36 protein-coding genes, 2 pseudogenes, 1 riboswitch and 2 other annotated features are annotated in these 45,409 nt (G+C 32.0%); of the genes and pseudogenes, 36 read left to right on the top strand and 2 right to left on the bottom strand.

Annotation, left to right across the window (positions count from 1 at the left end):
* Positions 1-612: 612 nt before the first annotated feature.
* Positions 613-1,977, bottom strand: coding sequence for an amino acid permease (locus tag KA867_RS08765; protein ID WP_210137735.1), 1,365 nt, complete (start codon positions 1,975-1,977; stop codon positions 613-615).
* Between the two features lie 354 nt (positions 1,978-2,331).
* Here KA867_RS08765 and KA867_RS08760 point away from each other — a divergent pair, with 354 nt between their 5' ends.
* From KA867_RS08760 to KA867_RS08625, 28 genes are all read left to right on the top strand, one after another.
* On the top strand, positions 2,332-3,450 hold the full coding sequence (locus KA867_RS08760) for a citrate synthase (RefSeq protein WP_210137734.1): 1,119 nt from the start codon (positions 2,332-2,334) through the stop codon (positions 3,448-3,450).
* A 50-nt stretch (positions 3,451-3,500) separates the two neighbouring features.
* Positions 3,501-4,769: an NADP-dependent isocitrate dehydrogenase gene (gene icd, locus KA867_RS08755; RefSeq protein WP_019468627.1), complete on the top strand. Its 1,269-nt coding sequence runs from the start codon at positions 3,501-3,503 to the stop codon at positions 4,767-4,769.
* 416 nt (positions 4,770-5,185) lie between these two features.
* Positions 5,186-5,896, top strand: coding sequence for a response regulator transcription factor (locus KA867_RS08750; RefSeq protein ID WP_019468628.1), 711 nt, complete (start codon positions 5,186-5,188; stop codon positions 5,894-5,896).
* On the top strand, positions 5,896-7,584 hold the full coding sequence (gene pnpS / locus KA867_RS08745; protein ID WP_210137733.1) for a two-component system histidine kinase PnpS: 1,689 nt from the start codon (positions 5,896-5,898) through the stop codon (positions 7,582-7,584). The genes KA867_RS08750 and pnpS overlap by 1 nt, the downstream gene beginning before the upstream one ends.
* A gap of 183 nt (positions 7,585-7,767) precedes the next feature.
* On the top strand, positions 7,768-10,398 hold the full coding sequence (gene polA, locus KA867_RS08740; RefSeq protein ID WP_210137732.1) for a DNA polymerase I: 2,631 nt from the start codon (positions 7,768-7,770) through the stop codon (positions 10,396-10,398).
* Positions 10,399-10,413: 15 nt separating this feature from the next.
* The gene (gene mutM / locus KA867_RS08735; protein WP_210137731.1) at positions 10,414-11,286 is read left to right on the top strand and encodes a bifunctional DNA-formamidopyrimidine glycosylase/DNA-(apurinic or apyrimidinic site) lyase; all 873 of its coding nucleotides are present in this window, start codon (positions 10,414-10,416) and stop codon (positions 11,284-11,286) included.
* A gap of 15 nt (positions 11,287-11,301) precedes the next feature.
* A complete protein-coding gene (gene coaE / locus KA867_RS08730) occupies positions 11,302-11,928 on the top strand; it encodes a dephospho-CoA kinase (RefSeq protein WP_210137730.1) in 627 nt (208 codons plus the stop codon).
* Positions 11,929-12,289: 361 nt separating this feature from the next.
* Positions 12,290-13,315 (top strand): type I glyceraldehyde-3-phosphate dehydrogenase, encoded by a 1,026-nt coding sequence (gene gap, locus KA867_RS08725; RefSeq protein WP_107383770.1) that lies wholly within the window; start codon positions 12,290-12,292, stop codon positions 13,313-13,315.
* A gap of 260 nt (positions 13,316-13,575) precedes the next feature.
* Positions 13,576-14,046 (top strand): transcriptional regulator NrdR, encoded by a 471-nt coding sequence (gene nrdR / locus KA867_RS08720; protein ID WP_040030011.1) that lies wholly within the window; start codon positions 13,576-13,578, stop codon positions 14,044-14,046.
* On the top strand, positions 14,047-15,438 hold the full coding sequence (locus KA867_RS08715; RefSeq protein WP_210137729.1) for a replicative helicase loading/DNA remodeling protein DnaB: 1,392 nt from the start codon (positions 14,047-14,049) through the stop codon (positions 15,436-15,438).
* Positions 15,439-15,441: 3 nt separating this feature from the next.
* Entirely contained in the window at positions 15,442-16,365 is a 924-nt protein-coding gene (gene dnaI / locus KA867_RS08710; protein ID WP_210137728.1) for a primosomal protein DnaI, read from the top strand.
* 342 nt (positions 16,366-16,707) lie between these two features.
* Positions 16,708-18,645, top strand: coding sequence for a threonine--tRNA ligase (thrS, locus tag KA867_RS08705; protein ID WP_210137727.1), 1,938 nt, complete (start codon positions 16,708-16,710; stop codon positions 18,643-18,645).
* 59 nt (positions 18,646-18,704) lie between these two features.
* Positions 18,705-18,877, top strand: a riboswitch (Lysine riboswitch).
* 209 nt (positions 18,878-19,086) lie between these two features.
* Positions 19,087-20,574 carry an amino acid permease gene (locus KA867_RS08700; RefSeq protein WP_019468475.1) on the top strand — a complete coding sequence of 496 codons (1,488 nt, stop codon included), beginning with the start codon at positions 19,087-19,089 and terminating at the stop codon, positions 20,572-20,574.
* A gap of 65 nt (positions 20,575-20,639) precedes the next feature.
* Positions 20,640-20,768, top strand: a sequence feature (ribosomal protein L20 leader region).
* A 23-nt stretch (positions 20,769-20,791) separates the two neighbouring features.
* Entirely contained in the window at positions 20,792-21,319 is a 528-nt protein-coding gene (gene infC, locus KA867_RS08695; protein WP_037539866.1) for a translation initiation factor IF-3, read from the top strand.
* 28 nt (positions 21,320-21,347) lie between these two features.
* Entirely contained in the window at positions 21,348-21,548 is a 201-nt protein-coding gene (gene rpmI / locus KA867_RS08690) for a 50S ribosomal protein L35 (RefSeq protein WP_019468477.1), read from the top strand.
* Between the two features lie 66 nt (positions 21,549-21,614).
* On the top strand, positions 21,615-21,971 hold the full coding sequence (rplT, locus tag KA867_RS08685) for a 50S ribosomal protein L20 (protein WP_019468478.1): 357 nt from the start codon (positions 21,615-21,617) through the stop codon (positions 21,969-21,971).
* Between the two features lie 246 nt (positions 21,972-22,217).
* Positions 22,218-22,829, top strand: a complete 612-nt coding sequence (locus KA867_RS08680; protein ID WP_210137726.1) for an NUDIX domain-containing protein — start codon at positions 22,218-22,220, stop codon at positions 22,827-22,829.
* Positions 22,830-22,841: 12 nt separating this feature from the next.
* Positions 22,842-23,765: a hypothetical protein gene (locus KA867_RS08675; protein ID WP_210137725.1), complete on the top strand. Its 924-nt coding sequence runs from the start codon at positions 22,842-22,844 to the stop codon at positions 23,763-23,765.
* Positions 23,766-23,950: 185 nt separating this feature from the next.
* The gene (tig, locus tag KA867_RS08670) at positions 23,951-25,261 is read left to right on the top strand and encodes a trigger factor (RefSeq protein WP_210137724.1); all 1,311 of its coding nucleotides are present in this window, start codon (positions 23,951-23,953) and stop codon (positions 25,259-25,261) included.
* Between the two features lie 186 nt (positions 25,262-25,447).
* Positions 25,448-26,710, top strand: a complete 1,263-nt coding sequence (gene clpX / locus KA867_RS08665; RefSeq protein ID WP_019468482.1) for an ATP-dependent Clp protease ATP-binding subunit ClpX — start codon at positions 25,448-25,450, stop codon at positions 26,708-26,710.
* A gap of 271 nt (positions 26,711-26,981) precedes the next feature.
* Entirely contained in the window at positions 26,982-27,569 is a 588-nt protein-coding gene (yihA, locus tag KA867_RS08660; protein WP_107384314.1) for a ribosome biogenesis GTP-binding protein YihA/YsxC, read from the top strand.
* A 149-nt stretch (positions 27,570-27,718) separates the two neighbouring features.
* Positions 27,719-29,053 (top strand): glutamyl-tRNA reductase, encoded by a 1,335-nt coding sequence (gene hemA / locus KA867_RS08655; RefSeq protein WP_210137723.1) that lies wholly within the window; start codon positions 27,719-27,721, stop codon positions 29,051-29,053.
* Between the two features lie 21 nt (positions 29,054-29,074).
* Positions 29,075-29,914 (top strand): cytochrome c biogenesis protein, encoded by an 840-nt coding sequence (ccsA, locus tag KA867_RS08650; protein ID WP_210137722.1) that lies wholly within the window; start codon positions 29,075-29,077, stop codon positions 29,912-29,914.
* Between the two features lie 50 nt (positions 29,915-29,964).
* A complete protein-coding gene (hemC, locus tag KA867_RS08645) occupies positions 29,965-30,891 on the top strand; it encodes a hydroxymethylbilane synthase (RefSeq protein ID WP_210137843.1) in 927 nt (308 codons plus the stop codon).
* Positions 30,892-30,909: 18 nt separating this feature from the next.
* Complete coding sequence (locus KA867_RS08640) at positions 30,910-31,596, top strand: uroporphyrinogen-III synthase (RefSeq protein WP_210137721.1); 687 nt, start codon at positions 30,910-30,912, stop codon at positions 31,594-31,596.
* On the top strand, positions 31,586-32,563 hold the full coding sequence (hemB, locus tag KA867_RS08635; RefSeq protein WP_210137842.1) for a porphobilinogen synthase: 978 nt from the start codon (positions 31,586-31,588) through the stop codon (positions 32,561-32,563). The genes KA867_RS08640 and hemB overlap by 11 nt, the downstream gene beginning before the upstream one ends.
* Positions 32,564-32,577: 14 nt before the next feature.
* The gene (gene hemL / locus KA867_RS08630) at positions 32,578-33,861 is read left to right on the top strand and encodes a glutamate-1-semialdehyde 2,1-aminomutase (protein WP_107384320.1); all 1,284 of its coding nucleotides are present in this window, start codon (positions 32,578-32,580) and stop codon (positions 33,859-33,861) included.
* Between the two features lie 225 nt (positions 33,862-34,086).
* Entirely contained in the window at positions 34,087-35,169 is a 1,083-nt protein-coding gene (locus KA867_RS08625) for an AbrB family transcriptional regulator (RefSeq protein ID WP_210137720.1), read from the top strand.
* Positions 35,170-35,604: 435 nt separating this feature from the next.
* On the opposite strand, the gene KA867_RS08620 is transcribed toward KA867_RS08625, so the two are convergent.
* Positions 35,605-36,183: a DNA-3-methyladenine glycosylase I gene (locus KA867_RS08620; protein ID WP_210137719.1), complete on the bottom strand. Its 579-nt coding sequence runs from the start codon at positions 36,181-36,183 to the stop codon at positions 35,605-35,607.
* Between the two features lie 58 nt (positions 36,184-36,241).
* Positions 36,242-36,483 (top strand) — a binding site (T-box leader).
* A 41-nt stretch (positions 36,484-36,524) separates the two neighbouring features.
* Here KA867_RS08620 and KA867_RS08615 point away from each other — a divergent pair.
* From KA867_RS08615 to KA867_RS08580, 8 genes and pseudogenes are all read left to right on the top strand, one after another.
* Entirely contained in the window at positions 36,525-39,155 is a 2,631-nt protein-coding gene (locus tag KA867_RS08615) for a valine--tRNA ligase (RefSeq protein ID WP_210137718.1), read from the top strand.
* 11 nt (positions 39,156-39,166) lie between these two features.
* A complete protein-coding gene (locus KA867_RS08610) occupies positions 39,167-40,429 on the top strand; it encodes a bifunctional folylpolyglutamate synthase/dihydrofolate synthase (protein WP_210137717.1) in 1,263 nt (420 codons plus the stop codon).
* 208 nt (positions 40,430-40,637) lie between these two features.
* Positions 40,638-40,808: pseudogene (locus tag KA867_RS13610) on the top strand (prepilin peptidase); the annotation flags it as partial.
* 637 nt (positions 40,809-41,445) lie between these two features.
* Positions 41,446-42,294, top strand: a complete 849-nt coding sequence (locus KA867_RS08600) for an aldo/keto reductase (RefSeq protein ID WP_040030014.1) — start codon at positions 41,446-41,448, stop codon at positions 42,292-42,294.
* A gap of 237 nt (positions 42,295-42,531) precedes the next feature.
* Positions 42,532-43,353 carry a squalene/phytoene synthase family protein gene (locus tag KA867_RS08595; protein ID WP_210137715.1) on the top strand — a complete coding sequence of 274 codons (822 nt, stop codon included), beginning with the start codon at positions 42,532-42,534 and terminating at the stop codon, positions 43,351-43,353.
* 371 nt (positions 43,354-43,724) lie between these two features.
* Entirely contained in the window at positions 43,725-43,925 is a 201-nt protein-coding gene (locus tag KA867_RS08590) for a hypothetical protein (protein ID WP_348634806.1), read from the top strand.
* Between the two features lie 228 nt (positions 43,926-44,153).
* Positions 44,154-44,690 (top strand): annotated as a pseudogene (radC, locus tag KA867_RS08585) (RadC family protein); the annotation flags it as partial.
* 134 nt (positions 44,691-44,824) lie between these two features.
* Positions 44,825-45,409: site-specific integrase (locus tag KA867_RS08580; RefSeq protein WP_210137714.1), on the top strand; the 585-nt coding region annotated here is incomplete at its 3' end.

Genomic DNA, 45,409 nt, shown 5'->3' with positions numbered 1-45,409 from the left:
GGCGTCAGCACGATGCAAAATCCCTATAAGAGATGTGTTTTAATACAATAGAAAAAGTTTCGTATTATTTAATTGATACAACAAATAGAAAGTCATATTTTTAATCAACCAAAAGATATAACTAAATATGAGTACATATGATGGATGTGTCTATTTTATTTAAAAAACGTCCGATTTATATTTTGTTATTCAAAAAATAAGGTCTTTACGTATACTTTAATAATCACTATTAAATTAACGAGGCGACTTATGTATAAAAATTATTGTATGATTCAATTTATACACTATCAACGGAAACTTTAGGTCAGTATCCCACAAATGATATGTCCGACATGTTAATGAAATCGTTAAACAATCCCTGAAAAATGTATTCGATGCATTCAAACATCACCATGATGCTCTCATATCCTCCCTAAATGATGTTGAAAATTATTCTATATGCATCTACACAATCTATTTTTTACAGATTTAAAATCCAAGAGCCCGTGCGATCTACTTCTTTCTATAGCTATTCCTTTTCCATAAAGCAAAGCCCAAGACTATTTTATGTCTTGGGTTGTTTGTATCAGTTAATTGAAATAGTAAAGTCATTATGCAAGATGAATGATGCAGTTATTTTACATCTGAACTTGAGAATTTTTTGTATCTTAGATACATAAGGCTCAAGATGATAAACCAAATAGGTGTTAAATAGACTGCTCTTCTCGTTTCGACATTTACAAAAAGTAAGCAAAATACTAAAAAGAAGAAAGCCAAAATAATATATCCCATATATTTACCACCAAATAATTTATATGTGGCATTTTTGTGCATTTCTGGATTTTGACGATGATAATTAATATAAGCAACTATGATTAGGGCCCAAACGACTAAAAACAACACTGTAGAAACGGTTGTAATATATGTGAATACTAAAGTTGCATTTGGAATAATGTAATTTAATAATGCTGAAATTAATAATAACGCACATGATACTAAGATAGCTATATGAGGCACTCCATTTTTGTTTGTTTTTTCAAAAATTGGCGGTGCTTGCTTTTGATTTGAAAGTCCAAATAACATACGACTGTTTGAAAATATACCGCTATTACAAGAAGAAGCAGCAGCTGTTAATACTACAAAGTTAATGATTCCTGCTGCAAATGGAATACCGATTAAAGCAAATAATCTAACAAAGGGACTTTCTTCAGGATTAATATTGTTCCAAGGGATGATGGACATAATTACAGTCAATGCGCCGACATAAAAGATTAAAATTCTAATCGGAACACTATTGATTGCTTTTGGAATTGTTTTAGTTGGATCTTTTGTTTCGCCAGCCGTTACTCCGATTAATTCAATTCCTACAAAAGAAAAGAGTGCCATTTGGAATGACATTAAAAATCCACTAATTCCTTTAGGAAAAATACCATGTTGATATAAATTGCTTAATGATGTATGTCCAAATTGTGTGTCGTATGCCATGATAATCATTACCACACCAACGACGATAAGTGCCAAGATTGTAACTACTTTAATGATTGAGAACCAGAACTCTAGTTCACCGAAAAGTTTAGCACTCAGTAAATTTAATGACATTAAAATTAATACACAAAATAGCGCACTTATCCAATTAGGTATATGTGGAAACCAGAAACTAACATATTTTGCAACTGCTGTTACCTCGGCCATACCTGTAATAATCCAGCACAACCAATACGTCCATCCGGTAACAAACCCTGCAAATGAACCTATATATTGATTTGTCACATCAGCAAAGGATTTAAAATTTGTATTTGTTACAAGAATTTCTCCTAAGCCACGCATAAACATAAATAACATAAATCCTATAATAATATATGTCAGTAAAATAGAAGGACCTGTTAATGCTATGGTTTGACCAGCACCTAAGAAAAGCCCTGTACCGATTGCGCCCCCAATTGCAATTAACTGTATATGTCTATTGCTGAGTTCTCTTTGTAGCTGTTGTTTTGCCATAAGTTTTAACTCCTTTATTAAGTTATTTATTATTATGATACGCAATCTAAAATAAAACAATACTTTTTTATAGTTGTATCTCAAAAAAGTCAGTGTAATATTATATTAATAATTTGTTATTAATCATGATAACCAATTAAAAACTTTGATAAATTGAAGAAAGGGTAATTACATATTAGAATGATGATATAACAACGTTCATTAATTATGGCGTGTTTATGGGCATATAAACAAATTATCGTTTCTTAATGATTATTCAGGACTTTAAACGGAAATATTCACAAAAACGTAAATATTGGCTATAATAGTTTATGAAAGCCGTTTCATTATGAAATAGAAAAGGGGAATATATATATGGCAGAGTTACAAAAAGGTTTAGAAGGGGTAATTGCAGCAGAAACAAAAGTGAGCTCAATCATTGATAGTCAACTTACATATGCTGGCTATGAAATTGATGATTTAGCCGAAAATGCTGAATTTGAAGAAGTTGTCTTTTTATTATGGCATTACAGATTACCTAATAAAGAAGAACTACAAACATTTAAAGAAAAACTCTTTAAGTATATGACATTAAATCCTAGAGTGTATAATCATTTTAAAGAATATGCTACTAGTAATGTACATCCAATGACAGCGCTAAGAACATCAGTGTCTTATGTTGCTCACTTCGATGAACATGCTGAGGATGAAAGTGAAGATCAAACAATGGAACGTGCAATGCGTATCCAAGCTAAAATCGCCTCACTTGTTACAGCATATGCTAGAGTTAGAGAAGGTAAAGAACCTGTCAAACCTAATAGTGATTTAAATTATGCCGGGAACTTCTTATATATGTTACGTGGTGAATTGCCAACAGATATTGAAGTTGAAGCATTTAATAAAGCATTGGTACTACATGCAGATCACGAGTTGAATGCATCTACCTTTACTGCTAGATGTGCAGTGTCTTCATTATCAGATATGTATTCAGGTATTGTAGCAGCTGTCGGATCTTTAAAAGGTCCATTACACGGTGGGGCAAATGAACGTGTGATGAGCATGCTATCAGAAGTTAAGTCAATTGATGACGTAGACGAATACATTGATAATAAAATTAAAAATAAAGAAAAAATAATGGGCTTCGGTCACCGTGTATATAAAAATGGTGATCCAAGAGCGAAATTCTTGAAAGAGATGAGTAGAAAAATTACATCAGAAACAGGTCAAAGTCAGTTATTTGATATATCTGTAAAAATAGCTGATAAAATGAAAGAAGAAAAAGGCCTTATCGCCAATGTGGACTTCTATAGTGCAACTGTATATCACAGTATGAATATTGAACATGATTTATTCACACCAATTTTTGCAGTTAGCAGAACTTCAGGTTGGATTGCACATATTCTTGAACAATACAGAGACAATAGAATTATGCGACCAAGAGCGCAATATATTGGTGAAACTAATAGAACATATGAACCAATAGAAGAAAGATAATTAAGAATTAGCATTCTAAAAAATAATACAAATGACGGAGGTATTTTTACATGGCAGGAGAAAAAGTAGTAAAATCAGCAGAAGGGTTAACTGTACCAAATAATCCTATCATTCCTTATATTATTGGAGACGGTATCGGCCCAGATATTTGGTCAGCTGCTAGCAGAGTCATCGACGCAGCTGTAGAACAAGCTTATAATGGTGAAAAGAAAATTGAATGGAAAGAAGTACTTGCCGGTCAAAAAGCTTATGATGAAACAGGTGAATGGTTACCACAAGAAACTTTAGATACTATTAATGAATATTTAATCGCAATTAAAGGACCACTTACTACACCAATCGGTGGTGGCATTCGTTCATTAAATGTCGCATTACGTCAAGAACTTGATTTGTTTACTTGTTTAAGACCAGTACGTTGGTTCCAAGGCGTTCCTTCACCAGTTAAACGTCCGGAAGATACTGACATGGTTATTTTCCGTGAAAACACAGAAGATATCTATGCTGGTATTGAATTTAAAGAAGGCACTCCAGAAGTTAAAAAATTAATTGACTTCTTACAAGATGAAATGGGCGCTAAAAACATCAGATTCCCAGAAACATCAGGAATTGGTGTAAAACCAGTTTCTAAAGAAGGTACAGAGCGTTTAGTACGCGCAGCAATTCAATATGCTCTAGATAATAATCGTAAATCTGTAACTTTAGTTCATAAAGGTAATATCATGAAATTTACAGAGGGTGCTTTCAAGCAATGGGGTTATGATTTAGCACATAATGAATTTGGCGATAAAGTATTTACTTGGCAACAATATGATGAAATTGTTGAAAAAGACGGTAAAGAAAAAGCAAATGAAATTCAAGAACAAGCTGAAAAAGACGGTAAAATTATTATTAAAGATTCTATTGCAGATATTTTCTTACAACAAATCTTGACACGTCCTGCAGATCACGATGTTGTTGCTACGATGAATCTTAATGGTGACTATGTGTCAGATGCCTTGGCAGCACAAGTTGGCGGTATTGGAATTGCACCAGGAGCAAATATTAACTATGAAACTGGACATGCGATATTTGAAGCAACGCACGGTACTGCTCCAAAATATGCGGGTTTAAATAAAGTAAACCCATCTTCTGAAATTTTAAGTGCTTCATTAATGCTTGAGCACTTAGGTTGGCAAGAAGCCGCTGATAAGATTACTGAGTCTATTGAAAAAACAATCGCTTCAAAAGTTGTTACTTATGATTTTGCTCGTTTAATGGACGGTGCAAAGGAAGTATCTACTTCTGAATTCGCTGATGAATTAATCAAAAATATTAAATAAATTAACAACAAATAACGACGTATTTTTCAAATGAAGATGCATAATTTTCTTAAGAGCGAGAATAAGAAATCACTTTTAAAATGATTTCTATCTCGCTCTTTTTATTATTTTGCTTGAAGGTACGTTACTAACCAACAAAACTTGGCCTTAATTTGGTTAAAAAGAAACAATTACTAGTTTGAATATGAAGTTAATGTTAAGTTAATATTAACATAAACAATATTATTTATTTGAAACACGGTATATAGATTCATTGAAGAATTGTTTAAGAAGATGATACAAATTCTTTGTTCATTCTTTACAAATAACTAATTATTTTCTATTTATTAAGTTTATGTAAAAAAACTTTTAAGTATGTTATTTTTATTAAAATTTACGTTATAATTAATTTGTAATCACAAAATTGGAGGTATACTATGTCACAAAAAGTACTTGTAGTAGATGATGAGCAATCAATTGTAACCTTGTTAAAATATAATTTAGAGCAAGCTGGATACATAGTGGATGTTGCCTATGATGGTGAAGAAGCATTAGAAAAAGTGAATACTGTAAATCCGGAATTGGTTGTATTAGATGTTATGCTTCCTAAAAAAGATGGTATCGAAGTTTGTAAAACGATTCGATCTGATAAAAATTTAGTACCAATTTTGATGTTAACTGCTAAAGATGATGAGTTTGATCGTGTGTTAGGTTTAGAGCTTGGTGCAGACGACTATATGACTAAACCGTTTTCACCAAGAGAGGTTGTTGCAAGAGTTAAAGCTATTTTAAGACGCTCTGCAATGATTAATGAAGCAGTACCAGTTGAAAATGATGAAGATGATATTTTAATTGGTTCTATAAGAATTAGACCTGAATATTTTGAAGTTTATCGCGAAGATGAATTATTAGAACTCACGCCTAAAGAGTTTGAACTGTTACTTTACCTTATTGAAAGACAAGGCAGAGTAATCACGCGAGAACATATGTTAAATTCTGTTTGGAATTATGAGTTTGCAGGAGATTCAAGAATTGTGGATGTACATATAAGTCATTTAAGAGATAAATTAGAAGAGAATCCGAAACAACCTAAATTGATAAAAACAGTGAGAGGTTTAGGTTATAAATTGGAAAGACCTAAAGTCTAATGTTAAAGTTTCACCAAAGACTCTTATTTTTATTATGTACCATCGTTATCATTAGTTTTGTTGCATTAGGTGCAATAATCACACATGTCATTTATAATACTGTCATTTCGAGCCAACAAGGTGACTTAGAGCATCAAGCACAACATTTAGTTAGTTTATATAATCATGATAAATCAGATGAAATTAAAGATATTGCAAAAAATGAAAATTTTACATTTATACTCACGAAAGATAACGATGAAGTGTTTTCCACAAAAGAAAGAACCCAATTTAACGACGATATTAATAATGAAGCGAATCCTTCTAAAATAATTTATGATAAATTCGGGGATGATCGAAGATACACTTTTAAAACATCAATAAGAGATAAAGATGTGATTATCAGTGGTATTAATAATCAAATCCTAGAATTACAAATAGGTATATGGAAATATGTTGGCTTAATTGGATTATTTGTTTTGGTTATTATTTTCTTTGTTGTCAGAAGTATTAATAGAACTTACATTAGGCCCATTAATGAAGTGACATATGCTACCAATCTTTTAGCTGAAGGTTATTATCATGTAAGAGTTCCAGAAAGTAATGTAAAAGAAACAAGGGAGCTTTTCGTGACCACTAATGAGTTAGCCAGAAGATTACAACGCTTAAATCATAAACAAAAGTTGCAATCTAATCGCTTGAAAACAACGATAGAAAATATACCTAGTTCAATTTTAATGATTGATAAATATGGCGAAATTGTTATTGCAAATAAATCATATTATGATGTGTTTAGTCCAGACAATGTTGTAGAACATAAAAGTTATATTGATTTTATAGATCCAGAGATACAAAAGTTAATCGCTGCAGCATTTAAAGTTGAAAAATCAACATATGATCAAATCGAGTTGACGATTGACCAGGTCCATCAAAAATATTTTGACACAGCATGTATTCCAATTTTATCTAAAAACAAGAAAAATCTTTACGGTATGGTTGTTGTACTGCATGATATTACGAATTTGAAAAAGTTGGAAAATTTAAGACGGGAATTTGTGGCTAATGTATCTCATGAATTGAAAACGCCAATCACATCTATAAAAGGTTTTGCCGAAACACTGTTGGACGGTGCAAAAGATGACGAACAAACATTAAATGACTTTTTAAAAATTATTTCTAAAGAATCTAATCGTATTGAAACATTAGTATATGACTTGTTAGATTTGTCTCATGTTGAACAACAAACACAATTGGAAACAGAGCCAACAAGTTTGTCTGAAATTGCTGAATCAACATTGAGGCATATGCAAAATATCGCAGAAAATAAAAATATTACCATCGTTAATGAAATTGAACCAGATATTATTATTGAAGCGAATAAAGATAAAGTTTCGCAAGTAGCACTTAACCTACTTTCGAATGCGATAAGTTATTCTAAAGTATCTGGACAGGTCATCGTGCGTGTTTTTAAAGAAGGTAATAAGCGCATGCTTGAAGTTCAAGACTTTGGTATTGGCATTAGCCAGCAGGATCAAAAACATATATTTGAACGCTTTTATCGTGTAGATAAAGCACGTAGTAGAGATTCTGGAGGTACTGGACTAGGTTTATCTATTACAAAACATATTATGGAAGCGCATCAAGGTAGAATTAACGTGTTTAGTGAACCGGAAAAAGGTTCTACTTTTAGAGTCACATTTTTTGAATAAAATAAAATTTGCAATCGATTTAACCATAAGTGGTCAAGGTTAAATCGATTGTTTTGTTTTGTTAATGTAAAGTGCGATAAAAATAGATGTTTAATCAATTTGAATCGACGTCATCGAATGAATACGGATTGTCCTATAATTTATGATAAAATGAAAAGTAAATATGTGTTGGAGGTTAAAATATTGAATAAATTAATTTTAATTGATGGAAACAGTTTGAGCTTTAGAGCTTTTTATGCGTTACCATTATTACAAAATAAAGCTGGTATTCATACGAACGCCGTTTATGGTTTTGCAATGTTGTTGGAAAAGATAATTAAAGAAGAACAGCCCACACATTTTTTAGTTGCTTTTGATGCTGGGAAAACAACATTTAGACATGCGCAATATAGTGAATATAAAGGTGGACGCCAATCCACTCCTCCAGAGCTTAGTGAGCAATTTCCATACGTGAGACAGCTATTGGATGCATATCGTATTAAACGTTATGAATTAGAAAACTATGAAGCAGATGATATAATAGGTACATTAAGTAAACAAGCTAATCAAGAAAACTTCCAAACAATAATCATTACAGGAGATCGTGATTTAACACAGTTAGCAACTGATGATGTAACAATTTATTATACTAAAAAAGGTGTGACAGACGTCGATCATTATACACCGACGTTTATAGCTGAAAAGTATAATGGTCTAACACCGAAACAAATTATCGACATGAAAGGTTTAATGGGCGACACTTCAGATAATATACCTGGAGTAGCTGGTGTCGGTGAAAAAACAGCAATTAAGCTATTAAAGCAATTTTCAACTGTTGAAAATGTATACGAACACCTAGATGAAGTATCAGGAAAAAAACTGAAAGAAAAACTTGAAAATAGTAAAGATGATGCTTTAATGAGTAAAACATTAGCAACAATCAATTGTGATAGCCCGATTGATGTATCATTAGAGGATACAAAATTACCGGATCATTCAGATACTGAGGATAAAATTGAACTATTTAAAAAGTTAGAATTCAATCAACTCTTAGATCAGATGGATGCTTCAAATAATGTAACTGAAGTGCAAGACATGGATATTGAAATAGAAGACGATTTTACAAACGTTGATTTCAACTCATTAGAAGCAGCTACCATCCATTTTGAATTGGATGGTGCCAACTACTTAAAGGATAATATTTTGAAATTTGGTTTGTTTGATGGTCAACATTATGTTGTAGTTAATGCAGAACAATTAACTCAGAATCAATCATTAGTTGCTTGGCTTGAAGACGATAAAACTGAAAAGATTGTTTATGATGCCAAAAAATCTTATATTGTTGCACATCGACTTGGTATTAGTATTAAACATATTGTGTTTGATGTGATGTTAGCAAGTTACATTATTGATCCTTCACGCACAATTGATGACGTGAATTCTGTGGTAGCAAACTATGGTCAACATTATGTCCAATCAAGTGTAGCGATATATGGAAAAGGCAAGAAAAAACACGTCCCTGAAGATGACGTATTAAATCCTTATGTGGGGTCTATTATCAATGCTATTAGTCAAGTTAAACCAAAGATTCAACAACAATTGGATGAATATAATCAAACCGATTTATTGTATGATTTAGAATTACCATTAGCACAGATATTAAGTGAAATGGAAGAAACTGGAATTTACACAGAAATCAGTGAATTGCAGCAAATGGAATCAGAAATTCAAAGTAAATTAGATGTCTTAATAGATAACATCTATGACGCTGCTGGTGAAAAGTTCAATATTAACTCACCAAAACAATTAGGTGTCGTATTATTTGAAACATTAAAATTACCTGTGATTAAAAAGACTAAAACAGGATACTCTACTGCAGTTGACGTGTTAGAACAGTTGCAAGGGGAACATCCAATCATAGCGTATATTTTAGAATATAGACAATTAGCGAAATTACAATCGACGTATGTTGAAGGGTTACAAAAAGTGATTGCTGAAGATAATCGTATTCATACTCGTTTTAATCAAACATTGGCTCAAACAGGGCGTTTATCATCAATTGATCCAAATCTTCAAAATATACCAGTACGTTTAGAAGAAGGTAGAAAAATTAGGAAAGCATTTAAATCAAGTGATGAAAATAACGTTATATTTTCAGCCGATTATTCACAAATTGAATTAAGAGTATTGGCACATATAACACAAGATGAAAGTTTGAAACAAGCGTTCATCAATGATGAAGATATCCACACGGCCACAGCAGTAAAAGTGTTTGATGTAGATCCTGAAAATGTAGATAGTTTAATGCGTAGACAAGCAAAAGCCGTGAATTTTGGTATCGTATATGGTATAAGTGACTATGGTTTAAGCCAAAGTTTAGGTATAACTAGAAAACAAGCTAAACAATTTATAGATGATTATCTAGATAGTTTCCCTGGCGTCAAACAATATATGGAAGATATAGTTAAAGACTGTAAAGCACAAGGCTATGTAGAAACACTGCTTCACAGAAGACGCTATATTCCAGATATCACGAGTAGAAACTTTAATTTAAGAGGTTTTGCTGAAAGAACAGCGATGAACACACCTATACAAGGCAGCGCAGCAGATATTATCAAACTTGCGATGGTACATTTTGCTAACGAGGTTAAATATACAGATTTTCATGCTCAGCTATTATTACAAGTTCACGATGAGTTGATATTTGAATTACCAAAAGAAGAAGTAGATGACTTTGAAAAATTCATTGAAAAAATAATGGATAATGCATTGAAGTTAGATGTTCCATTGAAAGTTGAATCTAGTTATGGACAAACATGGTATGACGCGAAATAGAAAGAAGGGAATATAGTGCCTGAACTACCTGAAGTTGAACATGTTACAAGAGGAATAAGAACTTTTGTACAAGGGCAAAAAATTGAGGATGTTATTTTCTCTGATAAAGTGATAGAAGGAAAAAACAGTCAAAAAGAAACGATTATTAAAGGTCTATCATTAGATACATTCCAAAATTTTACTAAGGGCTACACGATTAATAATATTGAAAGACGTAGTAAGTATATTGTCTTTTATATTCAAAATAATTCAACACAAAGAATTCTTATTAGTCATTTAGGTATGGCTGGTGGTTTTTTTGTTGTGGATGATTTAGATGACATTAGTGCACCAAATTATCGTAAACATTGGCATGTAATTTTTAAATTAGATAATGACAAACTATTAGTTTATTCAGATATTCGCAGATTTGGAGAGATTAGAAATGTTGCTTCATTTGATGGATATCCATCATTTTTAGAAATCGCACCAGAACCTTTTGAGAAAGAGGCATTATCACATTATATGTCTTGGTTTGATAAAAAATTGTATCAAAACAAACCAATCAAACAAATGATACTAGACCATAGAGTGATTTCAGGTTGTGGTAACATCTATGCTTGCGAAGCATTGTTTAGAGCTGGCATTCACCCAGCACGTATATCTAAGGAGTTAAATCATCAAGAAAAAGAAATGTTATTTTATTATGTTCGAGAAGTGTTAGAAGCGGGTATAAAATATGGTGGTACTAGTATTTCAGATTATCGTCATGCGGATGGAAGTACTGGTACAATGCAACAATACTTAAATGTATATAAACAAAAGACATGTAAAGTGTGCGGAAATGATATTGAGACACAAATTATTGCAACACGCAATAGTCATTTCTGTCCTGTTTGTCAAAAATGAAGGAAGAGTGAAATTATGCCTAAAGTTATTGGATTAACTGGTGGTATCGCATCAGGAAAATCAACTGTTTCAGAATTGTTAACAGCACATGGTTTTAAAATTGTAGATGCAGATATTGCATCACGTAAAGCTGTTGAAAAAGGTTCTGAAGGACTTGAGCAAGTTCGTGCAACATTTGGAGATGAAGCAATTGATGAAGAGGGTAATATGGACCGTGGATATGTAGGAGATATCGTCTTCAACTATCCCGAAAAAAGATTAGAATTAAATGAAATCGTCCATCCAATTGTTAGAAACATTATGGAACAAGAAAAAGAAGCGTTTTTAAAAGAAGGCTATAATGTAATTATGGACATTCCGTTACTTTATGAAAATGAATTGCAAGATACAGTAGATGAAGTATGGCTTGTTTATACTTCAGAAAGTATCCAAATAGATAGATTAATGCAACGCAATGATATTTCGATGGAAGATGCAAAGGCACGTGTTTATAGTCAAATATCCATAGACAAAAAACGCAGAATGGCAGATCATGTCATCGATAATCGAGATTCTAAATTAGATTTAAAACAAAATTTAGAACAATTATTGACAGATGAAGGTTACATTGAAAGTGAAACAGGTCATTCGCAAGAAATATAAAATGTGTGTAATAAAACATACGCACTTAATTCCTTCAAAGTGGACATTTAATAAATGAAAACTTTGGAGGGATTTTTTTATACATTTATAGCGATTTTGTAACGTGGAGATTATGGAGGAATAATAAGAATAAGAGACTACAGGATTGAACCATATCATCAGGCAAGCATGCACAAAAAATCACAGGTTTGAAATATCAAAGAAATAAATGATGATTTTATAAAAAATTAATCATTTAGAAAACAATAATTTTAACTGTTTTAAGATTTTTAAATTTTTATTCAAGAAAACGCTTTCTCATTTATCGATTTATGTTATACTAATTCCATAAAGTATAACACTAAAACGAGGGGTGCTTCGAATGACGACAAATATTGCAATTAATGGAATGGGTAGGATAGGTAGAATGGTATTAAGAATAGCGCTTAAAAATGAGAATATGAATGTAGTCGCGATTAATGCCAGCTATCCACCGGAAACAATTGCTCACCTAATCAATTATGATACAACACATGGTAACTACGATTTAAAAGTAGAACCTATTGAGAATGGTATAAAAGTCGATGAACAAGAAATTAAACTTGTAGCTGACAGAAATCCAGAAAATTTACCGTGGGCTGAACTAGATGTAGATATTGTAATTGAAGCTACTGGTAAATTTAATCATGGAGATAAAGCAGTGGCTCATATTACTGCTGGAGCTAAAAAAGTATTGTTAACAGGACCATCAAAAGGTGGAGATGTTCAAATGATTGTTAAAGGTGTGAATAATGATCAATTGGACATTGAAAAATATGATATCTTTAGTAATGCTTCTTGTACAACGAATTGTATTGGACCTGTAGCTAAAGTGCTTAATGACCAATTTGGTATTCAAAATGGTTTAATGACAACAGTACATGCAATTACTAATGATCAAAATAATATTGATAATCCACATAAAGATTTAAGACGTGCACGTTCATGCAATGAAAGTATTATTCCTACTTCGACAGGTGCTGCTAAAGCATTAAAAGAAGTTTTACCTGAACTAGAAGGAAAACTTCACGGTATGGCTTTAAGAGTGCCAACTAAAAATGTATCATTAGTAGATTTAGTAGTTGATTTAGATACTAATGTGACAGTAGAACAAGTTAATGATGCTTTCAGAAATAATACGTTAGAAGATGTGATTGCTACTGAAGATGCGCCACTTGTATCTATGGATTTTAACACAAATCCTCATTCAGCCATTATCGATACGCAAAGTACAATGATTATGGGTGATAATAAAGTGAAAGTGATAGCTTGGTATGATAACGAATGGGGTTATTCAAATAGAGTTGTTGATGTCGCTGAAGAAATTGGTCAATTACTAAAAAGTAATGTATCAACTGTTGTTAATTAATTGTGCAATTATTGTTAGTGTTTTACATGGTTATTGCTTTGTAATTGCTTAATCAAGAAAAATAATTTATTGTTATCTTATATCTAAACCTCTCGTTAAAGTGAAATAATATTTTCACTTTAACGAGAGGTTTTAACTTTAAATATGAAGAACCAGTGAATCTAAATAGATAAATGAAATTATTGTGTAATCCCATTCTTTTGTGACTTAATGATTTATAGTATAATGAATGGTAATCAAATTGAGAGGGTGGTAATTCGATGAAATGCCCGAAATGTAGTTCAACGCACTCTCGCGTTGTAGATTCACGACATGCTGATGAAGTAAATGCGATTAGACGTAGAAGAGAATGTGAACAATGCGGCACAAGGTTTACTACGTTTGAACATATTGAAAAAAGACCGTTAATCGTTGTAAAAAAAGATGGTACACGTGAGCAATTTTTGCGTGAAAAAATACTTAATGGCTTGGTGCGCTCTTGTGAAAAAAGACCTGTGCGTTATCAACAATTAGAAGATATTACTAATAATGTGGAGTGGAAACTAAGAGATGAAGGACGTGCTGAAATATCTTCAAGAGAAATTGGGGAACACGTCATGAACTTATTAATGCATGTAGATCAAGTTTCTTATGTGCGTTTTGCATCTGTTTATAAGGAATTTAAAGATGTTGATCAATTATTACAATCAATGCAAGGGATTTTAGCAGAAAACAAACGGAGTGATTCTTAAATGGGATTACAATCCTATGATTATGGTTTAAGACCACAAGATGACTTTCACGTGTTACGTCATTTTTATTTAAACCATAAGCATTTAGAAATTCTAAATAGATTATTTACGCCAATGATTGGATCAAATGCGATCGGTTTGTATCATTATTTGAATCAATTTGTAGAATTTAAGCAAGATGTTGTCTTGACTCATTATATTATTATGAATGAATTGAAAATAAATCTACTTGAATTCAGGAAAGAAATGGATTTATTAGAAGGCATTGGTTTATTAAAATCTTTTGCTCATCATTCTAAGCAACACTCTTCTTTTGTATACAAACTCATACAACCACCATCAGCACAACAATTTTTTAATGATCCTATGCTATCCGTATATTTATATAGCCAAGTAAGCAAGCAACGTTACTTACAATTAAAATCACATTTTGAGGATCAAATGTCTATTGATTTAAATCAGTACCAAGATGTTACACGCACATTTACTGATGTGTTTAAAGTTCCTAACCAAGCACTCACTGAGGATGAACAGATGATTGAAGGTGAAGAAACTTATAGTGGCATTGATTTATCTAACGTGAATTTTGATTTTGAAGTACTTTATGATTTATTACAAAATCATTTTATTAGTACTAAAATAATTGATGGTGAAGCTAAAGCGCTAATCACACAAATTGCTACTTTATATGGTTTGACACCAGAAGCAATGAAACGCATTATTTTAAAATCAATTACTAGTGCACAAGAACTTTCTTTTGAAGAGATGCGTAAACACGCTAGAACATATTATCTTATAGAGCATGAGCAGCAGCTTCCTAAATTAAATGCTAAAAAATCAAATTATATCAATGATGACAACACGGAAAATAAAAATCATACAAAAGGTGATTCAAATCATTGGTTAAAGCAATTAGATGAAACCAGTCCTATTGATATGCTTGCTTCGTGGTCAGAATCTGAACCGACGACTCAACAAAAATATATGGTCGAAGAATTGATAGAAAGAGAACAACTACCTTTTGGTGTAATTAACATACTTTTACAATTTGTAATGTTAAAAGAAGATATGAAGCTTCCTAAAACTTATATCTTTGAGATTGCATCAAATTGGAAAAAAAAAGGCATCAAAACAGCAGAGGAAGCATATCAATATGCTAAAAAGGTAAATCAACCTACATCCAATCAATCAAATCAAACTAAAAATGGTAGTTATAAACCTAAGCAACTCGTTTCTAGAGAAATGACGCCTAAATGGCTAGAAGAAAGGGATAGTAAAGACACGAAAAACCAAAGTTTAGAAAATCATACTATTCCAGATGAGGATGAAGCATTAAAACGAGACCGTGAAGCACTGTTGAAACGATTAAATAGCAAGCGAAAGGAGGAGTAATATATGAAGTCTTTCAATCATATTATGGGTGATTCTAAAGATTTAAGTAAGCGCATTGAAAAGATAAAAAAAGATGTTATCAATGATCCTGATGTTAAGATATTTCTAGAATCTCATCAATCTGAAGTGACGAATGCGATGATTGATGAAGATTTGAATATTTTACAAGAATATAAGGATCAAGAAAAACATTATGATGGTCATGCTTTTAAAGATTGCCCTAATTTTGTTAAAGGTCACGTACCTGAATTATATGTAGAAAATCAACACATTAAGATTCGTTACTTGCCTTGCCCATGTAAAATTAAACATGATGAGGAAAAATTCGATGCACATTTAATTGCGTCACATCATATGCAAAGAGATACATTAAATGCCAAGTTAAGCGATATTTATATGGATAAGAGAGATCGCATAGATGTCACAATGGCAGCAACGGATATTTGTGAAAAAATAGTAGAAAAAGCACCCCAAGTTAAAGGTTTATATATACACGGTCCTTTTGGTACAGGCAAATCATTTATCTTAGGTGCAATTGCCAATGAATTAAAAGTTGAAAAAGTATCTTCTACAATTGTATATTTACCAGAATTTATTCGCTCTTTAAAAGGCGGGTTTAAAGATGGTAGTTTCGAATCAAGGCTCGCGAAGGTACGTGAATCACATGTATTAATGTTGGATGATATTGGTGCTGAAGAAATTACACCTTGGGCGAGAGATGAAGTGATTGGACCATTATTACATTATAGAATGGTTCAAGAATTACCAACGTTCTTTAGCTCTAACCTAAGTTTTGAAGAATTAGAATATCATCTTTCTGTGACGCGTAATGGTACAGAAAAAACAAAAGCAGCTAGAATTATGGAAAGAATTAAATCTTTAGCAATACCATATTTTTTGGAAGGGAAAAATTACCGTAACGATTGAATTATAAAAAAAATGTTGTATAATATAATTAAATCTAAATCAAGCGAAATAAAATGAAGACATGATAGGTAAATGATTACTTCACAGAGAACCAATGTATGATGAGAATTTGGTAAGTATCATTATCTGTTACTACTTCATTATAGATGTTTTAATCGACATCCGGCTCAAGACCGTTAACTTATGTAGAGTAAAGTTTTTTCATTGTTATAGAAATAACTTTAATTAGGGTGGTACCACGAAGACCTCGTCCCTTTTAGGGATGGGGTCTTTTTGTTTTTACATTTGTAATTATGTCTTTTTCGCTATGATTTAAGGCGAGTATAAATAGGAGGAATTTAAATGGATCAAATAAATATTACTTTTCCAGATGGTAATGCGAAAGCGTTTGAAAAAGGAATTACTACTGAAGAAATTGCACATTCAATCAGTCCAGGTTTAAGAAAAAAGGCAGTTGCAGGTAAAATAAACGGACAACTTATTGATTTAACAAGCCCTATTGAAACAGATGGTGCAATTGAAATTGTAACACCCGGTAGTGATGAAGCTTTAGAAGTTTTACGTCATTCTACTGCACATTTAATGGCACAAGCATTAAAACGTTTGTACGGAGATGTGAAATTTGGCGTAGGTCCAGTAATTGATGGTGGTTTTTATTATGACTTTGATATGACTGAAAGTGTGTCATCCGATGATTTTGAAAAAATCGAAAAAACAATGAAACAAATTGTTAATGAAAATTATCCTATAGAGCGAAAAGTAGTTTCGAGAGACGAAGCTAAAACATTTTTTGCAGATGATCCATATAAGTTAGAATTAATAGATGCCATTCCAGAAGATGAAAATGTTACCTTATATTCGCAAGGTGAATTTACTGATTTATGTCGTGGTGTTCATGTACCGTCTACTTCTAAAATTAAAGAGTTTAAGCTTTTATCAACTGCAGGTGCATATTGGCGCGGAGACAGCGATAATAAAATGCTTCAACGTATATACGGTACTGCTTTTTTCGATAAAAAAGATTTAAAAGCTCATCTACAAATGTTAGAAGAACGTAAAGAACGCGATCATCGTAAAATTGGTAAAGAGCTAGAATTATTCTCAAATAATCAATTAGTAGGCGCTGGGTTACCATTATGGTTACCAAATGGTGCAACAATTCGCCGTGAAATTGAACGATATATTGTAGATAAAGAAGTGAGCATGGGTTATGATCATGTTTATACACCTGTGATGGCTAATGTAGATTTATATAAAACATCAGGACATTGGGATCATTATCAAGAAGACATGTTCCCAACTATGAAATTAGATGAAAATGAAGAAATGGTGCTAAGACCTATGAACTGCCCTCACCATATGATGATTTATGCTAATAAGCCACATTCATATCGCGAATTACCAATTCGAATTGCTGAGTTAGGTACAATGCATCGTTATGAAGCAAGTGGTGCTGTTTCTGGGTTGCAACGTGTTAGAGGAATGACTTTAAATGACGCCCATATTTTTGTAAGACCAGATCAAATAAAAGAAGAATTCAAACGGGTTGTTAATTTAATCGTCGATGTTTATGAGGACTTTGGGTTTGAAAATTATAAATTCCGCTTAAGTTACAGAGATCCAGAGGATAAAGAAAAGTATTTTGATGATGATGAAATGTGGAACAAAGCAGAAAGCATGTTGAAAGAAGCGGTTGATGAACTAGGTTTAGCATACGAAGAAGCTATTGGTGAAGCGGCATTTTATGGTCCTAAATTAGATGTTCAAGTACAAACAGCTATGGGTAAAGAAGAAACGTTATCAACAGCACAATTAGACTTTTTACTACCTGAAAAATTTGAATTATCATATATAGGAAAAGATGGTGAACAACATAGACCTGTAGTCATCCATCGTGGTGTTGTTTCGACAATGGAACGCTTTGTTGCATTTTTAACAGAAGAAACTAAAGGTGCTTTCCCTACATGGTTAGCGCCAAAACAAGTTGAAATTATTCCTGTAAATGTCGACTTGCATTATGATTACGCTAGACATTTGCAAGATGAACTTAAATCACAAGGGGTAAGAGTCGAGATAGACGACAGAAATGAGAAAATGGGATACAAAATTAGAGAAGCTCAAATGCAAAAAATCCCTTATCAACTTGTCGTTGGAGATAAAGAAATGGAAAATAATGAAGTGAATGTTAGAAAATATGGTTCTCAAGATCAAGAAACGGTTGAAAAAGATGAATTCATTTGGAACTTAGTTGATGAAATAAGATTGAAAAAACAAAGATAACCTTGAAAGTAATCTTGAAATCATGTATATTAAATCTTAGTGAAATAAAAAAATAAAAAAATTGAGTTAGAGGTTGCGTTTTTAATCAGTAACAATCCGGAAGCTATTTGGAGCGTATGTAGGATTTGTGAAAGGTAAAAATGCCGAAACCAAAAGCGACCACTTGCGCTATTGGTTGGGTCAGTTTTCGAAAGGGACTGCACTGTCACATATGTGATGTGCTACCTATATAAATGCTATTACTAAAATGGTTGCATATCTAATAGGTATGCAACCATTTTAGTTTAGGTTAATGATTATTATTCATACTAAAACAGGAAATTTATAGCAAATTGATTAAATAACATGTATATTCAAATATTCATGTTAATAAAAACTATAAAAGTATAATTATAATCGCATAGTAAGTTGGCCTCTAAGTTTAAAAGAAAGGGAGCATCTATGGCAAAAGAAGGAAATCAAAATAATGGAGTTAAAAGAGGACTAAAAGATCGTCATATATCCATGATAGCAATTGGTGGTTGTATTGGTACTGGTTTGTTTATGACTTCTGGCGGTGCAATTCATGATGCAGGTGCCTTGGGTGCATTACTTGCATATGCAATTATTGGTGCAATGGTATTTTTCCTTATGACATCTTTAGGGGAAATGGCTACTTATTTGCCTGTGTCTGGGTCATTTAGTACATATGCTACACGTTTCGTTGATCCCTCTCTTGGTTTTGCCTTGGGGTGGAATTATTGGTTCAACTGGGTTATTACAGTTGCTGCGGACGTTACAATTGCTGCACAAGTGATTCAATATTGGACACCACTTTCAGGTATACCAGCATGGAGTTGGAGCTGTTTGTTCTTAATGATTATATTTGGACTAAACGCATTGTCTGTTAGGGTATATGGTGAAAGTGAATACTGGTTTGCACTAATTAAAGTTGTTACAGTAATTATCTTTATTGGAATTGGTCTACTTACTATCCTAGGTATTATGGGTGGAGAATTCGTAGGTTTTGACACATTTACTAAAGGTGGTGGGCCAATTCTTGGTGACGGATTAGATGGTAGTCTTCTAACAATCCTAGGGGTATTCTTAGTTGCAGGATTCTCATTCCAAGGTACTGAATTAATCGGTATTACAGCTGGTGAATCAGAAAACCCAGAACGAGCAGTACCTAAAGCAATTAAACAAGTGTTTTGGAGAATCTTGATTTTTTATATATTAGCAATTTTTGTAATCGGTATGTTAATACCATATGATAGCTCGGCGTTAATGGGCGGTGGAGATGATATTTCAACTTCGCCATTTACATTAGTATTCCAAAATGCAGGTTTGGCTTTCGCAGCTTCATTTATGAACGCGGTTATTTTAACATCGGTATTATCAGCGGGTAATTCTGGAATGTATGCATCGACGAGAATGTTATACTCTATGAGTAAAGATAAATTAGCTTATCCAATTTTTGGTAAAACAAATAGAAACGGTGTTCCATATGTATCGCTAATCACGACAGCAATCATTGTCGTAGGTATCTTTATATTACAACATTTGAGCGGTGACGCTTATGAATATATCGTTGCTGCAAGTGGTATGACTGGCTTTATCGCATGGGTAGGTATAGCAGTAAGTCATTATAGATTTAGAAAAGCATTTGACAAACAAAATTATGACAAATCTAAATTAAAATACAAAGCTAAATTATTCCCATTTGGCCCAATCTTTGCTGGTATACTTTGTGTGTTAGTCATAATTGGACAAGATGTTGATTTTATCAAAACAGGTGAATTTAACCTAAATCGTTTTGTAATCACGTATATGGGTATTCCAGTATTTCTTGCTTTCTTTATTTATCATAAATTGCGTTATAAAACTCGAATGGTTCCATTAGAGAAAGTAAACTTACATCAAGATGTAGATATGGACGAAATTAAATAATAATTAAAATAAACTGTTGACTTATATGAATATTGTTGCTAAGATAGGTAATATTGAATACGAAACGAACCAAGTAGAAGCTCCCGCTTCTCACCTGTAGCGACGCTAAACGCAGTTGGCAGGTCTATATATACATGGAAATATCATGTGTAGAGAAGAGCGGGTATATTATATACTCGCTCTTTTTGCTTGGGATAATTTCGTAAAAATCTTGGAGGTGTCAACCATAGCAAAAGATCAGACTCAAGTTAACGAAAAGATTCGCGCAAAAGAATTACGTTTGATAGGGCAAGATGGAGAACAAATTGGTGTTAAATCAAAATCTGAAGCTCTAGAAATGGCTGAAAGAGTAGGTTTAGATGTAGTCTTAATGGCTCCAAACGCTAAACCACCTGTTGCAAGAATTATGGATTACGGTAAATACAAATTCGAACAACAGAAAAAAGAAAAAGAAATGAAGAAGAAACAAAAAACTATCAACCTTAAAGAAATTCGCTTAAGTCCAACAATTGAGGAACATGATTTCCAAACTAAATTGAAAAACGGACGTAAGTTCTTAGAAAAAGGCGATAAATGTAAAGTTTCTATTCGTTTCAGAGGACGTGCGATTACGCATAAAGAAATTGGTCAACGCGTTTTAGAGAAATTCGCTGAAGAATGTAAAGATATCGCAACTATTGGGCAAAGACCTAAAATGGACGGCCGTCAAATGTTCATTATGCTTAACCCAATAAACGAAAAATAATATTAGATAATACAGGAGGAATTGAATCATGCCTAAAATGAAAACACACCGTGGAGCTGCTAAACGTGTTAAAAGAACTGCTTCAGGTCAATTAAAACGTTCAAGAGCTTTTACTTCACATATGTTTGCAAATAAAACGACTAAACAAAAACGTAAATTACGTAAAGCTTCATTAGTACACAAATCAGACATGAAACGTGTAAAACAATTATTATCTTATAAAAAATAATTGACGAGTTAGCGTGAGAAACAACGAAAATATTAAACATGTACACATTTTAAGGAGGAATTTATTATGCCACGAGTAAAAGGTGGAACAGTAACAAGAGCTCGTCGTAAAAAGACGATTAAATTAGCTAAAGGTTACTTCGGTGCAAAACGCACATTATACAAAGTTGCAAAACAACAAGTAATGAAATCAGGACAATACGCTTTCCGTGACCGTCGTCAAAGAAAACGTGACTTCCGTAAATTATGGATTACACGTATTAATGCTGCAGCACGTCAACATGATATGAGTTATTCAAGATTAATGAACGGCTTGAAAAAAGCTGATATCGACGTTAACCGTAAAATGCTTTCTGAAATCGCAATTTCAGATGACAAAGCTTTCGGTGAATTAGTAGCTAAAGCTAAAGAAGCTTTAAAATAATTTTTAAAATAAAGCCTGGGACACCATATTGTCTCAGGCTTTTATGTGGTATTGGCAATGTGTAAGTACTTTAAAATAGTGGTGCTTGAACAAATACCAATATATTAATTATTTTTTTAACTCAGAGATTGGAATATGTGATAATTAAAATTTCACTGCTGGTTAGCGCTTTGACATTAGTATTATTTTGAGATACTTAAATGTTTTGATAAAATAACAAAGAAGTCACACATGAAGGAGAAACTAATGTCTAAATTTGATGAAATGATTACAGTTGTACCAAGAAAAATTTTATTTGATAATGAAAATAATCAATTTAATGGATTTTTAGATAAAAATTCGAATAAAGGGCAAGACATTTTTGAAACATTATCGAATTATGAAATTAAACGTCGTGGTGATATGGAGGAAAATCCAAGTTATAAACAACTTATTTCATATTGTATATTAGAAAATGAACACGATGAAATTTTGGTTTATGAACGTCTAGCTGGTGGTGGAGAAACGCGTTTACACGGGCAATCATCTATCGGTGTTGGTGGACATATGAATGACGTTAAAGGGGCCGAATCTATTAATGAAGTGCTCAGAGTGAATGCTCAGAGAGAATTAAATGAAGAAGTAGGACTTTCTGAAAGTAAATCACAAAATTTAGCATACATAGGCTTTATCAACGATGATACAAATGAAGTCGGTGAAGTTCATTTAGGTGTTGTATTTAAGATAAATGTTAATAGTAATGATGTAGAAGCAAAAGAAACAGACACTTTAAAAATTAAATGGGTCAATCATAATAAAATAGATAATTATGATGACTTTGAAACATGGAGTGCACTCATTTTACAGGCAATACAATAGAGGTGTTGATTAATGTCTGATATCATTCCATTTCCACGATCAAAAGAAAAGTTGATTAGAGAAATTAAGCAAGCTTTTAATGAAAATAATTTAGCACAAGCCTATGATTTGTTTGAGTCATTAGAAGCTCAATTCGAACTTGATGAACAAATGGCGCTTTTAAAATGTGCGATGCTTTTTAAAATGGAACATTATTTAGAATTACGTGAAGAAGCAATCATTTTATTAAAACAAGGTATGTCCAATTATGATGATTTAATGATTTACTATGTACAAAGCTTAAATGGCTTGGGGCAATATTTTGAAGTTGTCGAAATCATTAACCAAATCATAGATGAAGTTAACGATCATAAAACTAGAATGGAACTGTTTCCAATCAAGGAATTTGCATTAAGCCAAATTGATAAACATAATGAACATGCAGCTCAAATGCTACAAAATTTTGATACATTAACAATTAAAGAACAAGTTAATATTATGTTGACGCTGATAGACCATAGTCAATATCGTTACCAAGAAACAGTCATCCATTTGTTGAACGCGTTAGAACTTGCGCCAAATGTCGTAAGTATTATGTTGGAATACTTGCGATTTGCAAAAAATGATCAAACGATTTCTATTCATAAATATGGATATGAAATCGATGTGATTCCACGTAATCTTGAAGGATTAGAACAAACTTTATTTAAAACTGAAATCATACCTAATGTACTAAAACAACTAGAAGATGGTGCAGCACAACTTGTAGAGGAAGCACTTCACTTGCTGAATAATCATGCCATTTTACTCTATCCATTAAATGTTGAAAGTATTGCAACTAAGCAAACTTGGATAGAAGGTTACACAAATTATTTCAAATCTATGGTCGGTTTAGAAAGTTTTGATGAAACGAATCATGTGCTTACATTCATCGTGTCGCTAGATAAAGAAAAATAGGTTGTTTTATCATTAACTTATATCAAAATTGGGTAATGAGGTTAAGAGGTAATATAAAATTATAATAAATTTCAACTTTTTATTTATTATTCATATAAAATTCATAATTTGTGTCGAGCTTTGACGTGTGCTATAATAATGAAGTTGAAAAAAATAAAATAGGATAATCATGGAGGTTTTTATACATGACAGCAACTTGGGAAAAAAAGGAAGGTAACGAAGGCGTTTTATCTGTTACTGTTCCAGCAGAAAAAGTAGACAAAGCAATTGATCAAGCTTTCAAAAAAGTGGTTAAACAAATTAATGTGCCAGGATTCCGTAAAGGGAAAGTACCTCGCCAAATTTTTGAACAACGCTTTGGTGTAGAAGCATTGTATCAAGATGCAGTTGATATCTTATTACCAGAAGCATATGGTGAAGCTATTGACGAAACTGGCATTAAACCAGTTGATCAACCAGAAATCAATGTAACATCAATTGAAAAAGGTAAAGACATGACATTTGAAGCAAATGTTGTAGTTGAACCTGAAGTTGAACTTGGTGATTACAAAGGTTTAGAAATTGAAAAACAAGATACTGAATTAACTGAAGAAGAAGTACAAGAATCAATCGATCATCAACTTGGACATTTAGCAGAAATGGTTGTTAAAGAAGATGGTGCAGTTGAAAACGGTGATACTGTAAACATTGACTTTGATGGTTATGTAGATGGCGAACAATTTGAAGGTGGACAAGCTGAAGGCTATGACCTTGAAATTGGTTCAGGATCATTCATTCCAGGTTTTGAAGAACAATTGGTTGGTGTTAAAACTGGTGAAGAAAAAGATGTTAATGTAACATTCCCAGAAGAATACCATGCTGAAGAATTAGCTGGTAAAGAAGCTACATTCAAAACAAAAGTTAATGAAATCAAATATAAAGACGTTCCAGAATTAAATGATGAAATTGCAAATGAATTAGATGCAGAAGCTAACTCAGTTGATGAGTATAAAGAAAACGTACGTAAACGTTTAGCTGAGCAAAAAGCTACAGACGCTGAAAACACTCAAAAAGAAGAAGCTATTAACAAAGCTACGAATAATACAACAATTGACGTTCCAGAAGCGATGATTAAAACTGAGTTAGACCGCATGGTTCAAGAATTTGGACAACGTATGCAACAACAAGGTCTTAATTTAGAAACATATTTCCAAATTTCTGGACAAGATGAGTCACAATTAAGAGAACAAATGAAAGATGATGCTGAAGAACGCGTTAAAACAAACTTAACGTTAACTGCGATTGCTGATGCTGAAGAAGTTGAAGTATCTGATGCTGACATCGATAAAGAATTAGAAAAAATGAGTGAACAATTTAATATATCTGTAGAAGATATTAAACAAACTCTTGGCAGTACAGACATCGTTAAAAATGATGTGCGTATCCAAAAAGTTATCGATATGTTAGTAGAAGAAGCGAAATTAGTAGAACCATCTAAAGATGACTCAGAAGCATAATTAAAAATATCTCAAGCATATTGTTTGTAGAAACAAAGAATAGTTGTTTAATATTGTAAACTAGTAGCAGATGCATTCAATTAATGTGTCTGCTACAATGTTTTGTGCAAAAAACTTGAGATTTATTCAAGTTGCATATTAAAATGCTATCTAGTATAGTCTTTAGGGAATAGGGGTGTAAATAGAATGTTCAAATTCAATGAAGATGAAGAAAATTTAAAATGCTCTTTCTGTGGTAAAGATCAAGACCAAGTTAAAAAATTAGTTGCAGGAAGTGGCGTATACATTTGTAATGAATGTATTGAGCTATGCTCAGAAATTGTTGAAGAAGAATTAGCTCAATCAGAATCAGAAGGACTAACAGAATTACCAACTCCTAAAGAAATTATGGACCAATTAAATGATTATGTTATTGGACAAGAAAAAGCTAAAAAATCTTTAGCTGTCGCAGTATATAATCATTATAAACGTGTTCAAAATTTAGGTCCAAATGAAGATGACGTAGAATTACAAAAGAGTAATGTTGCTTTAATTGGTCCAACAGGTAGCGGTAAAACCCTTTTAGCTCAAACTTTAGCTAAAACATTAAACGTACCTTTTGCAATCGCAGACGCTACGAGTTTAACTGAAGCTGGATATGTTGGCGATGACGTTGAAAATATATTGCTTCGCTTAATTCAAGCAGCTGATTTTGATATAGATAAAGCAGAAAAAGGTATTATTTATGTCGATGAAATCGATAAAATTGCTAGAAAATCTGAAAACACATCTATCACAAGAGATGTTTCTGGTGAAGGTGTACAACAAGCGCTATTGAAAATTCTTGAAGGTACGACTGCTAGTGTACCACCACAAGGCGGACGTAAACATCCAAACCAAGAATTAATTCAAATTGATACTACAAACATCTTATTTGTACTAGGTGGTGCATTTGATGGTATTGATGAAGTAATCAAACGTAGACTTGGTGAAAAAGTAATCGGATTTTCTAGTAGTGAAGCATCTAAATATGATGAAGATGCTATCTTAGAACAAATTAGACCTGAAGATTTACAATCATATGGTCTGATTCCAGAATTTATTGGTCGTGTACCAATTGTAGCAAATTTAGAAACATTAGATGTAGATGCATTAAAAAATATTTTAACGCAACCAAAAAATGCTTTAGTAAAACAATATACAAAAATGTTAGAACTTGATGATGTAGAATTAGAATTTACAGATGAAGCATTGTCTGCAATTAGTAATAAAGCAATTGAACGTAAAACAGGTGCACGTGGATTACGTTCAATTATTGAAGAAGCATTAATTGATATTATGTACGATGTTCCATCTTCTGATGGTGTTGTGAAAGTAGTAATTACAGAAGAAACAATTAATGAAGAAAAAGATCCTGAACTATACGATAAAGAAGGCAATCTTGTAAATAAGGAACAAACTTCTGCTTAATAAGACAGTTTTGAAATAAGGACCAAAGTCAACACATCAATTTATGAGTATTGGCTGTCCTTCAAGATTAGATTAACGTTGATATGATGTATAATTATCAAAGTTTCAAATGCGTCAACGGTAAAAATTCAAACTACGAGGCTGAGACATTTTTAATATGTCTTAGCCTTTTTCTTTTTAAAAGCAGTATAAATCATATAAAAATACATATAAATATGTGAAATTGTGTAATATAATAATGAAGTGACTTTAATAGAAAAGAGGGTCGGAAATGAAAATAAATCCTAATGAAATTGAATTATTAATAAGTGCGGTAAAGCCTGAGCAATATCCAGAAACCGGATTAAGTGAAGTTGGACTTAGTGGTCGCTCTAACGTTGGTAAATCATCCTTTATCAATAGTATGATTGGACGAAAAAATATGGCGAGAACTTCACAACAACCAGGTAAAACGCAAACACTCAATTTTTATAACATTGATAATCAACTGGTATTTGTAGATGTACCGGGCTACGGTTATGCAAAAGTAAGTAAAAAACAACGTGAAGCATTTGGAAAAATGATTGAAAAATATATTTCTCAAAGAACATCTTTAAAGCTTGTCATTCAGCTTGTCGATTTGAGACATAATCCGACTGAAGACGATATCTTAATGTATAATTATTTGAAGTATTTTGATATTCCGACATTAGTGATTGCTACAAAAGAGGATAAAATTGCTAAAGGCAAAGTACAGAAACATTTAGCAAACGTTCAACGAAAACTTGAAATGGAACCTGAGGATGAAATTATAAGTTATTCTTCTATCCAAGCGAATAAACAACAACAAGTCTGGAATATAATTGAAAAATATTTATAAAAAGCTTAAAAGGTCTTTAAATTGTATAAATTATGACAACTATTTGAATGTAAATTAGAATATTTCTAATTTACGTGCGCAAGATGCTTAACTCAAATGATAATTGTGTTATAATTTACTTATTGTAATATGTATGGAGGGCGTTATAAATGCATTTAATTGCGATAAGCATTAATCATCGTACAGCAGATGTAGCACTGAGAGAACAAGTTGCTTTTAAAGATGATGCCATACGTTCAGCTAATGTTGATTTATTTGAAACTAAATCTATTTTAGAAAATGTAATATTATCAACATGTAATCGTACAGAAGTATATGCGGTTGTTGATCAAATTCATACGGGTCGCTATTATATTCAACGTTTTTTAGCGAGAAATTTTGGATTTGATGTAGAAGAGATTAAAGAAATGACTGAAGTAACAGTGGGGGACGCAGCAGTAAAACATTTATTGCAAGTTACTTCTGGATTAGATTCTGTAGTATTAGGCGAAACTCAAATTCTTGGACAAATTAGAGATGCATTCTTTATCGCTCAAGAAGAAGATACAACTGGTACTATATTTAATCATCTATTTAAACAAGCGATTACTTTCGCGAAAAAGGCACATAATGAAACAGATATTGCAGATAATGCAGTAAGTGTTTCATATGCAGCAGTTGAACTTAGTAAGAAAGTATTTGGCAAAATTAATAATAAAAGCGCATTGATCGTTGGTGCAGGGGATATGAGTGAGCTGTCACTCTTAAATTTGATTGGTTCAGATGTAACTGATGTGACAATCGTTAATAGGACTGTCAGTAAAGCACAGAAATTAGCAATCTCACATGATGTTAAGTATGAATCTATGGAGGCACTGCCACAACTTTTAGCACATGCGGATATTGTGATCAGTTCAACGAGTTCAGATGAATATATCATTACAAATAGCATGATGGCTTCTATTCAATCACAACGGAAAAATGATTCACTCGTATTGATTGATATTGCGGTCCCAAGAGATATTGAACCAGGCATTGACACAAATCAAGATGTCTTTAGTTATGATGTTGACGATTTGAAAGGCTTAGTAGATGCTAACTTAAAACAACGTCAAAATGCGGCTGACGAAATTTCACAAAGAATTCCAGTAGAGATTGAAGCACATAATGAATGGGTTAATATGCTAGGTGTTGTTCCTGTTATTCGTGCACTTAGAGAAAAAGCGATGGATATTCAAGAAGACACAATGAGTAGTATTGACCGAAAACTTCCTGGTTTAACAGAAAGAGAACGTAAAATAATATCAAAACATACAAAAAGTATCATTAACCAAATGTTGAAAGATCCTATTAAGCAAGCGAAAGAGTTGAGTAGTGACAAAAAAAGTAACGAAAAATTAGAGCTATTTCAAAACATTTTTGACATTGAAGCAGAAAAAGCCTATCAACCAAAAAAGAAAAAACGTAATGTAGCTACAACAAGTCAAATTTTTAGTTTTGAATAAGCATATGCAAATGGTGATGATATGCAAGAATTTTCGTTCATTAGATTAAATGAACTTATATTATTAATTTATTTTTTTAGCATTGCTTGTTATTTTTATGATTTTTTGAAAAAACATCATAGCATTAAAATGATTGGTTTTGTTTCATTAGGGATTGTTTGGATGTTACAAACAGTCTCTTTATCTTTATATGTAAATGTAACGAAACAAATTCCATTAGGGAATATATTTGATGTGTTTTTTGCGTTAGCATGGCTTATTATTTCTATTTCCATAGTTATCAATGTGATTAAACAAATAAACTTATCCATATTTTTATTTAATATGATTGGTTTTTTATTCATTGCAATCAACACATTCCAACCTATGCAATATCAAAGTACCGGTGAAAAACTCAATATTATCAATGAATTGCTTATAGTGCATATTAGTTTGGCGGTCATTAGTTACGCATTATTTGCTTTTGCTTTTGTAAATTGTATCTTGTATTTAATACAATATAATAATTTGAAACAAAAACGATTTGATCAGAAATATTTTAGAATTGGTAGTGTGGCCACACTTGAACAAGTGGTATTCTACAGTAGTTTAATCGGTTTCATTTTCATAATATTAAGCATTGTACTGGGCGCGCAATGGGGATTTAATACTTTAGGTGTAAACATCATTATAGACCCTAAAGTTATTATGTCATCAGTCATAACATTGTTATATGGAATTTATTTGATTTTTAGAGTTAAAAAAATACTAACGAAGCATAAATTAATTTATTTTAATATCTTATTGTTTTGTCTTAGTATGATTAATTTATTTTTTGCTTCTCATATATCTGATTTTCATCAATGGACAGGTATTTATTGAAGCGTAAATTAAGTTGAATGAATAGACTTGTTTCTAGGAGGATGCGCATGATGCGTAAATTAGTAGTAGGTTCACGAAGAAGTAAGTTGGCTTTAACGCAAAGTAAACAATTTATTGATAAATTAAAATCAGTAGATCCAAGTTTAGAAGTGGAAATAAAGGAAATCGTAACAAAAGGCGATCGAATTATAGATAAACAATTATCTAAAGTGGGTGGAAAAGGTCTGTTTGTTAAAGAAATTCAAAATGCCTTATTTAATGAAGAAATTGATATGGCAATTCATTCCTTAAAAGATGTCCCAAGTGTGATTCCAGATGGATTGACTTTAGGTTGCATACCTGATAGAGAAAATCCATATGATGCGTATATTGCTAAAAATCATATTCCACTCGAAGAACTACCAAAGCAAAGTATTGTTGGTACTAGTTCGTTAAGACGTGGTGCGCAAATACTTGCAAAATATCCACATTTACAAATAAAATGGATTCGCGGCAATATTGATACACGATTGAGTAAACTAAATAATGAAGATTACGATGCCATATTATTAGCTGCAGCTGGACTAAAACGTATGGGTTGGTCTGATGATATCGTCACTTCATATTTAGATGAGCGTACATTGATACCTGCAATAGGTCAAGGTGCCCTAGGTATCGAATGTCGTTCTGATGATAAGGAGTTGCTAGAACTTCTTGCTAAAGTCCATAATCATGATGTTGCAGATTGTGTAACTGCAGAGCGCACGTTTTTAGAACGCATGAATGGTAGTTGCCAAGTACCTATAGGGGGCTATGCTAGTAAAAATAGTGATGGTACAATAGAATTCACAGGACTAATTATGTCACCTGATGGTAAAGAACGTTATGAACATACCGAACGTGGAAATGATCCTGTTGAAATTGGTGAAAAAGTAACAGAAGTCTTAAATGCACAAGGTGCATATGAAATAATTAAAGCGCTAAACGAAGAACAATAATCGTTCGAGGTGAAAATAATGAGACCAGTTATAGTTATGACACAAACTTCTAAATTTAAAGAAAATGATGAGCTTATTCTACACAAACCATTTATAGATGTAGAGCCTTTATCATTTGATTTAAATTTATTAAATGTCGACTATGACTGGCTTATTTTTTCGTCTAAAAATGCAGTGAAATATTTCCAACCATTTTTATCACAAGTAAAAGTTAAAAATTTCGCTGCAATAGGGGCCAAAACAGCAGATTATTGTAAATCATTGGGCATAGATGTATTATTTTATCCTTCAGATTATTCACAAGAAGGGTTTCTTAAATGTTTTCAAACTTCAAAAAACAGCAGAATTTTAATACCTTCAAGTGCTGATGCACGGCCTTTATTGCAAAAAAGTTTAAATCAACAAGGTTATCAAGTTTGTAAAATTGATTTATATCGTCCAGTACCACATACTAAAAATATTGAAGATGTTAAGCATATGATAAGAAATAATGAGTTAGATGTCATTACATTTGCGAGTTCATCTGCAGTAAAATATTTTTTTGAACTAAGTGAAACCCCGCAATTTAATCAGTATTACGTCATAGGACAACAAACCTTAGACACTATAAGGCAATATGGTTATGATGCGACAATATCGAATATTCAAACATTAGAATCGTTAATAAATAAAGTTGAAGAAAGTTGGGAAAATGATGCAATTTGATAGACACAGAAGATTACGTAGTAGTAAATCTATGAGAGACATGGTTCGTGAAACACATGTACACAAAGAGGATTTAATTTATCCTATTTTCGTTGTAGAACGAGATAATGTTAAAGAAGAAATAAAATCAATGCCAGGTGTGTATCAACTCAGTTTAAACTTGCTTGATGAAGAAATTAAAGAAGCATATGATTTAGGTATTAGAGGAATAATGTTCTTCGGTGTGCCCAATGAAAAAGATGCTGTTGGTACAGGTGCTTATGATCATAATGGTATTGTTCAAGAAGCTACTAGAAAAGCTAAAGCAATGTATAGTGATTTACTTGTTGTCGCAGACACTTGTTTATGTGAATATACAGATCATGGTCATTGTGGTGTTATTAATGAAAAAACAAATGATGTAGACAACGATAAATCTTTACCATTGCTAGTGAAAACTGCTATCTCACAAGTGGAAGCTGGTGCCGATATTATTGCGCCTAGTAATATGATGGATGGTTTCGTTGCAGAAATTAGAGCAGGTTTAGATGCTGCAGGTTATTACAATATACCAATCATGAGTTATGGTATTAAATATGCTTCTAGCTTTTTCGGTCCATTCCGTGATGCTGCTGAATCTGCACCACAATTTGGAGATAGAAAAACGTACCAAATGGATCCAGCAAATAGAAGAGAAGCACTAAGAGAACTTGAAAGTGATTTACATGAAGGTGCAGACATGATGATTGTTAAACCTGCTTTAAGTTTTTTAGACATTATTAGAGATGTTCGTAATACGACAAATGTTCCTGTAATTGCATATAATGTAAGCGGTGAATATAGTATGACGAAAGCAGCTGCACTTAATGGATGGATTGATGAAAAACAAGTTGTGATGGAACAGATGATTTCAATGAAACGTGCAGGCGCGGATATGATTATTACGTATTTCTCTAAAGATATTTGTAGATATATTGATGCACAATAAGGAGGTAATTTTAAATGGGATATAATAATTCTATAGAAGCAATGAAGACAGCTGAAAATCTAATGCCGGGTGGTGTAAATAGCCCAGTTAGAGCATTTAAATCTGTAGATACACCGGCGATTTTTATGGATCATGGTGAAGGTTCAAAAATATACGATATCGATGGCAATGAATATATTGATTATGTTTTAAGTTGGGGACCATTAATTTTAGGTCATAAAAACAAACAAGTAAATGAAAGCTTACATGAAGCGGTTGATAATGGTACCAGTTTTGGTGCTTCAACTTTAATTGAAAATAAGTTAGCAGAACTCGTTATTGATCGTGTACCTTCCATTGAGAAACTACGCATGGTATCTTCAGGTACAGAAGCGACACTGGATACCTTACGCTTAGCGAGAGGCTATACTGGTAGAAATAAAATAGTGAAATTCACAGGATGTTATCATGGTCATAGCGATTCACTTTTAATCAAAGCAGGGTCTGGCGTTGCTACTTTAGGATTACCTGATTCTCCAGGTGTACCAGAAGGTATTGCAAAAAATACAATTTCAGTACCGTATAATGACTTAGCATCAATAAAAGTAGCTTTTGAAGAATTTGGTGATGACATTGCTGGTGTCATCGTTGAACCTGTAGCAGGCAATATGGGTGTTGTACCACCAGTAGAAGGCTTCTTACAAGGCTTGAGAGATATCACAAATGAATATGGATCTTTATTAATATTTGATGAAGTTATGACTGGCTTTAGAGTGGGATATCATTGTGCACAAGGTTACTTTAATGTGATGCCTGATTTAACTTGTCTTGGTAAAGTTATTGGTGGGGGATTACCTGCAGCAGCATTTGGTGGTAAAAAAGAAATCATGGATCATATTGCACCTTCAGGCAATATTTACCAAGCAGGAACGTTATCTGGAAATCCGTTAGCTATGACAAGTGGTTATGAAACTTTAAAACAATTAACACCAGAATCATATGAATATTTCAATAAACTTGGAGATATTTTAGAAAATGGCTTAAAAGATATTTTTAAAAAACATAATGTACCCATTACTGTGAATCGTGCAGGATCTATGATAGGGTATTTCTTAAATGAAGGTCCAGTAACTAATTTTGAAGAAGCAAATCAAAGTGATTTAGAAATGTTTAGTCAAATGTATAGAGAAATGGCAAAAGAAGGCGTGTTTTTACCACCTTCCCAATTTGAAGGGACATTCCTTTCTACTGCGCATACAGAAGCGGATATAGAAAAAACATTAGCTGCATTTGATACTGCATTGAGCCGTATTGTTTAATGTTAAGCACTTAAAATTTATATTGTTGTTTCCAATTCAGTTAAAATAAATAGTGTTTTAAAGGGCTCATTAATAACATTTAATTGTACTTACTTTTTAGAGTTCTTTTACCTAAATGGGGCGAGGATTCGAAATCAAATTAAGCTTTTTGATTTCTAACTCGCTCTTTTTAATTTAATTAATCATGTATATAAAGATAACGATACAAAAGAAAGTTGTGAGCAAATGAATAAGCATTTAAAAAGTAATTTTATCGTATTAATATTAGCGCTTATTTTTAGTTTAGTACTAAATGCAGCTCATGTTTTGCTGCCGTTTATGTTTGGACCAATTATTGCTAGTATCGTTTGTATACGCTATTTACACTTAGATGTAAGATGGCCGTTTTGGTTAAGTCAAATTGGTCTAGTGCTTTTAGGTGTTCAAATAGGCTCTACTTTTACAAAAAATGTCATATTTGATATTAAAGATGATTGGCTCACTATTGTATTGATAACAATTATGTTACTTATTTTAGCTTTAATCATTGCTTATTTTTTCAAAAAAATTGCTAATGTTAATACCGAAACAGCAATATTAAGTGTGATTCCTGGTGCTTTGAGTCAAATGTTAATAATGGCAGAGGAAAATAAAAAAGCGAATATAATGGTTGTTAGTTTAACTCAAACATCAAGAATTATATTTGTTGTTATATTAGTCCCATTTATATCGTATTTTTTTCAAGATTCTGGAAATCAATCAACTAATGGACAAACTACACCAGTTTTGACACAGGCTTTAACAATTCCGAATATAGCTTTACTTATTGTCGCAATAGCTGTTATTTACTTTGTTATGACAAAAATAAATTTTCCAACCAAACAATTACTAGCTCCGATTCTCGTACTAATAGGCTGGAACTTATTTACTGGTGTGACTTTCACACTAGATAATTACATCATTGCTGCAGCACAAATTATATATATGATTCGAATAGGTATACAAATAGCAAAGTTATTAGACCAAATGAAAGGAAGAATTGCAATAGCAATAGCATTCCAAAATATTTTATTAATATTATTAGCATTTGTTATGGTCTTGTTTATAGCAACCGTATCACATCATCAAGTGAACGAATTGTTCTTAGGTGCCGCCCCTGGAGGTATGAGTCAAATTGTATTAGTTGCTATTGAAACTGGCGCAGATGTCGCGATGATATCTAGTTATCATATCTTTAGAATTTTCTTTATATTATTTTTAATTGCACCGATGTTAAATTATTTTCTTAAATTTAGAGAAAGACAAAGTGAAAGTAATAAAAATGATTAGTGAAATAAAACGTTGTAAAACTTATTGCTTTTTTACAATAATTTAATATTTATTATGTTGAACAACTCATTTTGGTTTGATAATATATAAGCGAAGTACCTCCAGTACTTCATCCTTTTGACCACTCTACGGAGTGGTTTTTTTACATTTAGCGTTATGATTGAAAGTAAACCAAATATACACTTATGACACTGTTTAATTTTTAAAAGGCTTTGATATGCTTAAACTAAAAAAACATGAGCAAAAGCGCATGTCAGACTGTCGAAGTACTCAGTGACTTTGATAGCAGTTTCTTGTGCATGTTTTCTGCTTATATTAATTATTGATGCAAGTTTAAAATACCATTTAGCACACAATTTTTAGAAAAAGCAATCCTGTTATTCAAAAGATTTAATGAATGAAACAACTGATTGTATACTATATTAAAATAGTTTTTTAATGAAAACCTTCGCCCTTATAAATGTTAGGGTTATAAGGGCATGCTTGTAAGTGAGCATTATATAGACCTGCTGCCTCCAAAAATGAGAAGACAGTGACAGGACCTAAAAACTTAAATCCATACTGTTTTAATTTTTTAGAAAGTTCCGTAGCACGCTTATCTACTGTCATTCGTTCAGTTGATTGACGATAGCCTAAATCGAGTGGTTTATTATCGACATAAGACCATAAAAACGCACTAAAACTGCCATAATCTTTTTCAATTTTGAAATATCCTTCAGCTTGATTGACGATAGCCTCTAATTTTTTTCTATTATGAACAATATTGGGAAACTCCATTAACCTATCAATATCTTCTGACGTCATATTTACAATTTTCGTTGGATCGAAATTATAAAATGCTTGTTCATATGATTCTTTTTTCTTTAAAATAGTTAACCAAGATAGCCCAGCATGTTGGGATTCTAATGCCATCAGTTTAAATAATTTCAAACTATCATATATAGGATGTCCCCAACTTTCATTGTGGTAATTAATGTAAACAGGATCTGTAGTGCCAAATGCACATTCATTCATAAATTTCACTCCATTTTATTGACTTATTTTCATATCCATTATACTATAATCAAGTAAAGAAATATTGTCTACTGGGAAGAGTAAATAAGCTGAAATTTAACAGAGAGTACATGGTAGCTGAAAATGTACAATTTAACTTATTGAAGGTAGCCCACATTAAACTTTAGCTGAAACTTGTCAAATCTAAGATAATAAAGTAGGTTAAAGCGTGTTTGAGCGTTAATCATAATTTTAAGTGCTTGAAATTATTATACTAATTTCTTGAATTTAGGTGGTACCACGGTAAAACCCGTCCTATTTTATTAGGATGGGTTTTTATTTATTTAAGGAGGATTTTACACATGGAAATGAAACCCAAATATAATCCAAACGAAGTCGAAACTGGACGTTATGACCAGTGGGTCAATAATGGCTATTTTAAAGCAACAGGAGATCATTCAAAAGAAACATATACAATCGTTATTCCACCCCCAAACGTAACTGGCAAATTACATTTAGGTCATGCTTGGGATACAACGTTACAAGACATTATAACAAGAATGAAACGTATGCAAGGGTATGACACACTTTACTTACCAGGTATGGACCATGCTGGTATAGCGACACAAGCTAAAGTAGAAGCGAAACTCAAAGAAGAAGGTTTATCTCGTCATGATTTAGGTAGAGAGAAGTTTCTAGAAAAAGCTTGGGATTGGAAAGAAGAATATGCTGATTTTATTAGACAACAGTGGGCAAAATTAGGTTTAGGTTTAGATTATAGTAGAGAGCGCTTTACATTAGATGAAGGACTTAGTAAAGCAGTTAAAAAAGTATTTGTGGATATGTATAATAAAGGTCTAATTTATCGTGGTGAATACATTATCAACTGGGATCCAGTTGCACGAACTGCTTTATCTGATATAGAAGTAATTCATGAGGATGTACAAGGTAAGTTTTATCATTTTAAATATCCTTATGCAGATGGTAATGGTTTCATTGAGATAGCCACTACACGTCCTGAGACGATGTTAGGTGATACTGCAATCGTAGTAAATCCGAATGATGATCGTTATAAAGATGTTATAGGTAAAACTGTAATTTTGCCTATAATTGGAAGAGAATTACCAATACTAGCAGATGAATATGTGGATATCGATTTTGGTAGTGGTGCAATGAAAGTAACACCATCACATGATCCAAATGACTTTGAAATTGGTAATCGCCATGATTTAGAACGCATTACAGTTATGGATGAGTCTGGTCACATGAATGCGCATGCTGGTAAATATCAAGGTATGGATAGATTTGAATGTCGTGAAGCATTAGTTAAAGACTTATACGAACAGGATTTAGTGATTAAAATTGAAGAACATGAACATTCTGTTGGACATTCAGAACGTTCTGGTGCAGTCGTTGAACCTTATCTATCTACACAATGGTTTGTTAAAATGAAACCATTAGCTGAACAAGCATTAAACAACCAAAAAACGGATAATAGAATTGATTTTGTACCAAATAGATTTGAAAAAACGTTCAATCGTTGGATGGAAGAAATTAGAGATTGGACAATCTCACGACAATTATGGTGGGGGCATCAAATACCTGCTTGGTACCATAATGAAACTGGAGAAATTTATGTCGGTGAAGCGCCACCACAAAATCAAGAAGAATGGACACAAGATGAAGATGTATTAGACACTTGGTTCTCAAGTGCACTTTGGCCATTTTCAACATTAGGTTGGCCGGATACTGAAAATGAAGATTTCCAACGTTATTACCCAACTAATGTACTTGTAACAGGTTATGATATTATATTCTTCTGGGTAGCTAGAATGATATTCCAAGGACTTGAGTTTACAGGACAACGCCCATTTAACGACGTGTTATTACACGGGTTAGTTCGTGCTGAGGATGGGCGTAAAATGAGCAAATCATTAGGCAATGGTGTTGATCCAATGGACGTTATTGATGAGTATGGTGCAGATAGTTTAAGATATTTCTTAGCTACTGGTTCGTCTCCTGGTCATGATTTACGTTATTCTACAGAAAAAGTTGAATCAATCTGGAATTTTATCAATAAAATATGGAATGCTGCTAGATTTAGTCTGATGAATATTGGTGACGATTTCAAAGTTGAAGATGTAGATTTATCAACTAATTTATCTTTAGCAGATAAATGGATTTTAACGCGTTTAAATGAAACAATAGATACAGTTACTGATTTAAGTGAACGTTATGAATTTGGTGAGGTTGGCAGAGCTCTATATAACTTTATTTGGGATGAATTCTGTGATTGGTATATAGAAATGAGTAAGATACCTATGAATGGTGAGGATGAAGCTCAAAAACAAGTTACACGTTCTGTATTAACTTATGTGTTAGATAATACAATGAGAATGTTACATCCATTTATGCCATTTGTAACAGAACAAATTTGGCAAAATTTACCACATGAAGGTGAAACGATTGTCAATGCAGCTTGGCCTAAATCAAACAATGAGTTAGTATTTGATGAAAGTAAAGAAACGATGCAACAACTTGTTGAAATTATAAAATCCGTAAGACAATCTCGACTAGAAGTAGATACGCCATTATCAAAAGCTATCCCAATTTTCATTCAAGCAAAAGATGAAAATATACGAGAAACTTTATTAAATAATTCAAATTATATTGATAGATTCTGTCATCCAAGCGAACTAATTATCCAAACTACAATAGCTATCCCTGAAAAAGCAATGACATCAATTACCTCTGCTGGTGAAGTCATATTACCATTAGAAGGTTTAATCGACATGGATAAAGAAATTGCGCGCTTAGAAAACGAACTCGAAAAATGGGAGAAAGAGTTGGATCGTGTCAATAAAAAACTAGCTAATGAAAACTTTGTTAATAAAGCACCTGAAAAAATTATTAATGAAGAGCGCGAGAAAAAACAAACATATCAAGAAAAATATGATGGTGTACAAGAACGAATTAATCAATTAAAAGCATAGGAGTCCTTAACATGAATTACCTAGACAGCTTATATTGGATACATGAACGAACTAAATTTGGCATTAAACCAGGTGTTAAACGCATGGAGTGGATGCTAGATAAATTAAACAATCCACAATTTAATATCAATGGTATTCATGTCGGTGGTACAAATGGTAAAGGGTCAACAGTTGCTTATCTAAGGTCAGCGCTTGTTGACAATGGATATGAAGTTGGAACCTTTACGTCTCCTTTTATAGAAACATTTAATGAACGTATAAGTTTAAATGGTATACCAATAAGCGACGATGCCATTGTAGAATTAGTTCAAAAGGTAAAACCAGTAAGTGAAGCATTAGAAATAGAGACAGAACTTGGAACAGCCACTGAGTTTGAAATTATTACGACGATGATGTTTCTATATTTTGGAGAAATTCATCCAGTTGACTTTGTAATAGTAGAAGCAGGCTTAGGTATAAAGAATGATTCTACAAATGTATTTAAACCAATACTTAGCATTTTAACGAGTATTGGTTTAGATCATGTTGATATTTTAGGTGACACATATGTAGACATCGCTAAAGATAAAGGCGCAATTATTAAACCTGAAACGCCTGTCATATATGCTGTGAAGAATGAAGATGCACTTAAAATCATTCGCGATTTTGTAGAACAACAAAATGCAGAAGGTATTGAGTTAGATAGAGATATAAGTGTGATTTCTCAAGGTGAGGAATTTACATATCGCTATAAAAATTATGAACTAGAAACACTTATTTTGAATATGCTTGGTGAACATCAAAAAGAGAATGCAGCATTGGCAATTACAGCATTAATCGAATTAAATGAATCTGGGTTAGTTGAATTAGACTTTAATAAAATGATTAATGGGATTGAAGCTGTGAATTGGACTGGAAGAATTGAAAAAGTTAAAGATGAACCATTGATGATTATAGATGGTGCTCATAATTTGGAAAGTGTAGAAGCACTCATAAAGACGTTAAAAGACTATTATAAATTAGACAATGTCGACGTATTGTATGCGGCTATTAATGGAAAGCCTATTCACGCAATGGTTGATCAATTAAAAACTATTGCTTCTACAATGTATATTACAGATTTTGATTTTCCAAAGGCATGCACAAAAGAAGAAATTTACGATGAAATACGATTTGATCAAAAAGAAACTGTGGATGATTTCGTTCAATTTATTGAAAATTATGAAGGACAGGGGTTAGTCATTACAGGTAGTTTGTATTTCATCAGCGAAGTTAAAGCTAAAGTAAATTTCTAAACATTTAATTTGAATATAATAAAGCTAGTTATGATTTAACACCTTAACCAAAGTTATATGATGGTTTTGTTAAATGGTAGGCTAGCTTTATTTTTGTATCATTCTGTTATTATTTAAAAAGTGATGTTTTTGTTAAAGTGTTAGACTCGTGTTGTTATAATAAGCAAGAGGAGGCGTTTCATTGCTTATTTTGTTTGTTTTTTGTCCTGTGTTATTTAGCTTTCTTTATCAATTATGTTTTGTTGAAACATTTAACTTAAAGTATCTGGCAACAAGATCCAAGTGTGATATCTGTAATAACCAATTGAGGTACAGTGATATCATACCAATATTCAGTTATATTAGACTTTTAGGAAAAACTTCATGTTGTAAACAACCGCTTAGCAAATTTTATATTTTAGGTGAAGTATTGTCATTGGTACCAGCCTTATATTTAATATTTAATCCAAGTGCAAAATCGTTATGCGCTTTCATATGCATATACTTATTTCTCCTTGTTTTTGCTCTCTATGATATACAAACTTTATCTCTCCCGTTACACATATTTTTAGTATTTGCTTTCATTAGTACAGTTATTCTTGATGGCAACTTCTATTTTTTTGTTATTACCACACTCCTACTACATATATTTTATTTTTTATTCAAAAATGCTATTGGATATGGTGATATATTAATTTGTTCGCTTTTATCATATTTAATACCATATTCCATTTTTATCAATGTACTCTTTCTTACATGCTTAATAGGCAGTATATTTTCTACGATATTAGTGCTGAAAACAAGAAAGCAAAAAATTAAAATACCATTTATTCCATTTATATATATAGCGTTTTGTATAGAGACAGTATTATCACATTTCAAGGTTTTTGGGGGGAGTTTATGATATCAATGCTTCATTCACTCATCCTTTTAGATTAAAAATTTCATATGAGGGTAAAATATAGATGTAATGATTTAAAATCAATTTAAGGTTGATTTGTAACATAATTTGTTAAATATTGAAAGGAAGTTATAAATTGAGTTTAAATGAAAAATTTCTATTAAATGATGGTACAACATTACCTCATATAGCATTAGGCACAGTTAATATTCAAGGTGGCAAGGGTGTTAAAGCATTAGAAAATGCATTGAATCTTGGTTATAGAGTTATTGATACTTCTACAAACTATAATAATGAAGGAATGGTAGGCGAGGCCATTCGTCGTTCTAGTATTCCAAGAGAAGAAATTTATGTAAGTGCTAAACTACCTGGTGCAGCTCATGAATATGATAAAGCAATTAACCTTATACAAGAATCACTATATAGAACGGGCTTAGATTATTTTGATAAATATTTAGTTCATTGGCCTAATCCTAAACAAGGTAAATACGTAGAGGCTTGGCAAGCTTTAGTTGACGCACAAAAATATGGTTTAATAAAATCGATTGGTGTATCTAATTTCATGCCTGATCATTTAGATGACATCATAGAGGCAACAGGTGTTACACCTGCAACAAATCAAATAGAAATTCATCCATACTTTAATAATAGTGAATTAATTAAAGAAAACGATAAACGTGGTGTTTTATCGGAGGCATGGAGTCCGCTTGGTCGTGAGATTAATGATGTGTTAACCAATAATACAATTAAAGAAATTGCAGAAAAATATAATCGTTCTACAGCACAAGTCATTATTAATTGGGTGAATCAGAAACATGTTTTCCCTGTAGTTAAAGCTTCACAATATACTCACCAACAAGATAACTTTAATTATCTTGATTTTAAACTATCAAATGAAGATATTGCTAAAATAGATGCGTTAGATAAAGGCGAAGATGGCCGTGTTGAAGGACAGAATCCTTATGAATACGAAGAGTTTGTATAATAATACCAAAGGATAAATTCACATATTAGTTTAAAACATTTTAAAGTATAGTTTTTAAATTTCGTATTTTGCCAATTTTTAGAAGCGGGCAATGGAATCGATTAACAATTGTCGATTTTATTCTCGCTTTTTAATTTATTTTAATCATTAAAGTGTAAAAATGCTATCAGTATAGCATTTGCTATTTTAAAATGTAAAAATATGATAATATCAAGAAAAAGGAGGGGAACTCATAAAATGGCAGAAAAGAAATTCCCAAAAGATGCAATGCGTGTTTTAAAAGAGACAAGCCGTACGTTTTATATTCCAATTACTTTTTTAGAAAAAGAATTAAAACATTCTGTAGCTTGTGCATATTTAGTTATGCGTGCAATTGATGAAATTGAAGATCATGAGGAAATTAACAATGAATTAAAGCATAGTTTGTTAATGCAAATTAGCGAATTATTAAATAAACCTTTTGATTCTGAAAAATATTTAAACATAATAAATCCAGTAAAAGATAAATTACCAGAAGTTTCAGTAAGACTAGGAGATTGGTTGGCTGCTTGCCCTGAACATACTCGGTCAATCGTAAGAGAATCTTCTAGTGAAATGGCATATGGTATGGCAAAATGGGCAAAAGCTAACTGGAGAATTAAATCTCGTGAAGATTTAGATGATTATACATATTATGTAGCAGGACTTGTAGGTGTAATGCTATCTAAACTATGGGATGTCTGTGCAAATGTTAAAACAGATAAAGATTTAGCAATAGGTTATGGAAGAGGACTTCAAGCTGTAAATATTCTGCGAAATGAAGAAGAAGATCTTGAGGAACGCGATGTGAGTTTCGTTCCTGACGATTGGACGCGTGAGGATTTATTTGCATATGCTGAAGAAAATTTAGCAAAAGCGGATGAATATATGAAAGCAATCCATAAAAGGACGATTTTATTGTTCTGTCGTTTACCACTAGCTTTCGCACATAAAACGTTAAAAGCAATGAAAAATGGGCGTGAAAAAATGACACGTGAAGAAGTTGAAAAAACAGTAGAAGAAGTTAAAAAAGAAGAATAGTTCGATTAAAAGCATAGCTATTTTAATTTGTAAAATTTACATTTTGAAATTACTATGCTTTTTTAGACTTGTAATAAAATATAGTATATTTCATTTTTAAATTTTGACGAACTCTAATATAATTTGAGCACATTATTAAAAGGATGGATGAAAGGGTTTGAATAAAACAACAATAATGAATTTATTAATTTTTATATATTTAGTCATATTTGCTGTAGCTTTTTTCACTAATATATTTGGAAAACTCACAATATATTTAATCATCATACTTCCTTTAATTACTTTCGGCTTAGGTATTTTCATTTTAATAGACGCTATTAAAAGGTATAAGTATAATAATCACAATAATTATTTATACTGTATTGTTAGCAGTGCAATATTTTATATCTAAAACAGGAAATAAGCTATTGGGTGCCATTTTACCAACTTTATTTGTGATTACACTTATTTATTTATATGTTAAAGATGTATTAACTTTGAATATATGGGGAACTGTGATTTTAGGAATTATAGGTCTTTTATTTTTATTTGCACAGTGGGTTAACGCACAAAAAGGTAAAGAAACATCCTGATATCATTTATAAAACTAGTGAATTTTTATTCTGAGTTAAAATTTTTTAGCGAGAAATAAGCAATTATTAAATTAATGAAAAAAATGTCAACATGACACTTCATTCATAGTAGAATAAATACACCTCGCTTTTGAATGCTTCTTTAAAATTTGTTATTCCAATGACCTTACAAAATTATTGAATTTAATACTGAAATACATCTAGATAATTTATAGGAGTTGTTGTTTATTGAGAATAAATGAACTTGCAGATCATCAAAAACCAAGAGAACGTATGTTGTGTCATGGTGCCAGATATTTATCACATGCTGAATTATTAGCTATTCTCATTAATACAGGAAGAAAAGGCAGTTCAAGTTTAGATATAGCTAATGAATTATTAAAATCAGTAGATAGTTTAAAAGAATTAAAATCGTTATCTATTAATGATTTAAACAAAATAAAAGGTGTTGGACTGTATAAAGCACTTACATTGAAAGCAGCATTTGAATTAGGTGAACGTATACATTCTGGAAGTGTTGATGATAAAATTCAAATCACTAGCCCTAAAGATGTGGCGGATTTTATGATGGGTAAGATGCAACATTTGACGCAAGAAAAATTTATTGTGCTGTTCTTAAATTCTAAAAATGTCATTATAAAAAAGAAAACAATATTTGTAGGTACGCTCAATTCTTCAATTGTTCATCCAAGGGAAATATTTAGCGAAGCGATTAAATGTGCGAGTAATGCGATTATCGTTTTACATAATCACCCTTCCGGTGATACATTAAACATAGTATCCTAAACTAGAGTACTCTAAGTACTCGAAGTTTAGGATTTTTTAATTACAGTGCTTTAACTATTAAATATATAAGGGTATTATTAATAGTAGTTAAAGTATTTAAAGGTGGTGGAAACATGAAGGTTCAGAAAGTAATTGTGGAGGAAAAATCATATCCGTTATACATACTCCTAGATAAAGAATTTGAAGTCATAGAACCGGTTAAGCGATTTATAAAGTACTTGGATAATACAGGCAAAGCTCCAAATACCATTAAAACATATTGTTATCATCTCAAGTTGTTTTATGAATTTATGAGCCAAAGTGGAATCGAATTAGGAGATTTACAATTTGAGGATTTGGCAAACTTTGTAGGATGGTTAAGAAATCCAGCAGGGCATTTAAAGGTAATAGATATACAACCAAAGAAGGCTAAAAGAGAGGAAACATCAGTTAATTCCATACTTAACGCCGTAACTAGTTTTTTAGAGTATTTAAATCGCACAGAAAATTTTAAAGCTATAGATATGTCTAAAGAAGCAAGAGGAAGAAACTTTAAGGGGTTTCTTCACCATATTACTAAAGGTAGATCCTATAAAAAAAATATTTTAAAGCTTAGGGTCAAAAAGAAACTTGTACAAGTATTAGAACATGGACAAGTTAAAGCAATAATTGAGGCATGTCATACCAAAAGAGATAAGTTACTTATTATGCTTATGTAT

The organism is Staphylococcus sp. GDH8C109P (genome assembly GCF_017893405.1).
Classification (GTDB): Bacteria; Bacillota; Bacilli; order Staphylococcales; family Staphylococcaceae; genus Staphylococcus; species Staphylococcus cohnii.
This window is presented reverse-complemented; position numbering and strand designations above follow the sequence as displayed.

Excerpts from the sequence above, each read along its gene's own strand:
- thrS (WP_210137727.1), top strand. The coding sequence starts at position 16,708 with ATGGATCAAATAAATATTACTTTTCCAGATGGTAATGCGAAAGCGTTT.
- KA867_RS08700 (WP_019468475.1), top strand. The coding sequence starts at position 19,087 with ATGGCAAAAGAAGGAAATCAAAATAATGGAGTTAAAAGAGGACTAAAA.
- hemB (WP_210137842.1), top strand. The coding sequence starts at position 31,586 with ATGCAATTTGATAGACACAGAAGATTACGTAGTAGTAAATCTATGAGA.
- KA867_RS08610 (WP_210137717.1), top strand. The coding sequence starts at position 39,167 with ATGAATTACCTAGACAGCTTATATTGGATACATGAACGAACTAAATTT.
- yihA (WP_107384314.1), top strand. The coding sequence starts at position 26,982 with ATGAAAATAAATCCTAATGAAATTGAATTATTAATAAGTGCGGTAAAG.
- KA867_RS08595 (WP_210137715.1), top strand. The coding sequence starts at position 42,532 with ATGGCAGAAAAGAAATTCCCAAAAGATGCAATGCGTGTTTTAAAAGAG.
- KA867_RS08750 (WP_019468628.1), top strand. The coding sequence starts at position 5,186 with ATGTCACAAAAAGTACTTGTAGTAGATGATGAGCAATCAATTGTAACC.
- KA867_RS08765 (WP_210137735.1), bottom strand. The coding sequence starts at position 1,977 with ATGGCAAAACAACAGCTACAAAGAGAACTCAGCAATAGACATATACAG.
- hemC (WP_210137843.1), top strand. The coding sequence starts at position 29,965 with ATGCGTAAATTAGTAGTAGGTTCACGAAGAAGTAAGTTGGCTTTAACG.
- KA867_RS08715 (WP_210137729.1), top strand. The coding sequence starts at position 14,047 with ATGGGATTACAATCCTATGATTATGGTTTAAGACCACAAGATGACTTT.
- dnaI (WP_210137728.1), top strand. The coding sequence starts at position 15,442 with ATGAAGTCTTTCAATCATATTATGGGTGATTCTAAAGATTTAAGTAAG.
- KA867_RS08680 (WP_210137726.1), top strand. The coding sequence starts at position 22,218 with ATGTCTAAATTTGATGAAATGATTACAGTTGTACCAAGAAAAATTTTA.
- icd (WP_019468627.1), top strand. The coding sequence starts at position 3,501 with ATGGCAGGAGAAAAAGTAGTAAAATCAGCAGAAGGGTTAACTGTACCA.
- hemA (WP_210137723.1), top strand. The coding sequence starts at position 27,719 with ATGCATTTAATTGCGATAAGCATTAATCATCGTACAGCAGATGTAGCA.
- pnpS (WP_210137733.1), top strand. The coding sequence starts at position 5,896 with ATGTTAAAGTTTCACCAAAGACTCTTATTTTTATTATGTACCATCGTT.
- KA867_RS08760 (WP_210137734.1), top strand. The coding sequence starts at position 2,332 with ATGGCAGAGTTACAAAAAGGTTTAGAAGGGGTAATTGCAGCAGAAACA.
- KA867_RS08625 (WP_210137720.1), top strand. The coding sequence starts at position 34,087 with ATGAATAAGCATTTAAAAAGTAATTTTATCGTATTAATATTAGCGCTT.
- KA867_RS08615 (WP_210137718.1), top strand. The coding sequence starts at position 36,525 with ATGGAAATGAAACCCAAATATAATCCAAACGAAGTCGAAACTGGACGT.
- clpX (WP_019468482.1), top strand. The coding sequence starts at position 25,448 with ATGTTCAAATTCAATGAAGATGAAGAAAATTTAAAATGCTCTTTCTGT.
- coaE (WP_210137730.1), top strand. The coding sequence starts at position 11,302 with ATGCCTAAAGTTATTGGATTAACTGGTGGTATCGCATCAGGAAAATCA.
- hemL (WP_107384320.1), top strand. The coding sequence starts at position 32,578 with ATGGGATATAATAATTCTATAGAAGCAATGAAGACAGCTGAAAATCTA.
- KA867_RS08640 (WP_210137721.1), top strand. The coding sequence starts at position 30,910 with ATGAGACCAGTTATAGTTATGACACAAACTTCTAAATTTAAAGAAAAT.
- gap (WP_107383770.1), top strand. The coding sequence starts at position 12,290 with ATGACGACAAATATTGCAATTAATGGAATGGGTAGGATAGGTAGAATG.
- rplT (WP_019468478.1), top strand. The coding sequence starts at position 21,615 with ATGCCACGAGTAAAAGGTGGAACAGTAACAAGAGCTCGTCGTAAAAAG.
- tig (WP_210137724.1), top strand. The coding sequence starts at position 23,951 with ATGACAGCAACTTGGGAAAAAAAGGAAGGTAACGAAGGCGTTTTATCT.
- ccsA (WP_210137722.1), top strand. The coding sequence starts at position 29,075 with ATGCAAGAATTTTCGTTCATTAGATTAAATGAACTTATATTATTAATT.
- KA867_RS08620 (WP_210137719.1), bottom strand. The coding sequence starts at position 36,183 with ATGAATGAATGTGCATTTGGCACTACAGATCCTGTTTACATTAATTAC.
- rpmI (WP_019468477.1), top strand. The coding sequence starts at position 21,348 with ATGCCTAAAATGAAAACACACCGTGGAGCTGCTAAACGTGTTAAAAGA.
- nrdR (WP_040030011.1), top strand. The coding sequence starts at position 13,576 with ATGAAATGCCCGAAATGTAGTTCAACGCACTCTCGCGTTGTAGATTCA.
- KA867_RS08675 (WP_210137725.1), top strand. The coding sequence starts at position 22,842 with ATGTCTGATATCATTCCATTTCCACGATCAAAAGAAAAGTTGATTAGA.